Raw genomic sequence first — 54904 nt, 5'->3', positions numbered from 1 at the left:
CGACCGGCTGTTCCGCATCGATGGTGAGCAGCCAACCGTGTGGTCGCCATTCTCCGGTTTCTGGCAGACGAAGAACGGCTGGGTACGCACCCATGGCAACTATCCGCATCATGCCCGCGCCCTCTGCCTCGGTCTTGACCTGACTGAGGGCGCGAGTGCCGATGATCTGCGATCGATGCTCGCTACGGCATCCGTTCAAGAATCCGTCGAACGCATCACCCGCGCAGGAGGCTTGGCCGTCGCTGTCGCCCGCGAGAATCCGCAGTACGACGCGGCACTGCGATCGCGACCCCTCGTCGAGATCCGTCGCATTGGCAACGAGGCACCGACAAGACCCAAGGCACCGTCAAGGCCCAGGGCGTCGAGATTAACCTCCGAAACAGCAGCTCAGGCAGCACCGCTGGTCGGCATCCGCGTTCTCGACCTCACGCGTGCCATTGCCGGCCCGGTCTGCACTCGCACTCTCGCTCTGCTGGGTGCCGATGTTCTGCGCATCGATCCTCCTCACATTCCGGAGCCGGAATGGCAGCACCTCGATACCGGCCACGGCAAGCGGACAACTCTTCTTGACGCACGATCCGAACAGATGACCGCACTGCTCGAGGAAGCGGATGTCGTTGTGCTCGGCTACCGCCCGGCAGGCCTTGCACGCCTCGGGCTCTCCCCCGGCCAACTCGGCGAGCGATATCCCGGGCTGATCATCGTGCAGTTGAGCGCGTGGGAGCTGGATCAACCAGACCGCGCGGGCTTCGACAGCCTCGTGCAAGCGGAATCCGGAATCGCCCTCATCGAATCGGCCGACGGTGAAGTTCCCGGCGCACTTCCTGCGCAGGCTCTCGATCACAGCGCCGGCTATCTACTGGCGTCCGCCGTGTGCGCAGTCGTAGATCAGCGCGTGCACGAAGGAGGAACGTGGCACATCACCACGTCATTGCGTCGCATCGCCGCCGAGCTGCTCGGCATGCCGAGGCGTGATGCCCCTGAACGAGAACGAGAGATCGACCCGGCCATGCACACTCAGAATTTCAGTGTTGATGGCCACGCGCTCATCACTGCTGCGCCGGTGCTGCCCGGGTTCAGCTTCGCGCCGCCCCGGCCGTGGGGCCGCGACGCGCCACAGTGGTGAGGATCACACACAGGGCGAGAGTGAGCATCGCCCAGAACCCACACGCTGGTGGCAGCACACGGTAAGCGAGGTGCCGGATCGTGAATTCCGCGGTGAAGGGCCCGAACACGACGTAGCCGATCGCCCATGATCCGATGAGAATGACGGGGAGCGAAATCCACCAGGCCACGCGCACCCAGTGGGGAAGCACCTGCCTCACCACGCCTCCAGGTTCGGTCCGACGTAACCAGAGCAGCGCCCAGATCGCGATGATCAACAGCCCGACGACACTCGAACCGTGCTGCAGCCATTTGAAACCCTGCAGCGGTCCCCACTCATCGGCGAGAACAGGGAGAAGTTCGCTGCCCAGCCGCTCCTCGTGCGTGAACATATCCCACACAATGTGCGAGAGCACTCCCAGCAGCACCGAAACTGCGAGCAGCAGTGGGTAGCTACGACGCTCCCCCATGCCGACGGCCCGCCGAACAGCATCCCATCCGCCGCTCGACCATTCCTCGGGCAGCCGTTCGGCAAGCCACGTCGGTGACAGCTCCGCAACAGCCGGCCGGAGCAATACCCGCCACACCAGGAAGAGTACGAGCGCGAGGAGCGCGGTCCATACGAGATTCGCGATGGTGTGCGTGAAGGTGTAGGTGACCCCCACGCCGCGCAGGAACAACGGCAGATCAGGGGTCATCGCCCCGATCGCGATGGCCGCCGGCACCAGCGGCGTACGCACAAAAGGAAGTGCGATGACCGCGTGGCTCGGGGTGAACGGCATGCTCTAGCTGAGAAAGACGCCTGCGAGTGTCTTCTTTCCGCGTCGCAGAACCGAGACACCGCCGGGAAGAGTTCCGGTAACGACGGCCGCCTCGTCCTCGATCTTCACGCCGTCGAGCGAGACACCACCCTGCTTGATCGCGCGGCGTGCCTCAGACAGGCTCGTCACCAAACCAGTGGCGACCAGTGCGTCCACGACGGGGCTTCCCGCTTCGACCATTGCGTGCGGGAGCTCATCCAGCGCACTGCGCAGAGTCGAGGCATCCAGCGCGGTCAGATCGCCCTGGCCGAACAACGCCTCCGATGCCGCGATGACAGCTGCCGTTGCGTCCGACCCGTGGACGGTCGCAACCACTTCAAGCGCAAGACGCTTCTGCGCGGCGCGGCGGAACGGCTCGCTCTCGACGAGCACCGCGTACTCCTCGATCTCTGCCTTCGTGAGGAACGTGAAGACTTTGAGACGCTCGATCACGTCGGCATCCGCGGTACTCAGCCAGAACTGGTACATCCGGTAGGGGCTGCACATCTCAGCATCCAGCCAGATCGCGTTGCCCTCGCTCTTACCGAACTTGGTTCCGTCACTGTTCGTGATCAGAGGTGTGCCGATCGCATGCGCCGATGTGCCTTCCACACGACGGATCAGATCGGTGCCACTGGTGAGGTTTCCCCACTGGTCGCTTCCCCCGGTCTGCAGCACGCAGCCGTACTGGCGGTACAGCTCCAGGAAATCCATGCCCTGCAGGATCTGGTAGCTGAACTCGGTGTAGCTGATGCCGGCATCGGAGTTCAGGCGCGCAGCGACAGCATCCTTCTTCAGCATCGTGCCAACACGGTAGTGCTTGCCGATCTCACGCAGGAAGTCGATCGCGCTCATCGGCGCGGTCCAGTCGAGGTTGTTGACGATGCGGGCGGCGTTATCGCCGTCGAAGCTCAAGTAGCGCTCGACCTGGGCGCGCAGACGCCCGACCCACTCGGCGACGGTCTCCGGCGTATTCAGAGTGCGCTCTGCCGTCGGCCGAGGATCACCGATGAGTCCGGTGGATCCGCCGACGAGGCCGAGCGGCTTGTGGCCGGCAAGCTGGATGCGACGCAGCGTCAGCAATTGCACGAGATTACCCAGGTGCAGGCTCGGCGCGGTCGGATCGAATCCGCAGTAATACGTGATCGGGTCCCCGCCGAGAAGGGCGCGTAGCGCCTCCTGGTCAGTGGACACGTGGATGAGGCCACGCCAGACGAGTTCGTCCCACACGTTCTCGAACGCGGGGTCGATCGCCACGGGGGCAGTCATCAGATCAGTATTGGACACGCGTTCCAGATTATCAGCGCGGGCGAAGCATCTCGGTCACCGCGGGTCGTCTTCGAGTTCGCGGATGTAGCCGGCGAATCCGGGCACCGGGATCGTCACCCGCCCGTGCCCCTCCGAATGGATCAAACCTTTCGCGATGAGTCGGGCGCGCACCGAGGAAAGGCTGCGCGAGCTCACCTCGAGCACATCCGCCAGATCGGCTCTGTCTACCTGGGCGTTCTTCTCCTGCAGCCACGCGACGGCGATGAGGAACCGTCGCTGATTCGGCGTCGTGTTCGCCCAGCGTGCGGCGAAGAGGTTGCGCAGATCACGATCGACACTCGTGCGCGCTTTCTTGACATCGTCCTGGGTGATCGTGCCGCCGGCATCCGGTCTTCCGGCGGCGATCCAAGCGGCATCGCCGTAGAGCTGCACGGCGTAGGGGTAGCCGGCAGCGAGCTGCGCGGCCAGTTCCAGAGCATCCGGTTCCCACTCGACCTGCAGTTCGCTTGCCGGATCACGCAGCGCTGCCACCTGCGCACCGACCGACAGCATCTCCAGCGGACGGTAGGCGAAGCGTTCGCTGAAGGTGACAGCATCCGCAATCTGCTCGGGCGCGTTGGGGAGGCCCGCCGCATGCACGGCCGCGGGAATACTCGGATGCTCCGCCTGCAGATGCTGCCAGGCGTAGGCCAGGGTTCGGATGCCGTCGGCATCAGCCGACTGCACCTCATCGATGAACAGGACGAGAGCCTTCACACGCTTGCGGTCCTCGGTAGTCGCGTGGATCAGCTTCTCGAGTGCGCGGGCACCGACACGGTCGGTGGTCGTCGAGGATTTGGTCTTCGCGCTGACCGATGCAATGCCGGGAACCCCGAGGGTGACGGTGAGCTCGTCAAGGTGTTCGCGGATCGTCTTGGCGGCGGCGTGCGGCCAGCTGCTCGTGGCTTCACGGATGCCCTCGATGATCTGTGCGATCAGGCCGTCTGGCTCCCCCGCTGTGATCCAGATGCACAGGACCTCGCGTTCCTCAGCGAGACGCTGATACGCGCGCAGCAGCGAGGTTTTACCGATACCGCGTTCCCCGAACGCCACGTGGATGCGTCCGATCAGTCGCTGCAGATCCACCATGAGCGAGAGGCGTTCGGTGAACTCCTCGATCAGCTCACCGCGCCCCGGAACTGCGCGGGCGATCTCACCGGGCGTATACGGGCTGGGTTGCACAAGAACCTCCGGGATACTTCTGGATACTTAGCGGCAAGTATCTCAATGTATCTGCACGGCGGCAAGAGCATCTTCCCGCTATGGTGACGAGCATGATCGCTTGGAACGAGGGGCGTTGGACCACCCCGCCCGCTGAAACTGCCACGCTCGACAACGGTGTACTGCAGGTCACTGCCGTCGAGGGAAGCGACGCTTGGCGCCATACCGCTTACGGTTTCGTGCACGACAGTGCCCACGCGTTGCTGGCGCCATTCGCCGTGGGAGACGCGATGGAGGTCACCTTTAACGCGGAGTGGACCGGCGAGTTCGATCAGGCCGGGGTGTTCGTGCAGATCGACGACGAGCACTGGATGAAGGCCGGGGTTGAGTTCGCCGATGGTCATCTCGGGCTCGGCGCCGTGGTCACGAACATCCGCTCGGATTGGTCGGTCGGCTACATAGATGAATGGCAGAGCGCCGAGATCACGGTGCGCGTCAGCCGCTGGAAAGATGCGCTGATTGTGCGTGCTCGGGCCGACGCCGGTCAGTGGCGGCTCGTGCGCGTGGCACCGTTCGACGGGGATGCCGTGGCATCCGCCGGTCCGTTCCTCGCAGCGCCCACCAACGCGGCACTCTCGGTGCGGTTTACCCGCTGGGAGCACAGCGCAGCGGACGCCACGCTGCACTGACCGCCGGTATTACAGTCCGAGCTGGTGTGCCGCTGCCTGAGTACGGGCGACGAGCTCGGCACGCTGCTCGGCCACACGCACGGGCGCGGTTCCGCCGGCACCAGTACGCGACGCCACGGAACCTTCGATGCTGAGCACCTCACGCACCTCAGGCTTCAGGTGCGGTGAGACCTGCGCGAGCAGGTCGTCGGTAGCATCCTCGAGGCCGATCCCCTGAGACTCGCATGCTTTGACCAGGGCACCGGAGATCTCGTGGGCGTCACGGAACGGAACCCGCTGCTTGACCAGCCACTCGGCGACGTCCGTCGCCAAGGAGAAGCCCTGCGGGGCAAGCTCTGCCATCCGCGCAGTGTCGAAGGTGAGTGTTGCGATCATGCCGGCGAAGGCGGGCAGGACGACCTCGAGTGTGTTCACCGAGTCGAAGACCGGCTCTTTGTCCTCCTGCAGGTCGCGGTTGTACGCGATCGGCAGGCCCTTGAGCGTCGCCATGAGGCCGGTCAGATTTCCGATCAGCCGGCCCGATTTGCCGCGCGCGAGCTCGGCAATATCAGGGTTCTTCTTCTGCGGCATGATGCTCGAGCCAGTCGAGTAACTGTCATCCAGCGTGACGAAACCGAACTCACGCGTGTTCCAGAGGATGATCTCCTCACTGAGCCGGGACAGGTCAACGCCGATCATCGCCGTGATGAAGGCGAACTCCGCCACGACATCGCGTGCAGCCGTGCCATCAAGCGAATTCTCCGCCGGGCGGTCAAGGCCCAGTTCACGCGCAACGAGTTCAGGATCGAGCCCCAGCGTGGAACCTGCCAACGCCCCACCGCCGTAGGGCGAGACTCCAGCGCGACGGCGCCAGTCGACGAGGCGCTCCAGCTCGCGCACCAGCGGCCAGGCGTGCGCCTGCAGGTGATGGGCGAGCAGCACCGGCTGCGCATGCTGCAGGTGCGTGCGGCCGGGGAGGATGGCGTCGGGATGAGCTTCGGCCTGCGCCACCAGGGCGTCGATGACTCGCAGGATGTCGCGGGCGATGACCTTGGCGTGGTCGATCAGGTACATCCGCACGAGTGTGGCGATCTGGTCGTTGCGGCTGCGTCCGGCGCGGAGTCGTCCGCCCAGTTCCGCGCCGAGCTCGGCGATCAGCGCCTGCTCGAGTGCGCCGTGCACGTCTTCGTCAGAAGGTGCGGGCACCAGAGTTCCGTCGGCGACCTTGCGTGCCACAGCGTCCAAGCCCGCATGCATCTGTTGCTCTTCGTCGGGTTCTAGATAGCCCGCTGCAGCGAGTGCCTTGGCATGCGCGTGAGATCCGGCGATGTCGTAGGGCGCAAGGATCCAGTCGAAGTGCGTCGAGCGGCTGAGTTCGACCAGCTCCGGTGCGGGTCCGCTTGCGAATCGTGCGCCCCACAGCGCGCCCTCGTTTGTACCGTCGTGCTTCGCCTCGCTCATTCCTCCAGCCTACCGGCGTGACGCTGACCCGCCGACGGAACGCGTCGAGCGGTCGAGCACCCATTCCAGTGGTCCACGGCCGATCAGTACTGCCCACACCGTCGCGCCCAGGAGCGTCACCCCGACGAACGGCCAGAAAGGTTCGAGCTCACGAAATCCGCCCAGATCGGATGTGTCGCCGAAGGCGATTGCGGCGATGATCGCCCAGGCCACCAACTGTGCGGAGTATGCCGTCAGCGGCATGGCTCCGGTCGCGCGCAGCGGGAGGGTGATCAGTTTCACCGCCGGTACCCGACACAACACCTGGCAGGCACCGATGACAGCGATGGCGAATCCGCCGGATCCGACGGCCTCCCACACCCCGGATGAATGCGGTGCGGCAGTCCATACCGCGTCCCAATACGGCCCCTCACCCGGTGCGGGCAGGAAAGCCAGGGCGTAACCGGCCCCGGACACCACCGCGCCTGTCACCAGCATCCGGATCTGCACTCTCTTGACCCTCAGGTCAGCGCGCGCTGCGCCGAGGCCGGCAAGGACGAAGGCGATCCAGAGGGTGAACGGGTAATTCCATCCGATCGCCAGTGCGACGTCGCCGCCCAGGTTCGAGGCCCAGAACGGGAGCTCGTTGAGCACCGGTTGCAGGAACGGCATGAGGATTCCGATGCCTGCAGCGGTGAACAGCAGCGCTCGAGCTGACATCGTGGTGAAGGGCAGCACCAGCACGAACAGGATCGCGTAGGCCGGCAAAATGACGTAGACGGGGACGCCGGTCACGATCAGCAGAATTCCGATCGCCAGCAGGATGCCGGCACGAATCGCGATCCTCGCCCTTGCGGCGCTCATGCGCTCCGGCGAGAGCGGTCGTCGACCGCCCGTGAGGATACCGATCGATACCCCGGCGAGAGTTGCGAACAGGATCGATGAGCGCCCGTTGACGATCGCCGTCCAGGTCGACGGCTCGTCCCACTCCGATACCTCGCCGGTCCACAGCAGATGAGCAGCCAGCATCCCGAGCACGGCAAGACCTCGGGCAAGATCGACGCCGGCCAAACGGCGCGGTCCGTTCAGTCGGTCAAGATTCAGATGCACGCGCCCCTTCGACCTCTGTCGAGGTACCCGGGAGCGCGTGCTCGGCATCGTGGATGCTCAGCTCTGACGCAGCAGCCAGACCAGGAGCGCCTTCTGCGCGTGCAGACGGTTCTCTGCCTCGTCCCAGATGACGCTCTGCGGGCCGTCGATGACTTCCGAGTCGACCTCGTAGCCACGATCTGCCGGCAGGCAGTGGATGAAGATCGCTTCCGGGTCGGCCAGACTCATCGTCTCGGGGACCACCTTGTAGCCGCCAAGGTCACGAATGCGCGCGAGCTTCTCCTCTTCCTTGCCCATCGACACCCAGGTGTCGGTGACGATGACGTCGGCTCCAGCCGCGGCCTCGTTCGGGTCGGCGAAGAGGGTGATCGATCCGCCGGTTTCCGCCGCGCGCCGGTGCGCATCGGCGATGACGTCTGCGCGCGGAGCATACGATTCCGGTGACGCGATGCGCACGTGCATCCCCGCAGTGACACCAGCCAGAGCGTAGGAGTGCGCCATGTTGCTCTCACCGTCGCCGAAGAAGGTCAGCGTCAATCCCTTGAGCGCTCCCTTGTGCTCACGGATCGTGAGCAGATCGGCCAGCAGCTGGCAGGGGTGGAAGTCATCCGACAGCGCGTTGACCACCGGCACTCGCGTGCCCTCGGCCATCTGCTCGAGTCCGGACTGCGCATATGTGCGCCAGACGATCGCCGCTACCTGACGCTCCAGCACGCGGGCCGTGTCAGACGGAGTCTCTTTGCCACCGAGCTGGCTGTTCGCGGTCGAGATGATCAGCGGCGATCCGCCGAGATCGGCGATTCCCACCGCGAACGACACGCGGGTGCGCGTGGACGATTTGTCGAAGATGACGGCGACAGTCTGCGGGCCCGCAAGCGACTTGTCGGCCCAGCGATCCTTCTTCAGCTCGACGGCGAGATCCAGGATCTCCGCCTGCTCTGCTGGGGTGAGATCGTCGTCGCGCAGCAGGTGACGGGTCATACGGATACCTTTCCGGATTCGGATGCTGCCAGGCTCGCCTGTACATCGGAGAGTGTGGCAGCGAACAGCGTGATGAATTCTTCGATCTCGGCGTCGCCGATGTTCAGCGCGGGGGCGAGACGGATCGTCTCAGGGTTGGCCGCGTTGATGATGAGCCCGCGCTCTTGAGCCGCCGAAACGATCGCACCGGCGATGGGCTGAGTCAGGACGACGCCGATCAGCAGACCGCGTCCGCGGGTGCTGTTGATGAGCGGGGAGTTCAGGTCTTCAATCCGTTCACGCAGTTGTGCACCGCGCACGGCAGCGTTCTCAACGAGGCCGGCGCTCTCGATCTCGGCGAGCACGGCGTTGGCCACGGCGGTTCCGAGTGGGTTTCCGCCAAAAGTTGAACCGTGCGAGCCCGGGGTGAACAGCGCGCTGGCCGAGCCGTAGGTGACCAGAGCGCCGATCGGGAATCCTCCGCCGATCCCCTTGGCCAGAGTGATGGCATCCGGGGTGATGCCTTCGTGGCTGAATCCGAACCAGGCTCCGGTGCGACCGGCTCCGGTCTGGATCTCATCGATGATCAGCAGCGCGCCATGCTTCAGCGTGAGTGAACGGGCGGCCTCGAGGTAGCCGGCCGGAAGTTCGACGACACCGGCTTCGCCCTGGATGGGCTCGACGATCACCGCTGCAACCCGGTCATCCATCGCTGCTTCGAGTGCTTCCAGCGTCGCGGGGATGTGCTCTACTCCCCCGGGCATCGGCTCGAACGGCACGCGGTATGCCTCTTTCGCAGTCAGCGCGAGGGATCCCATCGTGCGCCCATGGAAGCCGTTCTCCAGAGCCAGGATGCGCGGACGCTCGACGCCGCCATGCAGACGCGCCAACTTGAAGGCTGCTTCGTTAGCCTCGGCACCGGAGTTGGAGAAGTACACGCGACCGTCGATGCCTGCACCGGCGAGGCGCTTCAGGCGAGCGGCGAGTTCGAGCTGCGGCGGAGTCGCGAAATAGTTCGAGACGTGCGAGAGCGTGGCTGCCTGCTTCGAGATCGCCTCGACGAACACCGGATGGGAGTGGCCGAGAGATGTGACAGCGATACCGGCGAGGAAGTCCAGATAGCGTTTGTCGTCGCCATCCCAGAGGTACGAGCCCGCACCACGAGTGAGCAGCGCGAATCGGTCACCCGCGTTGAATACGAGATCACGTGCTGCGTCATCCTGCCAGACGGTCATGCCGTCACCCCCGAATTTCCCAAAACCACTTCAGTTCCAATTCCCTTGCTGGTGAATAGTTCCACGAGTACCGAGTGCGGCAATCGCCCGTCGATGATCGCCGCGGCGTCGACGCCGCCTTCGACGGCTTCCAAACATGCACGCATCTTCGGGATCATCCCCGATTCGAGCTTCGGCATCATCGCTTCGAGATCGGTCGACGTGATGTGCGAGACGAGCGAATCACGGTTAGGCCAATCCGCGTAGAGCCCGGCCACATCGGTGAGGATGACCAGCTTGGCCGCGTTCAATGCGACGGCTAGAGCGGATGCCGCGGCATCAGCATTCACGTTGAGCGACTGCCCCGGGTTGTCGAGGTCGGGGGCGATGCTGGAAATCACCGGGATACGACCGGCAGCCAGGTGGTCAAGGACAGCCGTGGGGTCGACCTGGACGACATCACCCACGCGGCCGAGGTCAACCGACTCGCCGTCAACGACGACGCTGCGCCGACGACCGCCGAAGAGACCGGCATCCTCACCGCTGAGTCCGGTGGCGATCGGGCCGTGCGAGTTGATCTTGGCGACCAACTGCGGATTCACCTGGCCGGTGAGCACCATGCGCACAACGCTGATCGCCTCCGTGTTCGTGACACGGTACCCGCCCTTGAACTCGCTCGGGATCGCGAGGCGATCGAGCATGTTCGAGATCTGGGGCCCGCCACCGTGCACCACGACCGGCTGCACGCCGACGTAACGGAGGTAGGCGATGTCCTGGGCGAATGCTTCCTGCAGTTCGTCCGAGACCATGGCGTTGCCGCCGTATTTGACGACTACGATCTGGTCGCGAAACTTCTTCAGCCACGGCAGTGACTCGATCAGTGTCGTCGCCTTATCGGCCGCGATGTCGGGTGTGGTGTCCTGAATATCGGTCATGAGGCGTACGCGCTGTTCTCGTGGACGTAGTCGTGCGTGAGGTCGTTGGTGCGGATCGTCGCTTCGGCATCACCCATCTGCAGGTCGATGAGCAGATCGGTGGCGCGCGGAGTGAGGTCGACGTCCTCGCGAGGCCGGTCGGGTGCCCCCTCGGAGCAGACGCGCACGCCGTTCATCCAGACATCGACGTTGTACGGGTCGAACTGCGCATTAGTCGTGCCGATCGCGGCGAGCACGCGGCCCCAGTTCGGGTCATTGCCGAAGATCGCGGCTTTGAAGAGGTTGTTGCGTGCGACCGAGCGGCCGACTTCCACGGCTTCCTGCTCGGTGGCAGCGTTCGTGACGCGGATCGTGATGTCGTGGCTTGCGCCCTCAGCATCACCCTGCAGCTTGATCGCGAGCTGATCGCTGAGCTCGATGAGGGCTGCGGTGAAGTCATCGAGGTCAGGACGGATGCCGCTGGCGCCGTTGGCCAGGAGCGTCACCTGGTCGTTCGTCGACATGCAGCCGTCGGAGTCGAGGCGGTCGAATGTCTGCCCGGTGGCCCGGCGAAGCGCTGTGTCAGCCTCGAGGGCTTCAAGGTCGGCGTCGGTGGTGATCACGACGAGCATGGTGGCAAGCCCAGGTGCGAGCATCCCCGCCCCCTTGGCCATGCCACCGATCGTCCAGCCGTCTCGCGAGACGACGGCGGTCTTCGCGACCGTATCGGTGGTCATGATGGCGTGTGCTGCCGCATCGCCGCCGTCGGCGCTGAGCTCGGCGATCGCCTGCTCGGTACCGGTGAGCACCTTGTCGCGGAACGCCTGGTCTCCCGTGCCGATGAGTCCGGTGGAGCAGACCAGAATGTCGCCGGCGCTGACGTCGAGGAGCTCTGCGGCTTTCTCTGCCGTCTGGTGGGTGGTCTGGAATCCAAAGCTGCCTGTGAAGCAGTTCGCGCCGCCGGAGTTCAACACGATCGCCTCAACGGTGCGGTCGAGGATGACCTGCTGCGACCAGATGATGGGGTTCGCTTTGGCCCGGTTGCTCGTGAAGACCGCCGCACCGATCTTGCGGGGCCCGCGGTTGACGACGACGGCGAGATCGGGCTTTCCTGTGGACTTGAGACCTACGGCGACGCCGGCTGCTTCAAATCCCTGGGGTGCGGTGACGCTCATGGTGCCACTCCGTTCACTGTGAGTGCGCGGTCTTCGGGAAGGCCCAGCGCGAGGTTCATGGATTGAATGGCGGCACCGGCGGTGCCCTTGACGAGGTTATCGACCGCGGTGACGACGGTGACGCGGCCTGCGGCACGGTCAATCGCCAGTCCCATCAGGGCGGTGTTGGCGCCGATGACATCGGCCGTGCGCGGGAACTGGCCCTCAGGAAGCACCTGGACGAACTTCTCGTCGCTATACGCGCTGTGCCATGCGGCCCGGATCTCATCGTCGCTGACGCCATCGATGATCCGTGCGGTGGAGGTGGCGAGGATCCCGCGTGCCATCGGCACGAGCACCGGAGTGAAGGAGATGCGGATGCCGTCAGGGTCTGCTCCGGATGCCGCGGCGAGCGCCTGGCGAATCTCGGGGATATGGCGGTGCGTGCCACCGACCGCGTAAGGGTTCGCGCTGCCGAGGATCTCGCTGGCGAGGAGGTTCGTCTTGAGGCTCTTTCCCGCGCCCGACGGCCCGACAGCAAGGACGGTGACGATGTCGCTGGGGTCGATGACACCGGCGGCAACGCCCGGTGCGAGGCTCAGGCTCACGGTGGAGGCGTTGCACCCCGGAGCGGCGATGCGCTTCGCGCCGCGCAGAATTTCGCGCTGCTTACTATCGCCCACGAGCAGCTCTGGAACTCCGTACTCCCACGGCTCATGGAAATCGCCGCCATAGAACGCGTCCCAGGATTCCTGCGACGTCAGACGGTGGTCAGCGCCGGCGTCGATGATCAGCGCAACATCGTCAAGGGCATCCGTGTACTGACCGGACTGTCCATGTGGAAGCGCCAAGAAGACGATGTCGTGCCCAGCAAGGATGTCTGGGGTGGTGTCCTGCAACGTCAGGTGTGCGAGCGAACGCAGGTGTGGTTGATGCTGGATCAGTGGCTGGCCGGCGTTGGAGTGCGCGGTCACAGTACGGATCTCGATGTCGGGGTGACTTGCGAGCAGGCGCAGGATCTCGCCGCCCGCATAGCCGGATGCGCCGGAGACGGCGACGGTATACGTCATGGTTCTACCTTAACGGTCGGTGGCTCTTCGACAGAGCTGTGGACGGGGCCGAAGGCGGCGACACCGGTGCTCGACCCGCTGAACCGACAGATCGGCGTGCGGGGAACGCGGGGGTCGCCTACAGTCGGCGGCCGCCCAGACGGCTGCGGCGTCGGCGCACGGCAATGACGCTCGGAGCGAGCGTCAGAGAGGCGGATGCGGCCGAAGGCATGTGGCGAGAATAGACCCGCGGCCGCAACATCCGCAAATCAACGCTGTGTCAGCGTGCCTCGGTCGGCGCGGCGAAGAACGCCCTAGCGGAGCGTGAATCGCGCGAGACCCAGCGCTACTGGTCGAGATCGAAAGCGAGTGATACCGCGGTGGCGAGCTGTGATTCCTGCGACTCGGTCAGGAAACCTATCGTGCGTCCGAGAGCGGATGTCGGAATCGTCACGGTATTGTCGAGCGCGATTGCGCACTCATGATCGAGACCGTTCTCACGCCCCACCGGTACCTCGCTGCTGAGGCCTTTCACTGTCGAAGTGATGGGCGCGACCGTCACCTTCGTCATCGCTGCACGAACTGCTTCACGGGTGAGCACAACCACCGGTCGAGTCTTGTCGAGACGCGCGAGGCAGATCTCTCGCATCAGTCGCGCTCGATCTGGAAATGGCCAGTCGCCCAGTCGACAAGGCCGTCAAGATCATCGTCCGCACCCTTGGCTCGAAGAACTGAGGCGTCACGCTCTGCCGCACGGCGCCTCAACTCGCGCTGAATCGCGACAGACACCAGCTCTGTGCGATTGGCGACGTCGCCCGCAGCCACAAGAGCATCCATCTGGGAGACGGTGTCGTCTGGCAACCGAACTGCGATTTGCGTGCTCATGCGATGATTCTACCCTTGTGCATCCCATTCTGGTATGCACCGATGTTCGCCGCAGCCACTACCGCTGATTCTGCAGGAACAACAGGATCGCGCGCACCCGACGGTTCTCATCCGCCGGGCTCAGGCCCAACCCGGCGAAGATGTTGCCGACGTGCTTACGCACTGCCGCGTCGCTGAGAAACAGCTGCGCCGCGATCTCACTGTTCGAGGCGCCCTCTGCCATGAGGGCGAGCACTTCTCGCTCGCGCGGCGTGAGCGCGTCCAGCGGTCCCGACGATCCTGTCCGCAGCAGGTGTCGGGTGACCTCGGGGTCGATGACCGTGCCCCCGTCGGCCACGGTCCTCATCGCACGATCGAAGTCCGCGACGCGGTTCACTCTTTCCTTCAGCACGTAACCCACCGCACCTTCGGAGAGCATGAGCAACTCCCGGGCATAACGGTTCGCAACATACTGCGACAGCACGAGGATGGGCTGCGCCGGATGTGCGGCTCTGATCTGCAGCGCCGCACGTAGGCCGTCATCTGTGCCGTCAGGCGGCATCCGCACGTCGGTGATGACGAGTTCGGGCCGGGTGTCGAGCGCCGCGTAAGTGTGCAGCAGCTCCGGAGCGTCAGACGCCGTCGCCACGATCTCGTGTCCAAGCCGCTCCAGCAGCGCGCTCAACGCTTCCCGCAGCAGCGTCGCGTCATCGGCGAGGAGGATTCGCATCCGCTCCCCCGTTCCGGTCACTCGTGTCTGCGAAGTCCGCGACGGGAAGATCCATGCGCAGCACCGTCGGGCCACCCACGGGACTGGTCAGCGTCAGTGCGCCTCCGAGGGACTCCGCTCGTCCTGCCAGTCCGGATATCCCGGTCCCCCCTGCTGCATCCGCACCGCCGTGACCATCGTCCGTCACCGAGACATACGCGATCCCGCCGTCGAGGCCGAGCTCGACAGCGACCCGTGACGCGACCGTGTGCTTGGCGGCGTTGGTCAGCGCTTCCGACACCAGGAAGTACCCCGCGGCCTCGGCTGCGGGCGACAGCCGAGGAAATCCGTTGTCCGTGATCTGCAGCGGCAGGGCACTGCGCCCAGCCAGCTCTTCGAGCGCGCTCAGAAGCCCGTGGTCGGTGAGCACCGCCGGATGGATGCCGCGCACGGTCTCTCGCAGTCTCGCCAGCGCGCGCTCGGTCTGATTTTGTGCGGTGCGCAGCGCCCGCTGTGCAGCATCCACGTCGCGAGAGGCAAGTTCCAATTCGAGCAAGCCGAGGCGCGCAGCGATGCCGACGAGTTCCTGCTGAACGCCGTCATGGAGGTCACGCTCGATGCGCCGACGCTCGACCTCATGCGCCGTGACGATGGCCGCCCGAGACCGAGTGAGCTGTTCGACACGGCGGTCGATCTCCTCCGCACGAGGTGCGATGAGCCAGCCGATCACACTCGCATGCAACGCGGCGAGCGCAGCATTGGCATACGCCATGATCAGCATGATCAGCGGCAACCACGGCAGCGGATGCCACCAGCTCTCCGCGCCGACTGAGATCCAGACATCCTCGAACAGGTTCACCTCAGCGGGCGGACGGCTGTAGCCCAATACCGCGAGCGCGATCGGCATCGCGACGGCGACGAGCTGCAGGATCAATAGCGCCAGCGCGAGCGCTCCGATCACGAGACCTGCCAGCAACGCCGCGGTCTCCCGCCAGGTGGCGGGCTCCGTGAGCCGGACGTTCAGCCAGTTGTGACGTTCTTCGCGGGGAATGCGCACATGGCCGCTGGTGCGGCGCGGTGCGCCCAGCATCCGCAGGCGACGTCTTTCGAGAGCAGCGAGAAGGATCGCCCACAGCGGCAGAGCGATCACCGTCAAGGCCACCACGGGCAGCGTGATCAGGAACAGAGCCGACGTGAGAACCACGTGCACGAGCGCCAACCACGGCCAGCGCGAGATGACGAAGCGCCAGGGCGGCAGCATGAGCCCCTGCCAGATCGTCGATGCGCGCATGCGTTCAGCCTATGCATCCGCACAGCCCGTCGACCGCGAAACCGCCTGAAGGTAGCGCCAGGTCTACCCTCGTCCGCGTCCCCAGGCTGGTGTGCACATGCCGTAACCGGAATGGACTGGATGCATGACACAGACTTCCCCGCCGATACCCGCTGCTCCCGCTCTGCGCGCCCGCGGCGTGACCAAAAGTTTTACTGTGCGCGGCGGGCACTCCACCCCGGTGCTGCGGGGTATCGACGTCGATCTCGCACCGGGTGAGATGTTGAGCATCGTCGGGCCCAGCGGATCGGGAAAGTCGACGCTGCTGTACTGCTTGGCGGGGCTCGAGCGCATCGACAGCGGTGAGATCACGGTCGTCGGGGAACGGATCGACAACGCCTCACCAGCGCGTTTGGCGCGGATGCGCCGCAACCGGATCGGCTTCGTCTTCCAGAGCTATAACCTCATCGCTTCCCTCTCCGTGCGTGAGAACGTGGCATTGCCCGCACGATTAGCACGTCGACGAACACCGGATGTGCAGGCCGCGCTGGCCGCTGTCGGGTTGGCGGATCACGGCAGGAAGCTGCCCGGGGCACTGTCGGGCGGTCAGCAGCAGCGAGTTGCCATCGCACGCGTGCTCGCCGCACAACCGGATGTCGTTTTCGCCGATGAGCCCACCGGAGCTTTGGACACGGCGACGGGCGTGCAGGTACTGGATCTCCTGCGCGAGCACGCGAGCGGTGATCGCAGCGTCGTGCTGGTGACGCATGATCTGGATGCCGCGGCTCGCGCCGACCGCACCCTCATACTGCGCGACGGCGTGATCGTGGCGCAGTTGGTTCAGGCCACGGCGTCAGAGATCCTGTCCGTGATGCAGGCGCCAATCGGCGCAGCCGATGTCGCTGGGGTCGTCGCGTGACCCGGTTGCTGTGGGCGGAGCTGCGACGCGGATGGGCAAGTTGGGCAGGGCTCATCGCCGTGACAACCATCAGCGCGCTGACGTTCTCAGTGGCCATCGCGATGTTGGAGCGCGGACAGCGCGAAGGCGGAGAGATTCTCGAGGCATCGACAAGCTTCCTGTCGGTGCTGCTCATATTCAACATCCCCGGCGGCGCGATCGTGATCGCTGCGATCGCACGCCTCGCTGTCGATCTGCATCGCCCGGTGTACGCGCGCTGGCAGCTGAGCGGTGTCGGGCCCGCACAGACATCGACCGTTGTCCTCGTGCAGCTGGCGTGCATGGGTGTCATCGGCGGAGTTCTTGGTTACGCTGCATCGATTGCGATCGTTCCCGCGTTCCTGAACGCCGTTTTCGCCCAGGACACCGGCTGGTGGGCCGATGCCACGATCACCCCGGGAACCTTCACTGCCTGCATCGTCATCCCACTCACAGTGATCGTCACGCTCCTGGGCGGATTGCGCGCAGCGGTGTCCGCCGGGCGCACACCCCCGCTCGCGGCACTGCGCGATCCTGAACCGCAGGCGAAGCGGATGCGGTGGTGGCGATGGGTGCTGTTTCTCATCGTGCTCTTCGCTGCAGGAGCCGGAGTGATCGCGCCGCTTCGGGCTGAGGCACGCAGTACCGTGATCTCGCAGTTTCCGCTGCTGCCTGCGTTTTTGATGATGATCGTCGCTGCAGCAGGCCCTGTGCTGTACCCGCTCGTGCTGCGGGGCTGGACCGCCGTCGTCCCCGCGCGCGCCTCGACATCGTGGTATCTCGCTCGCCATCAGGCCCGTTACCACCTGAGTCGCAGCACCGCATCGATCACCCCGCTGTTCGTCGGCGCTTCGCTGCTGGGCGGTCTCATGACGATGTCTGCCACGACGAACGCCGCCATGGATGCCGCCAGCCTCGGCGGAAACTTTGATCTGGACATCATGCAGGTGATGCTGCTGGTCGGCGGACCGGTGCTACTCGGAACAGTCGACGCGGCCGTGGTGATCTTCATGAGCAACCGCACTCAGGGCGCCGAGCAAGCACTGCTGCGGGCGAGCGGGGCGACCGAGCGCACAGTACTCGCGTCAGCACTGTGGCAGGGCGTCATCCATGTGGTGACCGCGTGTCTGCTCGCCGGTCTCGTCCTCGTCGGCACCGCTGTTGTGGCGGCCACCGCGCTGGCTCGGTTCATCCCCGCAATTCCCGTGGTCGATGTCGGTGCCGCATCGCTGTTGGCTGCGCTCGGTCTGGTGCTCACGGCATCCGCCACGGTGTTGCCTGGGCTTGTGCGCCTCAGGGAACCCGTCGCGCGCCAGCTGGCCGCGGCGTGATACTGCCATGTAGCGGCTCTGTCCGTTATCTCGCGTCGAGTACCGCGACGATGGGGCGATGATCGGCGCCCGCCTCGTCCAGTGATGTGACGACTTGGACTCCCCGAACGGTCCACGCGGCTCCAAACAGCACGTGATCGATCGGTGCTGCGAGCCAGGCCGGCGCGGACGTTGGCCAGGTGCCTATCGCTCCGGAGCCGGCCATTACCGCCGCGTCCTGGCAGTCGCCGACGAGCGCATCTCCGGTACCTAATCCGGACAGATGGTCGACAGTCGCGTTGAGGTCGCCCGCGACGATCACCTCGGGAGCGTCGCATTGCGCGGCGATCCACTGCAGCCCTGATCGCCATTCATCCATGCTCTCGGGAAGTGGAGGCGACGGGTGAGCTGCGACGATCGTCGGCCCGGTTCCGTCCACGGAACGCCACACGGCGCTCGGTAACCCGGGCGTCGAGCCCGCCGACGTGTCGACTCGATAGTCGCCGAGGTCATCGTGGATGAGCACGGATGTAGGGATCCACGAATCGCCAGTTTCGCCGTACGTGGTCGCGGCCTTCATCTGGTGTCCGTCTTTCGCCACCAGCCGCGCCACTTCCGACGCTGCGAGATCATCCATCTCGGGCAAGCTCACGATGTCTGCCTCGGTCGCCAGTATGAGTCGCGCGACGCTCTTCGGGGATGCAGCGCCACCCTGGGTATTCCACGCGATGACGGTCAGATCACCGTCCGGAATCGCGGCCTCGAACCCACGGGAGAGCAAGATACCGCCATTGGCGACTGATGCCAGACCGAGAACGATTGCGACTCCCGCGGCGATTCCGCACTGTCGTCTGAACACATCGACCGTTGCGACAAGAACAGCTCCGATCCCGAGAAGCAGTGCGAGCGGCGCACGGAATGCGATGAGCTGCGCCACGGGGAGCGACGTCTGCATCCCGAAAGCCTGCGGCCACGCAAGAAACACGGCGACGGGGGCGCCGACCAGCAGAGTCACACCGAGGCGGAGGGGGCGTATCCGGCGTGGCCTTTCGCCTCTGGACGCTGTGCGACGCTTCATGGGAGGTATTGGCTGCACGCGTTCCTCACGTCGACGCCCGCGTCGACATAAGCGACAGCGTCAGCGGAACTCACCGGGTTGTCAGTCGTACTGCCTTCGGCCGCAACTGCCAGCGCGTCAGACCAGTCCGCCACCGCATTGCCCAGCGACGTCGCAGCGATCTTGACGTCTCCCTCGGCGTCAATGCTTCTGGCGTCATCTGCGAGCTGATCAAGCTGAGCTGATGCCTCAGTCGATTCGCCCACGAGCAGGTCAAGTTCACCCTGGATGTTCAGCAGGTCCCGACAGGCGTCAGTGTTGTTCGAAGTCCCACTGCACCCGGTCATCGTGAGCGCCAGAACCACGACGACGAGTATCGAGCTCGTGCGATTCCTCATCTTGGCACTTTACCTCGGTCATCAGGCGCGACATCGGCTTGCGGAACCTCGACCAGACAGGAGCGCCGGCATCCCTCACGGAACACCGGCGCTCATCATCTCAACCCGAGAGTCATTCCAAAACGAGAGTCACTCGCGCAGAGTCGCGCCGAACCGCTCGGTTGCCACAGCGACACCGGCGAGCTTCGCTTCGGTTGCTTCGGCGGCAGTCAGCGTACGGTCGGCGCGGAAGCGCAGCGCGAATGTCAGGCTCTTCTGCCCGTCATCGACGCCCTGACCGCGGTAGTCGTCGACCAGACGCAACGATTCGAGCAGTTCACCCGCACCTTCCACGAGAGCTGCACGCAGTTCGCCTGCGGTCACCGTTGCCGGGACGACGAGCGATACGTCCTGCGTTGCCGCAGGATACGTCGACAGCGACTCGGCGACAACGCGCGAACCCGCGAGCGACAAAATGCGGTCGAGATCGAGCTCGAGCACGACGGCGCGGCCGGGAAGATCCGCGTCAGCTGAAACATTCGGGTGCAGCTCGCCGACGTAGCCCACCTCGGTGTCACCGACGCTGAGCACGCCCGTGCGCCCGGGGTGCAACGCCGCACGCTCACCCTGCGCGACGTCGATCTCCACTCCGGAAGCAACAGCGATCACGCGGACAGCATCCAGAGCATCCGACAGGCCAGCCGGCTCGGCATCGCGACCCGGCTGGCGTGCGGACACGTTGCCGGTGAAGAGTGCTGCCACGTGACGGTGCTGCGGCGGGATGGAGGCGTTCAGCGCGGCCAGTGTCTCATCCGAGGGTCGTACGCCCAACGGCGGCACCTCATCGGTGCCGTAGACGACGCCGGGTTCGGGCAGGAACACCAGGCCGGTCTCGAAGATCGCGAGATCGGTCAGACCGCGCGCGATGTTGCGGTGCGCAATCTGAAGCAGACCAGGCACCAGCGAACGGCGCAGGAACGGCGACTGTCCATCCAGCGGGTTCGCCATTCGGATGCTGGGCAGGTGCTCCCCCGACGCCGACCCGTGCAGGTGATTCTGCTGCTCGGTCGTGAATGGGAAGGCCGGCGTCTCGACGAGCCCCGCCGCCGCTAGCGCGTTCGCGACACGACGACGGCCCTGCTGAAGCACGGTGAGTCCTCGACCGGACGGCGGCGTCGGCAGCACCGACGGGATGCGGTCGAGGCCATGGATACGCGCAACCTCTTCGGCCAGCGTCCACTTGTCGGTGAGATCGGGTCGCCAGCTCGGCGGGATGACCTGCCAGCCCTCAGCGGTCTCAGTGACCTCTGCACCGATCGTCTCGAGTGCGCCGACGATCTCCTCATCGGTGTAGTCGACACCGATGAGGTCGGGGACGAACTCGGCGGGAAGATCGATGCCATCGATGGAGACGTCAGAGAACAGCGCCCCACCGACCTCATCGATTCGTCCACCGGTGAGGGAAACCATGAGGTCGGCGACCCGGCGAGCGGCCACGAAGGGCACCAGCGGGTCGACACCGCGTTCGAAGCGCTTGGATGCTTCGCTGGGAAGCTTGTGACGACGGGCGCTGCGCGCGATCGAGATGGGATCGAAGATCGCCGCTTCAACGAGTACGTTGCGCGTTTCAGCGCCCATCTCCGTCGTGCCGCCGCCCATGACGCCGGCGAGGCCGATCGGGCCCGAGTCGTCTGTGATGAGCAGGTCTTCGACGTGGAGGGTGCGTTCCTGACCGTCCAGCGTCTTCATCGTCTCGCCATGCTGCGCGCGACGCACAGTGATACCGCCGGAGAGCTTGTCGAGGTCGTAGCCGTGGATCGGGTTGCCGAGCTCGAGCATCACGTAGTTGGTGATGTCGATCAGCACACCGAGCGAGCGGATGCCGGCGAGCGACAGCCGCGCGATCATCCACGGCGGCGTGGGACGAGACGGATCGACATCGCGCACGATGCGCACGACGAACTCCTGCACCGCAGGGTTCTCGCGCAGCGGCTGGGCATCGACCGCAAGCGGGAAGCCGGTGCCGGGCTCGACGTCGGCCCATTCGTGCTCAGCCGGATCGCGGAAGTCCGTGCCGGTTGCATGCGAGTATTCGCGAGCAACGCCGCGGATGGAGAATGCGTAGCCGCGGTCAGGGGTGACGTTGATCTCGACGGCGACGTCGTCCAGGCCGAGAAGCTCGATCGCGTCCGTGCCGACAGGAGCGTCGATATCCAGCGAGGCCAAGACGAGGATGCCGTCGTGCTCATCCCCGAGCCCCAGCTCGCGGGCCGAAGCGATCATGCCGTCAGAAACGTGACCGTAGGTCTTGCGCGCCGCGATCGGGAATGGGCCGGGCAACACAGAGCCGGGCAACGTCGCGACGATCTTGTCGCCGACGGCGAAGTTGCTCGCACCACAGACGATGCCGCGGATACCTCCGTTATCGAGGCCGACGTCCACCTGGCACCAGCGGATCGTCTTGCCGTTGGACTGCGGCTCTTCTTCGAAGGAGAGCACCTGCCCCACGACGACGGGGCCGGAGATCTCGAAACCGTGGATCTCCTCCTCTTCGAAGCCCACCGACACCAGAGTCTCGAGAACATCCTCAGGAGTGGCATCCGGTGCCACATCCACGTACTCACGCAACCACGAAAGCGGGACGCGCATCACACCACCATCCCGAACTGTTCGCTGAAACGGACATCGCCCTCGGCCATGTCGCGCATATCTTGTACGTCGCTGCGGAACATCAGCGCACGCTCGACGCCGATGCCGAATGCGAAGCCGCTGTAAACGTCTGGGTCGATTCCCGCTGCGCGCAACACATTGGGGTTGACCATGCCGCAACCACCCCACTCGATCCAGCGGGCACCGCCCGTGAACGTCGGGTGCCACAGATCGAACTCGGCCGAGGGTTCGGTGAACGGGAAGAAGTTCGTACGCAGACGGGTCTTCGCCTCCTCGCCGAACAGCTGCTTGGCGAGGTGATCGAGCGTGCCTTTGAGGTGGGCCATCGTGATGCCCTTGTCTACGACCAGTCCCTCGACCTGCGTGAACACCGGCAGGTGCGTGGCGTCGAACTCGTCGGTGCGGTAAACCCGACCGGGGCACAGCACATAGATCGGCACCTCACGGTCGAGCATCGAGCGCACCTGCACGGGGCTCGTGTGCGTGCGCATGACGAGATGACGATCGACCGGATCGACGAAGAAGGTGTCCTGCATCTGGCGTGCGGGGTGATCGACGTCGAAGTTGAGCGCGTCGAAATTGAACCACTCGTGCTCGAGCTCTGGTCCTTCCGCGACCTCCCAGCCCATGCTGACGAAGATGTCGGAGATGTCATCCTGCAACTGCATGAGCGGATGCCGCGCGCCGACGCGCGTGCGTGACGAAACAGCAGTGATGTCCACGCGCTCTGACTCGAGGCGGGCAGCCGTCTCCAGCTCGGCGAGTTCTGCTTCACGAGCCGCGAGCGCCTTCGTGACCTGACCGCGGCCCTGTCCCACGAGTTTGCCAAAAGCGGCCTTGTGCTCGGGTGCGACCTGACGCATCGAAGCGTTCAAAACCGCCAGCGGCGATCCCTCGGCGACGTGCGCGGAACGAGCTGCTTTCAGCTCTGCGGTACTGGCAGCGGCGCCGATGGCAGCGAGTGCGGCTGCCACGGCGGTTTCCACCGCCTCGGGCGTGATTTCAGGAGCGTCAGACACAAGACATGAGTCTACTGGCGTGCATGGGATCCGATGGCCGAACTAGCGGGTGCCGCCGAGCCCGGATCCACCTTGATCGAAGTCCGTCGCCGGCTTCTGCGCTGCGATGAGCTCGGTATCAGTGCCCTCGTGCATAACCGCTGCGTTGTCGGCCGCGAGCGCCTTGAGCTTCGGCGAGTGGCGCGTTTTGATCTCTGCCCACTTCGCAATGCCCGACAGGATCAGACACATCACGATGTAGATGCCACCGATGACGAGGGCCGCCTGCAGAATGGGACGCCCCGGCTGAGAGCTGAGGAGCTTCGCGTAATACAGCAGTTCTTGGTAGGTGATGATGAACCCCAGGGCGGTGTCCTTCATCGTCACAACCAGCTGCGCCACGATCACGGGCAGCATGGCGCGCACTGCCTGCGGCAGCAGGATCAGCGTCATCACACCGCTCTTGCGCAGTCCGATCGAGAAACCGGCTTCTTTCTGCCCACGGGGCAGAGATTCGATGCCGGCACGCAGTGCCTCGGCGAGCACTGAGCCGTTGTAAACCATGAGCGCGACCACGACCGCCCAGTACGGATCCACCTTCACACCGAGCGTCGGCAGACCGTAGTAAAGAATCATCATCATGACGAGCACAGGCACCGCACGGAATGCTTCCGTGATCACCGTGACCGGCACGCGCACCCAGGAGTGATCGGACATGCGCCCGATCGCCAGCACGAATCCGAGCGCGAGGCTCAGCACGGCAGCGAGTGCGAACGCGCGAAGCGTGTTCAGCAGCATCTCGCCGATCGAAACCCACACAGCGGTGTAGGTGAACACGCTCCATTTCGTGGCACTGAACTGATTGGTCAGCGAAAGGCGCCAGATGAGGAACGCGATTACCGCCACGACGAGGCCGACCGTCGCAATCGCGAGGATCATGTTTCGACGACGGGCGCGGGGGCCGGGGACGTCGAAGAGAACGGAAGTCATCGGACGATCCTCCAGCGATTCTCAAGAGTTCGTTGCAACCAGGTCAACAGCATGACCAGAGCGACGAAGATGGCGGCGACCCAGAGCAAAACTTCCATCGGGGTACCCGGACGCGTGTGCGAGTTGGAGATCGTCGCCTGCAGCTGCGGCAGCACCGCGATCGAGAACCCAGCGGCGACGGTGGTGTTCTTCAGCAGAGCGATGAACACGCTCATCATCGGAGGCACGACCGACCGGAAAGCCTGGGGAAGAACAACCTGAGTCATGACCTGACCGAACGGCAACCCGATCGCGCGAGCAGCCTCGGCCTGCCCGACCGGCACAGTGTTGATGCCTGCGCGCAGGGTTTCGGCGACGTAGGTCGCCGTGTACGTGCCGATCGCCAGAATGCCGAGCACGGTATTGGACAGCGTGGGCAGCGCAAGCGCGCTGTAACCGAAAACGAAGAAGAAGAAGACGAGCGTGAGTGGGGTGTTGCGCACTAACGTGACGTACGCCGTTCCGACGGCACGCGCGACCGGCACAGGCGAGACGCGCATCGCGCCGACGATGGTGCCCAGCACCAGCGCGATGATCCCGCCGAAGAAGAACACCAACAGCGTGTTCGCTATACCCTCGCGCCACAAGTCGAGGTTGCCGAAGATGGCGTCCACGCGCCCTCCTTCTTAAATATCAGGTGCGGGGCGGCCTGTGGGACCGCCCCGCATCAGGCGATCGTCAGTCGACGGCCGGCTGCTCGACAGAGATGCCCGACTGACCGAGGGTCGCGTCGAAGATCGCCTGCCAGGTGTCGCCACCGTCGGTGAACAGCGTGTTGATGTGATCCAGCAGAGCGGTGTCGCCCTTCGGGATGCCGACGCCGTAGCGCTCTTCGGTGAACAGGCCATCGAGCACCGTCAGCTCATCGGGGTTCTGCGCCGCGTAGCCGATGAGGATCGCCGCGTCCGTGGTGACCGCGTCGACCTTGCCTGCGAGCAGGTCCTCGACGCACTGGGAGTAGATGTCGTACTCCTGCGTCTTAATCTCGGGGAAGTTCTCCTTGATGTTCGAGATCGGCGTGGACCCCGTCGCCGAACAGACCATCATTCCGTTGAAGTCGGAGACGTCGTTCACCTCGGTCATCTCACTGTCGGCTGAGACCAGGAAACCCTGCCCTGTGATGAAGTAGGGACCGGCGAAGTCGATCTGCTCCTTGCGGGAGTCGGTGATCGAATAGGTGCCGACGTAGTAGTCGATGTCGCCGTTGACGAGCGCCTGCTCGCGGTTGGCAGAGGCGATCGGCTTGTATTCGATGTCGCTCTCTTCGAAACCGAGCGATGCCGCGATCCAGCGAGCGATCTCAATGTCGAAACCGCTGCGCTCGTTGGTGGTGGCGTCGAGGTAACCGAGGTTGGGCTGGTCCTCCTTGACGCCGATCACCGGTCCCCCGTTCTCGACCATCGCGTCGAATGTCGGGCTGCCTTCGAGAGTAACGTCCTGGGCGACCTCGAACAGCGCGTCGCCGCTACCACCGTCGCCACCATCGCCGCCACCGGCGGGTGTGCTCGGGCTTCCGCTGTTGCAGGCGGTCAGGGCGAGCAGCGTGACCGCCGCGATCCCGATTCCTGCCAGTGTCCGTGTACGTCGCATGAGCGTCTCCTTCGTTTGCTGTGTATGAAGTAAGTCAGTGAGTGAGGAGCTTCGAGAGGAAGTCCTTGGCGCGGTCGCTCTTCGGGTTCGTGAAGAACTCCTCCGGAGTGTCTTCTTCGACGATGTGCCCGTCCGCCATGAACACGACACGGTCGGCGGCCTTGCGCGCGAAACCCATCTCGTGGGTGACGACGATCATCGTCATGCCTTCTTTGGCGAGCTGAATCATCACGTCGAGGACCTCGTTGATCATCTCGGGGTCGAGTGCGCTGGTCGGCTCATCGAACAGCATGACCTTCGGATGCATCGCCAAGGCACGTGCAATCGCAACGCGCTGCTGCTGACCGCCGGAGAGCTGCGCGGGAAGCTTCGAGGCCTGCTGTGCGACACCGACGCGCTCAAGAAGCTGCATCGCTTCTTTGTCAGCATCCGCTTTCTTGAGCCCACGAACCTTGATCGGCCCGAGCGTCACGTTCTCGAGGATCGTGAGGTGCGCGAAAAGATTGAACGATTGGAACACCATGCCGACATCAGCACGAAGGGTAGCCAAAGCCTTGCCCTCAGCAGGAAGCACCTTGCCATCGATTTTGATGGTGCCGCTCGTGATCGTCTCCAGACGATTGATCGTGCGGCACAGCGTCGACTTTCCGGAGCCTGAGGGCCCGATCACCACAACGACTTCGCCCTTGTGGACGGTGAGGTCGATATCGGTCAGCGCCTGGAACTCGCCGTAATGCTTTTGAACGTTCTCCACCACGACAAGGGGTGCACCAGTCTCGGTCATGACCCCACACTAGGAGTACACGGACCCCGGAGCCAGCACTAAGCTCGTCGGGTTATCGAGTTGTAACCGACCAGAAACATGCGGCGGCAGCGGCTCGAGCGCTCAAACCCCGTCAGCCGCCCGCTGCGTGAACGCGCTTTCGTACAGGCAGACGCTCGCTGCCGTTGCGAGGTTGAGCGATTCAGCCCGTCCGAAGATCGGCAGTTTGAGCACGTGATCGGCAAGCTCGAGAGCATCCTCATCCAGCCCGCGCGCCTCATTGCCGAACAGCCACGCCGTCGGCTGGGCAAGCACACCCTCAGCGCGCGCCTGCAACAGATCGTCGCCCTTTACGTCCGCGGCCAGCACGGAGAGTCCGGCCGCGCGTGCCCGCGTGATCGCGTCTTCGAGTTCGCCCCCGACCGAAATTGGCAGATGGAACAGCGAGCCCGTCGTCGAACGGACGACCTTGGGGTTGTACAGATCGACCGTACGTCCGGTGAGCACCACGGCATCCGCGCCCGAGGCATCCGCCGCCCGGATAATGGTGCCGAGGTTGCCCGGATCCCGAATCTCGTGACAGATCGCGATCAGGCGCGGAGATCCTTCGAAGATGTCTCGCACCGACGCTGGCGTCTGCCGAGCGACGGCGACCACGCCCTGCGGGGTGACTGTGTCGGCAATCGCATTGAGAACTTCTTCGGCGACGTATTGAACCTGAACGCTATTCTCGGCCGACGCTGCACGCAGATCCGGATGTCTCTCCCACCCGGACGGTGTGGCGAAGAGTTCGACGATCGCCTCAGGATGGTAAGCCAGTGCCTCGCGAACCGCTTGCGGCCCCTCGAGGAGGAACAGACCCGTCTCCGTACGCGCGCTGCGCTTGGTCAGCTTCGCTACGGCTCGGACACGGGGGGACCGGGGATTCTCGAGCACGCTCCCAGTCTAGGGACATCGACCTCGCTCGCGCGCACCTGTGCCCCCGTCGCCATCCCGGCGATCACGCAGTTTGCCGGATTAGAGTTCCCGCGTGCCTGCGCCCGATCCTCGTTCCTCGACTCCCCGTCGCCTCATCGTGGGCACCCTCGCCGTGCTGACCGTCGCGGTCGGGCTCATCGTGCACGAGCTCGGCAGTGGCATCCCCGGTGACATCGCCGGAGACGCGCTGTACGGCGTTCTGATCTACCTGCTGTTCGTCTTCCTCATCCCGCGCAGTGCCCGCTCTCTTCCCGCGGCGCTGGCGATCATCTTCTGCACCGGGATCGAGTTCCTGCAGCTCACCGATATCCCCGCGCGGGCCGCAGCCGCGTTTCCCCCGGCTGTTCTCGTCCTGGGTGCCGGTTTCGATCAGCGCGACCTTCTCGTCTACGCGTTCGCCATCATCGGCGCCATGATCGTGGATGTTGCGATCTCGAGGGCGATGCGGCGCCGGAGTGCCGATCGCAGCTGACGACCGTCCCGGCGAATGTCCCCCAGAACACAGAAACGGGCGCCTCCCCGAGGGGAAGCGCCCGTTATCCGAAAGATGCTTACGCAGCCGACTTCGGAGCGTTGACGTCCGAAGGCAGAGCCTTCTTAGCCGTCTCGACGAGCGAAGCGAAAGTCGCCGGCTCGTTGACCGCGAGCTCAGCGAGCATACGACGGTCAACCTGGACTCCGGCGATGCCGAGGCCCTGGATGAAACGGTTGTACGTCATGCCGTTCTGGCGTGCAGCAGCGTTGATGCGCTGGATCCACAAGCGACGGAAATCACCCTTGCGCTTGCGACGGTCACGGTACGAGTAGACGAGCGAGTGGATGACCTGCTCTTTGGCCTTGCGGTAGAGGCGCGAACGCTGACCGCGGTAACCCTTGGCGCGCTCGAGGATGACCCGACGCTTCTTGTGGGCGTTTACCGCCCGCTTGACTCTTGCCATTTTCCTGTGTTCCTATTCGTGCTTGCGTCGCGCTTAGCCGCGACCGAGAAGCTTGTTCGCGACCTTGGTGTCAGCCTTCGACAGCACCTGGTCCTGGTTGAGGCGGCGGGTGCGGCGGCTCGACTTGTGCTCGAGGTTGTGACGCATGCCGGCCTGCTGCTTCTTCAGCTTGCCGCTTCCGGTGATCTTGAAGCGCTTCTTAGCACCCGAGTGGGTCTTCTGCTTCGGCATCTTCTCTTCCTTCGTATGGCGCCTTTTCAGGCGACGGTTTCAACCCGCGGTGCGGGAGTGCGTGGGCGGAATTATTCCGCGGGCTTCTCAGCCGGGGCATCCGCTTCGTGTGAACTGCGCGCGGCCTGCTTGGTCGCAACGCGGACGGCGTTCTGCTCGGCCTTCGCATCGGACTTGTTCTTCAGCGGGGCGACGACCATGACCATGTTGCGTCCGTCGATCGTCGGGTTCGACTCGACAATGCCGAGTTCGGCGACGTCCTCAGCGAACTTGCGCAGCAGACGAACGCCCTGCTCGGGGCGAGACTGCTCGCGTCCGCGGAACAGGATCATGGCCTTGACCTTGTCGCCAGCCTTCAAGAAGCCCTCAGCGCGCTTGAGCTTCGTCGTGTAGTCGTGTGCTTCGATCTTCAACCGGAAGCGGACTTCCTTGAGGATCGTGTTCGCCTGGTTACGGCGAGCTTCCTTCGCCTTCTGGGCAGCCTCGTACTTGAATTTGCCGTAGTCCATGATCTTGACCACAGGCGGCTTCGAGTTGGGTGCGACCTCGACGAGGTCAAGATCGGCTTCCTGCGCAAGGCGCAACGCTGCCTCGATGCGGACGACGCCGATCTGCTCACCCGCGGGACCGACGAGGCGGACCTCGGGGACGCGGATGCGCTCATTGGTACGGGGATCGCTGATGCGGAACTCCTTAAACGATGGGATCTGGCCACCATGACGCTGACTGCATCACGGGCGAAATCGGAATCGTTCCCCACCCACCGGTATTCAGACACCGGCTTCGCACCCTGAACTCCGGACAGTGTCCGGTCTACCGACGCGAGCCGGTGGAGTGCAAGACCCGGTAGCCTGGAACGGCAAGCGCGGGTGGGAAGTGAATCCTCTTTCGTTTCAGAGCGTACTGCTCTGAAGCCCGACAAAGTCTAACAGAAGGCAAGGCAAAGTGACGATTCCGGTTCAGGGCGACGGCCACGATGAGCGCCACGAGCGCTGGCAGCAACAAGAAGAGGCTGCTGCATCAGCTACGCGAGACATTGCGGATGTCCCCGCGGTCGAGGTGATCACCACCGCGGCCGTACATCTCATGAGCGCAGCGGCTGTCAAGGTGGGCCTCGCCGACGACCCGGGCACCGAGATGGATCTCGATGAGGCGCGAAAGCTGATCAATGCCCTAGCCGGCCTGATCACCGCTGGAGCTCCCGAGATCAGCGACATGCACGCGCGCTCCCTGCGCGATGGACTGCGTTCGCTGCAGCTCGCGTTCCGCGAAGCATCCGTCATCCCCGACCCGATCGGCAAGGGTCCCGGCGAAAAGTACACCGGCCCGGTCAACTGAGCCGCGAGCTAACCGACGTCGAGAAATGCTTTCCCGCATGAGAAAGGTGCTTCTACGCCCTGTTTCATGCGGGAAAGCATTTCTCGCGGCGTGCTACGCGCTGCGGGTGAGCTTCACAGACAGCGAGTCCGCGAGCACCGCGATGCGGTCATCGCCGGCCCAGCGCTGAGCCAACCGCGCCAGCACGGCGTCGAGAGTGTCGCGCTCCAGGCCGTCCATGAGTTCGAGAATGACCACCAGTTCGGGGCCCTCGAGGCGCGCGTCCGGATCACCGGATGCCACCGACACGTCGATCACAGCGAGCTCATGCGCGACGCTCTCCTGAAGTGCGGCGAAGACCTCGGCCGAATGGAAGCTCGGCTCCCACGCCAGCCCCTGCGCAATCGCCCAAACCGCCGGGCGACGGAGGATGAACTCGGTTTCGGAAGTCGGGTCCACAACGATGAGATCGGTATCCTCCGAGGATGCCGCCAGCGCTGCGCGCACAGCCTCAACGGGGATCGGCCGGGCCGAGGCATCCCATTTCTGCATCGCAGTGACCGAGGAGAACACCGGCTGCACCGTGCGCCCGTCGGGCGCGGCAACCGTGACGATCGAGAGCTCCTGCGTCTTGTCGACGGCGAGCCCGTGCGGCCCAACACCCTCCTCGCCCTTCTCAGCGATGAGCGGGATCAGCACCCGTGCCGAGCGAAAGGCATCGACCACCTCGACCTGACTGCCCTCCCCTGCACGGAAACGCAGCAGCGCCGCGAGCAGCGCAGGGTCGGCAGAACCGTCATCGCCGGCGTGCGGGTTGGACTCGAAGCTGCGCCCCTCCCAGGGAACACCCGCCGAATCACCCGGCGTCTCGGCACCGTGGCCGCAGGCGTCGTCAGTCTCCTGCGACATCCAGAGCCTCAGCCAGTGTGAACGCACCGGCGTAGAGCGCCTTGCCGACGATCGCACCTTCAACACCGAGGTGCACAAGTTCGCGCAGCGCCGCGATGTCATCGAGGTTGGCAACGCCACCGGATGCGATGACCGGCTTCGGCGTACGCGAAGTCACCTCACGCAGCAATTCGAGGTTCGGGCCGCGCAACGTACCGTCCTTGGTGACATCGGTGACGACGTAACGGCTGCAGCCGGCGTCCTCGAGGCGCTCGAGCACCTCCCAGAGGTCACCGCCCTCCTTCGTCCAGCCGCGCGCCGCCAGCGTCGTGCCGCGCACATCCAGCCCGACTGCGACGGCCTCGCCGTAACGAGCGATGACGTCAGCGGACCACTCCGGATTCTCCAGTGCCGCGGTGCCGAGGTTGATGCGACTGGCTCCGCTTTCCAGGGCGGCCTCGATGCTGGCATCATCACGGATGCCGCCGGAGAGTTCGATGTTCACGCCGCGGAACTGCTTGATGACCCGGCGGAGAATCGCGGTGTTGTTGCCACGGCCGAATGCGGCGTCCAGATCGACCAGGTGGATCCACTCAGCGCCCTGATCGACCCATTCGCCGGCCGCATCGAGCGGATCGCCGTAGCTGGTCTCGGTGCCGGCCTCGCCCTGTGTCAGACGGACCGCCTTGCCGTCGGCGACATCGACCGCCGGAAGAAGGGTGAGTTTAGGTGTGGACGCGAAGTCGTTCATGTCATCCTCGGGTGGGGTGAAGAGCGCCGTAGACGGGCACGAGAACTGAGGCTACCCCGCGCTCGAGCACGCTTCAAATGCGAGACGCTCGGTGACGCGCAGATGACGTGGATTTATGCAGGCGTAGTGCAGGCCGGAGCGGTAGGCTCTCAGGCGATGTCTGGTGATACTGAAGCAGCAAAGCCTGCCGGCGAACTTCCGATTCGAGTGGGCGGCGACGATCATGCCGTCATCAGCTCCGTCCCGCTGGCGGAGTCGCCCCTCCCTCCCGCTCCGACGCAGCCACGGGGCGAGGCATCCAGCATCCCGCAGTACCGCAGGAGCAGCTCGTTGCCCGAGCCAGCCGACGCGGAGACCCTCGGAGCCGGTCCGGCCGATTCTTCGGTTTCGGATGCCATGCCACCGTCACGGCGCGAACGACGCGAAGCCCGCGAGCGGCAGTCCTTCCTACAGACCGACCGACCAGAAGAGCCGGCGCGCCACGGTGCACGCGGAGCACTGAACAAGCTGGGGTTCAAGGTCTCCCCCAACGCCACCGAGCAATCCGAGCGCGATGATGAGACTGCCGTCAGCCGCCACTGGCCCGGCCCCCGCACGATCGCCGTTGTCAACGGCAAGGGCGGCGCAGGAAAAACCCCGACGACGATTCTGCTGTCCGCGGTCTTCGCTCGCTACGGCGGTGCTGGCGTTCTCGCCTGGGACAACAACCAGACGCGAGGCACGCTGGGCTGGCGCACCGAGGCAGGCGCCCACGACCGCACGCTGCTGGAGATGCTGCCGGAGACCGAGCGTCTGCTCGGCACTGGAGCACAGTCGGCAGACTTGGCGCATTTCGTTCACCATCAGCCGCGTGAGAAGTACGATGTGCTTCGGTCGAAGCCGATCCGGCTCGCGCATGAGAACCGTCTGCATCCGCAGGACGTCGACGCCATTCACGCGGTTGCCGCGAAGTTCTACCGGCTGATCATCATCGATTCCGGTAACGACGAATCCGACCCGATGTGGCTGCGCATGATCGACCAGGCCGATCAGATCGTCGTGGCGACCACGACGCGCGATGACCACGCCGAAGCCGGCGCGCTGCTCCTGGAAGCCCTCGAAGATCGCGACGAGCGTTCCGCACGCCTCGCCGAGCAGTCGATCGTCGTCGTGTCGCAGGCAGACCCGAAGGCGACGGCCGCGGACGTCGATCACATCGTCAATGGCTACCAGGAACTCGCCCGCGAAGTCGTCAGCATCCCCTTCGATCACGAGATGGTCGACGGGCACCTGCACTACGGCTCCCTGGCCAAGCGCACTCAGCGCGCCTGGCTGTCAGCTGCAGCAGCAGTTGCGCGCGGGCTCTGACGCCAGCGCCCTGATCAGAGGTTGTTGACCCAGTTCGTCAGCAGACGGATGCCGGCATCGCCGGACTTCTCCGGATGGAACTGTGTCGCAGAAAGCGGCCCGTTCTCCACGGCTGCCAAAAACGGCTTGCCGTATGTGGTCCAGGTCAGCTTCGGCCCGGGAAACGGCGGGATGACGTCGAGTTCCCACTGCTGCGCAGCATAGGAGTGAACGAAATAGAACCGTTCGTCGGCAATGCCGTCGAAGAGCACGCTGCCGGCGTCGGGTGTCACCGTGTTCCAGCCCATGTGCGGCAGCACCGGCGCCTCAAGCTCAGTCACCGTTCCCGGCCATTCGCCGAGACCATCGACGTACTGGCCCCGCTCGACACCGTGCGAGAACATCACCTGCATACCCACGCACACCCCGAGCACGGGACGCCCGCCGGCGAGGCGGCGGTCAATGATCTCGTCTCCGCCCTGGGCAACGAGAGCCTCACGCACCGCTGCGAACGCGCCCACCCCGGGCACGAACAGACCATCCGCCGCGAGGGCTTCGGTGCGATCACCTGTGAGAGTCGCATCGGCTCCAGCCGCGATCAACGCTTTGACCGCGGAGTGGACGTTTCCTGACTCGTAGTCGTAGACCGCAACAGTGGGTCTGCGCGTCACAGTGCGCCCTTTGTCGACGGAATACCCGACACCAGCGGATCATGCGCCTTCGCCTGACGGAACGCGCGAGCGAATGCCTTGAACTCCGCTTCAGCGATGTGGTGCGGGTCGCGGCCGCCCAGCACACGAACGTGCACGGTGAGTGCCGCGTTGTAGGTGATCGCTTCGAAGACGTGTCTGACGAGTGACCCCGTGAAGTGACCGCCGATCAAGTGGTGCTCGAAACCGACTGGCTCTCCGGAATGCACCAGGTACGGACGGCCACTGATGTCGACGACGGCCTGGACGAGCGCCTCGTCCAGGGGAACGAGCGCATCGCCATAGCGGGAGATGCCCGCTTTGTCGCCCAGAGCCTCGCGAATCGCCTGGCCGAGGACGATCGAGATATCCTCCACCGTGTGGTGTGCATCGATGTTCGTGTCACCGGTCGCGCGCACCGTCAGATCAGTCAGCGAGTGCTTCGCGAATGCGGTGAGCATGTGATCGAAGAATGGCACAGAGGTGTCGATCTGGCTCTGGCCCGACCCATCGAGGTTCAGTTCAATCTCGACGGTCGATTCGGAAGTGCTGCGGCCACGGCTCGCGATACGGGAAGCGGTCATAAGGCTGATTCTATCGAGGCCAGAGCGTCGAGGAACGCCGTGGTCTCGGTCTCGGTGCCGGCGGTGACGCGCAAGTGGTTCGGGATGCCGACATCACGCACCAGGATGCCCCGTTCATATAGCGCCTGGAACGTCGCCTGCGGGTCGGCCACTCCCCCAAACAAGACGAAGTTCGACCACGATTCATGCGGTGTGTAACCGAGAGCTTCTAGAGTCGCTGTGATGCGGTCACGCTGTTCAACGATCTCGTCGACCATGCCCAGCATGGTAGACGCGTTGCGCAACGCTGCCACGGCAGCCGCCTGTGTCAGAGCACTGAGGTGATAGGGCAGGCGTACCAACCGCAGTGCATCGATAAAGGCAGGGTCCGCTGCCAGGTAGCCCACCCGAGCCCCGGCGAATGCGAACGCTTTGCTCATCGTGCGCGATACCGCCAAGCGGGGACGCCCAGGCAAAAGAGTGAGGGCAGACTGCGCTTCGCGAGGCGCGAACTCCCAGTAGGCCTCATCGACGATGACCACGCCACGGGCAGACTCGTAGACCGCTTCGATCACGTCAAGACCGAGAGGAGTTCCCGTCGGGTTGTTGGGGCGGCACAGCAGCACGACGTCGGCGTCTGCCTCGCGGACCTGCGCTGCGGCATCTTCTGCCGTCAACGTGTAGTCGGGTTCGCGGGTGCCCGTGACCCAGCGTGCCCCGGTGCCCTGCGCGAGCAGCGGATACATCGAGTACGTCGGTGCGAACCCGAACACGGTGCGTCCAGGACCTGCGAAGGCCTGCATGATGTGCTGCAGCACCTCATTGGAGCCGTTACCAGCCCAGATCTGCGTGGCGTCGAGTCCGTGACCGAGATACTCGGCGAAACCCTCACGCAGCGTCGTGAACTCGCGATCGGGGTACCGGTTCACGTCGCGCAATGCGACAGCGATGTCATCGAGGATGTCGCTGGCCACCTCGTCGGGAACGGGATGAGTATTCTCATTGACGTTCAACGCAACCGGAAGCGGAGCCTGAGGTGCGCCGTAGGGTGTCAGCCCGCGAAGATCGTCACGAAGAGGTAAGTCGTCAAGAGAAGCAGTCACCCTCCCATGCTAATGCTGGGTTCAGTTGGTGTACTGCGCGGGGATGGCCAGGCTCTGACCAGACTGCAGCGATCCGCCGCCCAGCAGGTTCAGCTGCTGGATGTCATCGATCACCGTACGCGGATCGGCACCCGGTGCGATTGACTCCGCGATCGACCAGAGAGTGTCACCGGGCAGCACTGTCACACTCTCGAACTGCACGGGCTCGGCGGCTTCTCCGGATGCGAGCGCTGATCCTCCGCTGAGCGCGGCGAATCCGATCCCGGCGGCCAGCGGCAGGGCAGCAAGAGCAAGCAGCACGCGGCGCCCGCGCGTCGTCAGCCGCAGGCGCGTCGTGGCGCGGACGGGGCGGACTGCGGGGGCGGTAATGCTGATGGTGCTCATGAGTTTCTCCTCTGCCTCTTTGGCGTAGCGTTCGCATTCACCACTCGGCCGGGAGCGGCGAATGCGAAGCTACGTACCGAATGTATCTTCGAATTCGAACATCTGTCAAGACTTATTCGAAACCTCACCGTGAATTTCACCGACACGCTCGAACAGATCTTCCGAATGTGACCGTTTCTCGGATACGGTTTCGATAGAGACACACCATCACGGACCTCAGACATTCGAAGACGAGCATCGGCAGCGCGCACAAAGGAGCCACTCATGAGCGATAACTCAGCCCCTGACCCGGGGGCACCGCGCACACGTCGGCGCAAGAACCTCAGCCCGAAGCAGCTGGCGATCCTCGAGGTCATTCAGACGTCGATCGCAAAGCACGGCTACCCGCCGAGTATGCGAGAGATCGGCGATGCCGTGAACCTCAAGTCACTCTCGAGCGTCACGCATCAGCTGGGCCAGCTCGAGCTCAGCGGCTACCTGCGCCGCGACCCCGGTAAGACGCGCGCCATGGAGGTGCTGATCGATCTGCCCGGTACCAGCAGCGAAAGCCCCGCAGATACGAGCACGCCCGTCGGGGATGCCGCGATGGTTCCTCTGGTCGGCCAGATCGCCGCCGGCGTGCCGATTACCGCCGACCAGCAGGTGGAGGAGATCTTCCCGCTCCCCCGTCAGCTCGTAGGCAAGGGCGATCTGTTCATGCTCAAAGTTTCCGGCGAGTCGATGATCGACGCCGCCATCTGCGACGGCGACTGGGTTGTCATCCGCACACAGAACACCGCAGAGAACGGTGAGATCGTGGCCGCGATGCTCGACGGCGAAGCGACCGTCAAGACGTTCCGCCAGCGCGATGGCCACACCTGGCTGCTCCCTCGCAACTCCTCCTTCGAGCCCATCCTCGGCGACGACGCCGTCGTGCTCGGCAAGGTCGTGGCGGTGCTGCGCGCGGTCTGAGCCGCTCATCTGATCCACAACGCAGAGACCGCCCTTCCCCGGCCTGGGGAAGGGCGGTCTCTGCGTTCTCGGTGCAGTAAGACTCCGGAGAGCGCGGACTGTCCGGCGTCAGGCGGTCACCGCTACCTCGGCGCGCACGCGGCGCGTCGCCTCGACGATGTTTTGCAGCGACTGGGTCGTCTCCTCGTAGCCTCGAGTCTTCAATCCACAGTCGGGGTTGACCCACAGTTGACGCGTCGGGATCTCATCGACGGCCCGACGCAGCAATGATTCAATCTCGTCGGTGGTGGGAACGCGGGGTGAGTGGATGTCGTACACACCCGGCCCGATGCCGTGGGTGAAGCCCACCTCGGCGATGTCTGTCACCACATCCATTCGGCTGCGGGCCGCCTCGATCGAGGTGACATCAGCATCCAGTGCACGAATCGCATCGATCACCACGCCGAACTCCGAGTAACACAGGTGCGTGTGCACCTGTGTCGCTGGCGCCGCCCCACCGGTCGCCAAACGGAACGATGCCACCGACCATTCCAGGTACGCCGCCTGATCATGCTTCTTCAGCGGCAGCAGTTCCCGCAGCGCGGGCTCATCGACCTGGATGATCCGGATTCCGGCGTGCTCCAGGTCGCTGATCTCATCACGGAGAGCCAACGCGACCTGGTTGGCGGTCGCCTGCAGCGGCTGGTCGTCGCGAACGAACGACCACGCGAGAATCGTCACCGGACCGGTGAGCATCCCCTTCATGTGCTTCGCCGTCTTCGACTGCGCGTAGCTTGACCATCCCACGGTGATCGGGGCAGGACGCGACACATCCCCCCAGAGGATCGATGGCCGGGTGGCGCGCGAGCCGTACGACTGGACCCAGCCGTGCTCGGTCACCGCGAAGCCGTCGAGGTTCTCCGCGAAATACTGCACCATGTCGTTGCGTTCTGGTTCTCCATGCACCAGCACATCCAGCCCCAGGTTCTCCTGCAGCTCGATGACCGTGTCAACCTCGCGGCGTAGGAACTCTTCGTACTCATCATGCGAAAGCTCGCCGCGAATGTACTGCGCTCGGGCGCGTCGGATGTCGCCGGTCTGCGGGAAGGAGCCGATCGTCGTCAGCGGCAGTGCCGGCAGGTCGAGTGCTTCGTCCTGCGCGCCCTCACGCTGTTCGTACGGCACCCGTGAGAAGTCGCCTTCGTCGAGTTCACGTGAGCGCACCACACCGTCTCGTACCCCCGGAGCATCTCCACGGTCGACAAGGGCTGCGGATGCAGCATCCAACGCGTCCTGGATCGCGGCGCGCCCCTCGGAGAGTCCGCGAGCCAGCGTCACCACCTGCTCGACCTTCTGGTCGGCGAATGCGAGCCAGCTCACCAGACGGTCATCGAGCTTCGATTCGTCGGCGATATCGTGCGGAACGTGCAGCAGCGACGTCGACGTGGATACGATGACCTGCCCAGCACCGAGCGCCCCCAGAGCCTCGAGCTTGTCGAACGCGGCAGAGAGGTCACCGCGCCAGATGTTATGACCGTCGATGACGCCGCCGACGAGCGCCTTGCCGGAGAGACCATCGACAGCTGCGGGTATATCCCCGCGCACCAGGTCAATTCCGATCGCTTCGATCGGTGCAGCGGCCAATACGGCGAAATTCGCGTCGAGCGCGGCGTAGGGAGCCGCAACGAGGATCGATGGGCGATCAGCTGCGGCGCCGATGACTGCCAGCGCGCGAGCGGCAGCATCCCCCAGCTGCTCCACCGAAGCGGGCAGCGATTCGCTGACCAGCGCCGGCTCATCGAGCTGCACCCATTCCGCGCCGGCGGCACGCAGGCGGGCGAGCAGGTCGACGTACACCGGCACGAGATCGTCCAAGCGCGACAGCGGGTCAAAGCCCTCCGGCGCGGCATCCGACGCCTTCGCCAACGCCAGCAGCGTGACCGGACCGACGATCACCGGACGGCTGACGTAGCCTGCGCTGATGGCTTCGGCGACCTGCTGAACCAACCGGTCGCTGGACAGCGAGAACGCCGTCTCCGGGCCGATCTCCGGCACCAGGTAGTGGTAATTCGAGTCGAACCACTTCGTCATCTCCAGCGGCGCCCGCTCACCCTCGCCGCGGGCGATCGTGAAGTACGCCGGCAGTCCGATCGATCCGTCCGCTTCACGCAGACCCTCGAAACGAGCGGGGATCGCACCGACGGTGACGGCGGCGTCGAGCACCTGGTCGTAGAACGAGAAGGATTCCGGAATGGCGGAATCGGCGCGACCCAATCCACGTGCTGTCAGTCGTTCCCGCGTTGCAGCGCGCAACTGTGCTGCGGTGGACTCGAGTGTGTTCAGATCGCTGCGGCCTGACCAGAATGCCTCGACAGCCTTCTTGAGTTCGCGTCGGGGTCCGATGCGCGGATAACCGAGGATCGTCCCCTGTGGGAGTGCGGTCATGATGTTTCCTTTCGGGGATGGGTTCAGCGACGCAGAGCAGGAGTCACGCCTGCTTCTGCCAGGACGGTGAGCACGGTTTCGTGCTGGTTGAAGGCGTACAGATGGACGCCCGGTGCGCCGCCGTCGACGACTTCGCGGGTCAGCCGGGCTGCCCATTCGATGCCGATCTCGCGACGCCCCTCGACGGTGGGTTCCACTTCCAGCGCGATGGACAGCTCGCTCGGCAGGTCCTCGCCGGTGAGCTCGAGCACCCGGTTCAGCCGAGCGGGAGACGTGATCGGCATGATGCCGGGGAGAATCGGGATGGTGATTCCTGCAGTGCGCGCCCGTTCGACGAATGCCAAGTAGTCGTCGGCATGGAAGAACAGCTGGGTGATCGCGAAGGTGGCGCCGGCTGCCTGCTTCGCCAGCAGGGCTTCGACGTCCTGCGTACGGTGTGCTGAGCGCGGATGCCCCTTCGGGAAGGCTGCCACGGCGATGTCGACCCTGCGGCGCGGAGCGACTTGAGCGGCGCCCGGGATGCCCGGAACAGGCGTCTCCTCATAGGGGGCTTGCTCTGCCTGGACCCGATCTATGAGCTGCACGAGTTGCGCAGAGCTCTCCAGATCGCCGAGGAAGCCTTCCGGCTGATCGTTCGGTGGATCCCCGCGCAGTGCGAGGAAACTGCGGATGCCGGCATCCAGAAACTCGCGGATCAACGTGGCCGCTGCGGCGTACGTGTTGCCCACGCAGGTGAGGTGCGCGAGAGGCTCGACGTCGGTGTTCTCCCGGATGAAGCGAAGAACGTCAAGCGAGCGCCCGCCAGTGGAGCCACCCGCGCCATAGGTGACCGACAGGAATGCCGGCCCGCTCTCAGCCAGTCGCAGGACCGTCTCGCGCAGCGCATCGTTACTCGCGGAGGAGCGTGGCGGGTAGAGCTCGAAGGAGAACGGCACGCGCGCGGCGGCGGGTGAGGACTCAGAAAACATGGTGCTCCTGGATGACAGAGTGGGCAGTGCACAGCCACGAATGACGCCGGTGGATCCGGACCGTTCGCGGGCGGGTGCCGGGCTCGGCTGTCGCTCCACAGCCAGGGTGAACCGGCCGTTTCCACGAATTTATGGCACCGACACCCGGACGCGCACTGTGTGTGACGCCATGTGTCGAAGCCTCAGCTCCGCGCGCCCGGCGGTACCGCCTAGGCTCGAAGAATGCAGCCGTACGGTACTTGGCCATCGCCCTTTCGAGCCGCTGACATCGCGTCCGCCACCCCGCGCATCGACGGCGCGCGATTCGTGGGCGAGGAGATCTGGTGGGGCGAGTCCGTTCCCGACGAGGGGGGCCGCTTCACGGTGCGAAGCTCGAGCGGTGAGGTGCTGCTGCCGGCACCCTGGAGCGCTCGCTCTCGCGTCCACGAGTACGGCGGCGGAGCGTGGACGGCGGATGCCGAAGGCACGCTGTTCTTCGTCGACGCGCGGGACCAGCGGGTGTATCGGATGCGCCGGGGCGAGCGCCCGCAGCCGTTGACGCCGGCGGGCCCCAGTCACGGTGGATTGTCAATGCAGCAGGGGCGCCTGCTCGCCGTCCGCGAAGACCTCACCGTGCAGCCGCATCTGCGGGCACTCGTTCAGATTCCCACCGACGGCTCTGCCGCCACCGAGGCGTCGGCTGTCCATGTGTTCGTACAGGGCACCGCTTTCTTCGCGCACCCGGCGCTCTCCCCCGATCGCACACGGATCGCGTGGGTGGAGTGGTCCGGCCGGCAGATGCCCTGGCAGAGCGCCCTGCTACGCATCGCGACGGTGGGTGACGACGTGTTCGCCGATGTCCGCACGCGTGCAGCCCTGCAGCCGGAGTGGGTCAGCGATTCCGAACTCCTCTACGCCGATGATCCGAGCGGGCGATGGGCGCTGTTCCGGCTCCGCATCGACGGCCTCGATGCGGCAGAGCCCGAGCCCGTTGCCGCATCCGATGCCGACGCCGACACCGGCTACGGGCTGTGGGTGCTCGGCAACCGGTGGTACCGTCCGCTTGCCGACGGACGGATCGTTGCCGTGCGTACCAATGGCTCTGATGAGGTCGTCGTGATCCAAGCCGACGGCACGGTCGACACGCTGGACACACCGGCAAGCGGGCACGTCAGCGTCGACGATGTCTCCGGCAGCCGCGTGCTGCTCACGGGCGGCAGCGCGACCGCCACTGCTGGGCTGTGGTGCGTCGATGTGGATTCCGGCGTCGTGACGAGCGTTCGCGGCGGCACCCCGGCAGATCCGGCATGGATGCCGCCAGCCACGCCCGTCCGTTTTGCAGGCGCGTACGGCTCGGTGCACGCGTTCGATTACGCCCCGGCCAACCCCGATGCCACGGCCCCGGCTGATGAGAAGCCGCCGTATGTCGTGTTCGTGCACGGCGGACCGACCGCGCACGTGACCGGTGCCGCGTCCGCTGCGATCGCGTATTACACCAGTCGTGGAATCGGCGTGCTCGATGTCAATTACGGCGGATCCACTGGCTACGGTCGCGCCTTCCGCGAACGCCTCAACGGCGAATGGGGCGTCGTCGACGTGGACGATGTGCTCGCCGCTGCGCGCGGCCTCGCCGAATCCGGACGCGCAGACCCGGAGCGAATCGCGATCCGCGGCAGTTCAGCAGGCGGCTGGACTGTGCTCTCCGCCCTCGTGCGGGGCGGCGTGTTCGCCGCGGGCATCAGCCGGTACGGCGTCACTGATCTGCGGATGCTGGCACAGGACTCGCCCGACTTCGAGAAGTATTACATCGACGGACTCGTCGGCCGGCTTCCCGACGCCGAGCAGCTCTACATCGACCGCTCGCCGCTCACCCACGCGGAGCGGATCGACGTGCCGGTACTGCTGCTGCAGGGTGCGGATGACCGGGTCGTTCCGCCGTCACAGTCCGAAGCGATTCGCGATGCGCTTGCCGCCGGTGGAATCGACCACGAGTACGTGCTGTATCCCGGCGAGGGGCACAGCTTCCGCCGAGCCGAGACGATCGTGGATGCACTGGAGCGGGAACTGACGTTCCTGGGCCGGGCCTTCGGGTTTACCCCGTCGATCCCGGCGGCCCGCTCAGGGAGTGAATCCGACGCCTGACGTTCTACTCGCCGGTGCGGTTACGCAGGCGCATGGCACGTTCGGCTTCGCGCGTGTCCTGACGTTCGCGCAAGGTCTGACGCTTGTCGAACTCGCGCTTGCCCTTAGCGAGAGCGATTTCGACCTTGGCACGGCCGTCGAGGAAGTAGAGCTTCATCGGAACGAGCGTGTATCCGCCCGCCGAAACGGCGTGATCGAGCTTCTGGATCTCTTCGCGGTGCATCAGCAACTTGCGGATGCGCTTGGCCGAATGGTTCGTCCAGTGCCCCTGCGAGTACTCCGGAATGTGCACGGAGTCAAGGAAGATCTCCTTGCCCTTGATGAAGGCGTAGCCGTCGGACAGGTTCGCCCGCCCCTGCCGCAATGACTTCACTTCGGTGCCGGTGAGCACCAGCCCCGCCTCGTACGACTTTTCAATGTTGTAGTCGTGACGTGCGCGACGATTGGTCGCGATGACCTTCTCCCCGCGTTCCCTGGGCATGATGGTTCCTAACTTCCGGTGAACAGCCCTTCAGCCTACCGTCCGATCACTGAGCTTGTCGAAGCGGCGGGAGCGGCCGTTGGATCAGGTGCGCAGCCAGCGACGGATCGCGAAGCCGGCCGACAGCGCTGCCAAGATCACACCGATGCCGATGAGCACCGGTACGACGAGGATCGCATCCGGCATCGACACCCACGTGGTGATGAACGGTACCCGCCCCTTGAGATAGCCGTTCACACCGAAGTGCATCCCGGCGATCACCGCGGCGCTGGCCAGGGCCGACCCCAGGAAGGCCGCGAACACGCCCTCAAGCACGAACGGGGTCTGAATGAAGCGGTTCGATGCGCCCACCAGACGCATGATCCCGATCTCTTTGCGGCGTGCGTAGGCCGAGAGACGGATGGTGGTCGCGATCAGCAGGATCGCGGCGATCAGCATGAGTACCGCAATACCCACGGCGATATAGGTGGCAACGGTGAGAGCGGAAAACAGCGGGTCGAGATACTGCAGTTGATCTCGGACCTCTTCTACGCCGTTGACACCGGCGAAGGCTTCGACGATCACCTGAGACATACCGGGATCCTTGAGCGTGACGTAGAAGCTCTCCGACATCTGCTCTTCGGTCAGGACGCTGGCCTGCTCCTCGCCGAGCAGCTCGGTGAGGTTGGCGTAGGCCTCAGCCTTCGTCTCGAATCGCAGATCGCTGATCAGCGAGCCCAGAGCACTGCCTTCCAGCTCGCCACGCACCTGTTCGAGCTGTTCCTCGGTGGCGGGGCCGTCCACACAGGTCTCCCCCTGCGAAACCGGGGAACACATCGAGACCGACACCTGCGCCCGCTCGGTCCAGTATCCGCGCATGGTGCTGATCTGCCCCTGCATGAGGATCGCAGCGCCGACGAACGTCAACGAGACGAAGGTGACCAGCACAACCGAGATCACCATTGAGATATTGCGCCTCAGGCCCCCGAGGGCCTCCATGAGGATCAGTCCCACCCTCATGATGTCGGCCCCACTTCTTCGTCGCCGTCCGTATCGGACAGGCCCAGACGGTCGGCGACACCGAGTTCAGCGACGTCGACCTCAGGAAGGGCGAGGGGATGCGTTCGGGGACCGGCCGACGCCGGCGCCGGGGTCTCCTCCGCTGCGGGCGCTGTCTCGGGTGCGCTCACGTGGTTCGGAGCATCACGAGCAGCTTTCATCGAGGCGAGCATCTCGGCGGTGAGCGGCTCCAGCGATTCGGTCTGGCGCTGTACTTCGAGCATTGCGGTGAGCGCGGCCGTCGCAGCCACACCGCGCTGCTGCTGGGGCGCCAACTGCGGAATCATCGAGCGATCGCCGTAACCGCCCTGGACCTCGTCACGGACGATCTCACCGTCGCGCAACTCGATCACACGACGTTGCATCTGATCCACGAACGCGGCCTCATGCGTGGCCATCAGCACAGTGGTGCCGCCAGCGTTGATGCGGGCGAGCAGTTGCATGATGTCTACGGATGTCGCCGGGTCCAAGTTTCCGGTCGGCTCGTCCGCGAGCAGCACCTGCGGACGGTTCACGAGGGCGCGAGCGATCGCGACACGCTGTTGCTCACCGCCAGAGAGCTCATGCGGCATCCGCTTCTCTTTGCCTGCGAGACCGACGAGAGCGAGCGCTTCCGGAACCGCCTGCTGCACGAACCCCCGCGACGATCCGGTGACCTGGAGCGTGAAGGCGACGTTCTGGAAAACGGTCTTGGAAGAAAGCAGACGGAAGTCCTGAAAAACCGAGCCGATGTGGCGCCGGAAGTAGGGAACCTTACGGTTCGCGAGCGAGCGCAGATCACGCCCGAGCACAGCGACCCGCCCGGACGTGGGGACATCCTCACGAAGGATCAGACGGAGGCAGGAGGACTTCCCTGATCCCGACGCTCCAACGAGGAATACGAACTCGCCTCGCTGGACTTCGAAGTCGACGCCAGCAAGGGCCGGGCGCTTCGTTCCGCGGTAGCGTTTGGTGACGTTCTCGAACCGAATCATGGCGTCTACGAGCCTAAGCGCGCGTTCGTTCCTAACTGCGAGCGACACCCCCTGTGCGCTGTGACGAGCAACCATGGGGATCGCTCCCCATGTGCACTGGCATAGTGTCGCTGGTAACCATGAATGTGGGGGCGACTGTGTCACTCCCGATCTGTATCCCTAATCACGAAGGACTCTCATGAACACCCCTGCAGGCTGGTACGACGATGGATCTGGACGCCAGCGGTGGTGGGATGGACAGCAGTGGAGTGAGCACTACGCACCCGAGTCGGGCGAGCCGGGCGCTGTGGCAGCACCCGCGATGCCTGTCGAGCCGGCCGCAGTCAAGCCCGTGGCCACGAAGCCGTCGATCATCGGACTCATCGCGCTCGGTGCTGCCGTGCTGGGAACGATCCTCGCCTGCATCCCCTTCACGATGGTCGTGGGCTGGATCCTGCTGCCGATCGCCTTCGTGCTGTCGATCATCGCGTTCTTCATCGCGGGCAAGAAGTGGGCTCCGATCACGGCCATCTCGATCTCAGTGGTCGGCACCATCATCGCCATTGTCGTGGCTATCGTCGCCGCCGCGGTCGCACTGACCAGTTACGTCGAAGAGGTCGCAGTCCCGTCGCCCTCGGCGTCTTCGGCGCCGTTGGATTCACCGTCAGATGCACCGTCAGACGCACCCTCAGATGCGCCGGATCTTCCCGAGAGCGACACGGATGCCTCACAGCGCCCGACCGGCGAAGAGGTCGGCATCGGGCTCGGTGAGATCTTCGCCTCCAGCGGTGCGGGCGCCTACCCTGAGGAGCAACTCACCTGCCTCGGCGACGCGCTGGTCGAATCCGACATCGACAATGAGACGCTGCAGACGGTCGCGGACGGATACGATGCCGTCACCGACGAGGTGGCCGCAGAGGTCTTGGGCACGACGCTGGCCAGTGCCATGGTTACCTGCCTGATGCCGTAATCGGCCAGGCGACGATGAAGGCCTCGGGAGTCGAACTCCCGAGGCCTTCGCTGTGCGGTCAGTCGTCGTCGTCGCGGCGCTTGCGCCAGCGGATTCCTGCGGAGATGAAATCGTCGAGGTCACCGTCGAAGACAGCTGCCGGGTTGCCAGATTCATGTCCGGTGCGCAGGTCCTTGACCAGCTGCTGGCCGTACAGGAAGTACGATCGCATCTGGTCGCCCCAGCTCGCGGTGATGTTGCCGGCCAGCTGCTTCTTCTTCGCAGCCTCTTCTTCTTTCTGCAGCAGCAGAAGGCGGGTCTGCAGCACGCGCATCGCGGCGGCGCGGTTCTGGATCTGCGACTTCTCGTTCTGCATCGACACGACGATGCCGGTGGGAAGGTGGGTCAGTCGCACAGCGGAGTCGGTGGTGTTGACCGACTGTCCGCCGGGGCCGGAGGAGCGGAACACGTCCACGCGAATGTCATTCTCCGGGATCTCCACCGCCGTGGCCTCTTCCATGAGTGGAATGACCTCAACCGCGGCAAAGCTCGTCTGCCGCTTGTCCGCCGAGCCGAAGGGGCTGATTCGTGCCAGTCGATGCGTTCCCGCTTCGACCGACAGCGTTCCGAAAGCGTAGGGGGCGGTGATCTCGAAAGTGGCGGATTTGATTCCGGCGCCTTCCGCGTAGGAGGTGTCCATGACCTTCGCCGGATACTTGTGGTGTTCGGCCCAGCGCAAGTACATGCGCATGAGCATCTCGGCGAAGTCGGTGGCGTCATCGCCGCCGGCGCCGGAGCGGATCGTGATGATCGCGTTGCGATCGTCGTATTCGCCGTCGAGCAGCGTCTGCACCTCGAGCTGGTTGATGGTGGCCGTCAGCGCTTCGAGCTCGGTGCGGGCCTCCTGAGCGGAGTCCTCGTCTTCCATCTCATTCGCGAGTTCGACGAGAACCTCGAGGTCATCGAGTCGCCGGGCGATTCCCGTGATGCGCCCGAGCTCGGACTGCCGGTGACTGAGAGCACTGGTCACCTTCTGCGCTTGCTCGGGGTCGTCCCAGAGGTCGGGAGCGCCGGCTTCTTCGCTGAGTCGGGCGATGTCCTCACGGACGCGCTTGACATCGACGACCTCGCTGATGTCGGCGAAGGTGTGCTTGAGCGTCTGGATGGCGGCGGAGAGATCGAGTTCGAGCATGACACCCCAGCCTATCCTGGTTGGCTGTGTGCGTGCATGCGTGCAGTTGCGAGGGAGGTAGCGTGAACCCGTGAGCAGTGCATCGTCGGTCCTGAGGCAATTCGGACCCATGGTGTACCTGCCCACCATCCTGTTCGCGATGGGCGAGGGCGCCGTCATCCCGCTCATTCCCGTGATCGCGGCCGCTATGGGCGCCGATATCGCGGCGGCAGCGTTGATCGGCGCGGCACTCGTCGTCGGCCAACTCTGCGGCAATCTCCCCGCGGGCTGGGCTGTTGCCCGTATTGGCGAGCGCTTCACGATGGTGATCGCTGGCGCGACCGCGATGGTCGCAGTGATCGGGATGATTCTCGCTCCGGTGATCGGGGTGTTCGCGTCCGCGGTCTTTCTGCTGGGATTCTGTGCGGCCGCATTCGGTCTGGCCCGGCACACGTTCATGACGACCCGGGTGCCGCTGCCGTATCGAGCCCGCGCGCTCGCGCTTCTGGGCGGCAGCTTCCGTTTCGGCACCTTCGTCGGGCCGTTCGTCACGGCCGGGCTGCTTCAGCTCTTCGGCGATACCAGCACGGCGATCTGGTTCTTCCTCATCTGTCTGCTGGTCATGATCGTGCTCGTGCTGTTCGGCCCGGATCCGGAGAAAACGGTCTCTGCCGTCGCGGTTTCGGTCTCGCTCACCGAAGATTCCGGCGAGGTGGTGACCGGATCGATTCCCACGCTCGAGCGCATCGGGGTGTTCCAGACGATGTGGCGCTACCGCGGGGTCCTCGGCCGTCTCGGACTCGCCGCGGCCAGCCTGTCTTCGCTGCGCTCGGCACGACAGGTCGTCCTGCCGCTGTGGGGCATCTCGCTGGGTCTCGATGCACAGACGATCGCGTTGGTGGTCGGCGTCTCCGGTGCGATCGACTTCGCGCTGTTCTACGCCAGCGGCCAGGTGATGGACCGTTTCGGCCGACTGTGGGCGGCAATGCCGGCAATGCTGCTGATGGGGTGTGGCTTCCTCGCCCTCTCGCTCACCCATGATGGCGATGCCGCGATCTTGTGGTTCGGGATGCTGGCCGGTGTGCTCGGAGTGGGGAACGGTCTCTCCAGCGGCATCCTCATGACGCTCGGCGCGGATGCTGCGCCTCGACAGAATCCGGCGGCCTTCCTGGGGTCGTGGCGCACGCTGACGGATGCCGGTGGAGCACTGGCTCCGCTCCTCATCGCTGGAGTGACAGCGATCGCATCGCTGTCTGTGGCCGCTGCCTTGATGGGCGCGATCGGGCTGATCGGAGCGTACGGGTTCTTCCGTTGGATTCCACGGGGCGAGCCAGAACGCGACCCCGGCGAGACCGATTAGCGCAGCGCGGTGCGGCTGCTCGCCGTCGCCTCGAGCCGGATGCCGTCGGGCACGAACGGCGAGATCAACGGCGGATGCCACGCCGCGGCGACGGTCACCCGCGCGGTGGAATCATCAGCTGCGGATGCCGATACCACCGTCGAGGGCAGCGAGACGGCATCCACAATGGCAACGGCCTGCTCGAGAACACCCTCATCCGTGAGAACCGCGTGGACGGCATCCCCGTCGACCACGAGCGTGAAACCGTCGGCTCCGGCGAGCGCCGCAGAGTCAGCCAGCGAATCTAACCGCTTCTGAGCGATGTGCAGGTCCGTGGCGCAGACGCACACAGTGATGGCTGCCAGCGCGATTACGACATAGCCGAGCAGCAGGGGCAGGATGCTGCCGTCGTCGTTGTTCCCGGCCATCATTCTCATCCGCTCCCCCACAGCCTCGACATCTTGTGCGCGGCCTCTGCCTGCAGGGGGATCTGTGCAAGCTGGTCCAAACCGAATGTGGCCGGCACGAACGGCAGCGACACCACGGCATCCACGGTGACGAAGACAGTCACGCCGGCTGACGGGCACGGCAGGCCGGCTGGCGTGCACGAGATAGATACCCCGACATCGTCGGCATCCAGGCCGTACTCATCGGCCACATTGGCCAGCACGGCGGCACTGCTTCGGGCGGCGGATTCCTGATCATCTGATTGGCCGATCACGCGGGCGGTGTGGCGGGCGGCGGCCTCAACACCCAGGGTGCTCTGCTGGATCACTCCGAGCGTGATGACCAGGTACGCCAGCGGCACGAGGAAGATCACTCCGGCTGCCAGGAACTCCAGCGCGGCCGAACCGCTCTCATCCCCCGTCCAGCGACTCCATCGGCGCATCGGCATCCACCTCCAATCCCAACGGCACGCCCAGCAGTCCGATGATCGGCAACGTCGTGCGCACAGTCACGATGGCCGTGGGATGCCCCAATCGATCGCTTTCGATCACGCTGATGTCTTCGGCGAAACCCTCTCCGACGGCACGGACGATCGACATCCGGGTGCGTTCGGCGCCCTCGGCGAGAGTGGTGTCGGCGAGGGCCGCGTAATGTGCCCCTTCGACGGCGGCATCGTGCACCACGTTGCGCACATACACGGCGAAGCCCAGCTGCAGGACGGCCAGAGTGAGCACAGTGAGCAGCGAGCCGACGAGAATGAAATCAACGGGACTGGACCCGCGGTCATCCAGCGCCCACGCTCGCCGACTCACATCAGATTCCGGACACGCTGGAGATCGCTTGCTCGAACACTCCGACCAGCGCAGGGCCGGCCACCGCCCAGATCATGAAAACAAGCCCGGCGGTCATCAAGGTCACCAGCACCCAGCCCGGAACGTCGCCGGTATCGTCCTCGGCGAAGTTTCGTGCCTCGGCGGTCGCTCGCTGCCACCAGTTCGCAATTTGATTCATTATCGATCCTCTCTTCGGTGATTGGTCCGACTCAGCCCACGCCGAGCCGGAGAATGAACATCCCGGGAAACACCGCAAACAGCACCGACAGCGGCAAAATCAGAAAAACAAGCGGCATCATCATAAAAATTTCGCGTCGCCCGGCCTGTTCGATGAGCAGTCGCTTCGCTTCGTCGCGTGCGTCGGATGCCTGAGCATGCAGCACCGCGGCCAACGGTGCACCGTGCTCGAGCGCGGCGATGATCTGATCGGTCGCTCGCGAGAGCCCGGGCAGGCGCAGGCGGGTGTCCATCTCAGCAAGAGCTTCAGCCAGAGGCGATCCGGTTCCGGCAGCCAGCACGACCTGCCGCAGCTCAGCGGTCAACTCGCCCGAGCCGATCGCGGCGACCCGGCGCAGCGCATCGAGGAATCCCTCTCCGGCAGACAAGCACAGCGCGAGAAACTCCAGCGTCGTGGGCAACTCGTCACTGAGCCTGGCCAATCGGGTCTTGACACGACTCGTCAGCAGAACGTCCAGTGCCACCGCCGCTGCGGCACTGAAGACCACCGGCAGCACGGCTGCGGGCGGCGTCATCCGTCCGGTCAGCGCGAGGAAGATGACAACGACACTTCCCCCACCGAACCCGGCGAGCGCCCATCCCAGTTGCCGCGCTCGAAATGCGGCCGGCCGCTCACTGCTGCCGGCCTGCGAAAGCCGTTGCGCGAGCGCGTCGCTGTCGCCGAATCCGTGCAGCAGAGCCGTCTTCACCCGAGCGATACCCGTTGCCGCATACGCAGGCAGAACCCCGAACCGCGGCAGGACCCCCGCGGGCAGTACCGCGTCGTCGACGGCATCGCGCACATACGGAGCGATGCGAATGGTCAGCGATGCGGCCCGCCACCGCGGCGCCGCCGCGAAAATGCACAGGATGCCGGTAGCCAGTAGCCCGCCCAGCAGCACTGCCATCGCAGCATCCGTGATCGCGTTCATGCGAACCACCGCCGGGGTTCGGGAAGGCGGCCAATACGTACCATGATCCGAAATGCGACCACAGAGACCACCGCGCCGCCGCCGATCACCAAAACGCCTTCCGGACTGGCATAGGCCTCGGCTCCCTCCGGCCGCATCACGAGTAACGCCAAAATCACCCAGGGCGCAACGACGCCCAGCACCGCGGCTCCGCGAATCCAGGACTGACGTGCTTCGACCTCTCCCCGCAGCGCCGCATCGGCGCGGACCGACGATCCCAGTGCCCGAAGCACACCGGTGAGCTCGGTGCCACCGACCTGCCGCGCCATCTTCAACGACTCGACGATACGGTCCGCGATCGGATCGGCCAGTGCGCTCTTGAGCCGCTCGATACTGCTCTCGAAGCGTCCGGTGGCACGCAGATCTCTGGCGAACACCGCGAAGGCCGGTCGCACCATCACTGGGGCCGAGTCTGCGAGGCTCGCCACAGCGTCCGGCAGTGACAACCCCACCCGAATCGAGGCGATGAGCAGATCGCACACATCGGGCCACAGCTGCCTGCGCGCCTTCAGCAGTCGGAGCTTGCGGGATCGCAGGAAGGCGATCGGTGCGGACCCGGCGGCGATCGCGGCGACCACAGCAAGCACGACGATCCCGGTGAACAGCCACACCAGGGACGCCGCCACAAGCCCCACGGCCACGATGACCGCAATCACGGTGCGCTGCTCTACCGATCCGAAGCCCGCTTCTTCGATCAGCCGTGCCAGGCGACCGGACGCCGACGGCGTGCGGGTTTCATCTTCCTGCGGCAGTCGCGGCCACAACCATGGTGAGGCGCACAGCAGCAGACCCGCGGCGAGCAGCGCGCCAACGAATAGTGTCATCTGCGCTCCTCCGCCCGGTAGAGCGTTCGACTGATGAGGCGGCCCTCGACCACCTCGCCGGTCGGCGCGATCACCTCACCGATGAAGCGCCTGCCTGCGGCATCGCGCGCGCAGTGCACAACCAGCGAGACGGATGCTGCGAGCGCCGGTGCGATGAAGGATCGATCGATGTTCCGCCCGGCGAGCAGCGGCAGGAGCGTGAGCTTCTCGAGCGCCTCGACGGCTGAATTGGCGTGGACGGTACCAGCGCCGGGAACACCTGTGTTCAGAGCAAGCACGAGATCCAGCGCCTCGGCGTCACGCACTTCACCGACGACCAGTCGCTCCGGTCGCATGCGCAGGGCCTCTTTGACGAGGCGACGCAGCGTGATCTCCCCCGTCCCCTCCAAACTGGCCTGTCTTCCCTGGAGCGCAACGACGTCCGGCCCATCGACGGCGAGCTCGAATGTCTCTTCTACCGTGATGATCCGCTGCGTGTGCGCGCAGGCTCCCAACAACGCTCCCAGCAGCGTTGTCTTCCCCGCATGCGTCGCCCCCGAGACGATGACGCTCTGACCATCGTGCATCGCACGATTCAGCAGTTCGGCAACGTCGGCGGGTACGGAGCCTGCCTCGACCAGCGACTGCAGCGTCCGATGACTCGGCAGGAACTTGCGAATGTTGACCGCCCACGAGCCCCTGACCACATCCGCGATCGCAACATGCAGGCGTGACCCGTCCGGTAATGAGGCATCCACGAACGGCTGGCTGATATCTACGCGTCGACCAGTGGCCTGCAGCATCCGCTCTACGAGGTCGCGCACGATCGCGTCGGTCAACCGCAATGCCACACGTTCGGACACACCACCGCGTGCGACGTACACACGGTCGGGTCCGTTCAGCCAGATTTCCTCGATTTCGGGATCATCGAGAAGAGGCTGTAGGGGCCCGAAGCCGCTGACCGAGGCGAGCACATCTCGCACGCAAGCAACCTCATCATCAATCGTCGCTTCCCCACGCGACAGTGCGAAATCGTTGTGCCGTCGCACTTCTGCTTGTGCAATGCGCCTCGCCTCCTCCGGTGCGAGGGACGGATCCGTCTGCTCTGTCCGCAGGCGACGGCGCACGCGCTCGGCGACAAGGAGGGAGGGCTGACTCACTCTGGCATCCTCGCAAGGATCGGCGATCAGCCTCGGAAGTTATCCACAGGGCCATCTTTTTCACACGAGATGATGCCGCCAAGATTTCTGGTTTTCCCGAATCGCCCGGCGGGGCTTACCAGCTATTGGGATGTCGGATCACGCACATAGAATGGGTGAGCCGCGCGGAAGTGGTGGAATTGGTAGACACGCAGGATTTAGGTTCCTGTGCCTTCGGGCGTGTGGGTTCAAGTCCCATCTTCCGCACATGCAACACATCGCACTCATCCCTTGGCTCGATCCTGAGGTGATCATCGGGGCGGCAGGGCCGTGGGCGCTGCTGGTGGTGTGCTTTATCGTGTTCGCCGAAACCGGGCTGCTTGTCGGGTTCCTCCTGCCGGGCGACACGCTGTTGCTGATCGCCGGGCTGCTCACGCACACGAGCGACGTGTTCGGGCTCAATGTCTGGTGGGTTTCCCTGCTCATCGCCCTCGCCGCATTCGTCGGTGGCGAGGTCGGCTATCTCATCGGGCACAAGGGCGGCCCCGCCGTGTTCGAACGCAGGGATTCCGGGCTGTTCAGCCGCAAGAATGTCGAGCGGACGAATGCGTTCTTCACACGCTACGGCGGCATCACCGTCATCCTGGCGCGCTTCGTTCCCATCGTGCGCACCTTCGCTCCGGTCGCGGCCGGCGTCGGCCATATGCCGTGGAGGCGATACAGCCTCTACAACCTCATCGGCGCGCTGCTGTGGGGATTCGGGCTCACGATGATCGGCTATCTGATCGCCTACATCCCCCCGGTGGCCTGGTTCGTGACCGAGTACATCGACCTCATCCTGCTCGTCGCCGTCGGCGGTACTGCGGTGGTCACCCTGTGGCATTACTTCGCGGAACGCCGCCGGGTCAGACAAGAACGCGCCAGCGAGGTCAGCCCCGGCTGAATCACGCCGTATCGGCGCGCTTCTCCTTCGAGCGCGCGATACTCGCCCGCAGCGCCTCCATGAGGTCGATGACTTCGCCACCGGTGTCCTCGGTGTCTTCAGACTTGAAGGTCTCGGCGACATCGAAGGTCTCACCGGCCTTGATCTTCGCGTCGATGAGGGTCCTGAGCTCTTGCTGATACTCGTCCACGAACGATTCCGGATCGAAGTCGGACGAGTAGCTCTTGACCAGGCTCGCCGACAGTTCCAGTTCCTTCTTCGAGATCTTGACCTCTTCGTTCAACGACTCGAATGAGGCCTCGCGCACCTCGTCAGCCCACAGCAGCGTTTGCAGCACGAGCACGTCACCGCGCACGCGCAGCGCAGCCAACCGCGTCTTCTGCCGGAGAGTGAAGCGTACGATCGCCGTGCGATCAGTCTGTTCGAGCGTCTGGCGCAGCAGCACGTAGGCCTTCGGAGACTTCGAATCCGGCTCGAGGTAGTAGGCCTTGTCGAGAGTGAGCAGATCGACCTGCTCGCTCGGCACGAACTCGACGACGTCGATCTCACGGCTTCGTTCGGCGGGGAGTGCCTCGAGATCTTCCTTCGTGAGCACAACCATCTGGCCGTCGTCCTCGAACGCCCGGTCGATGTTGGAGTATGCGATGACCTCGCCGCACACCTCACAGGTGCGCTTGTAACGGATGCGCCCGCCGTCCTCATCGTGCACCTGATGCAACGAGACATCGTGATCCTCGGTGGCCGAGTAGACCTTTACCGGCACGTTCACGAGCCCGAATGTCAGGGCACCTTTCCAGATCGTCCTCATGACACCATGAGACACCGTAAAGTCCGCCGATGCCAGGGGCTTGTGGATAGTCTTTCGTCATGTCACGAGCCGCGCAGGTCGTCGAAGTCGACGGCAGACGCCTGCGCCTGACCAACCTCGACAAGGTTCTCTACCCGGAAACCTCGACGACAAAGGGTGAGATCATCGCCTATTACACCGCCGTCGCTCCGCGGATGCTGCCGTTGCTGGCCGGACGGCCGGTCACCAGAAAGCGCTGGGTGAACGGCGTCGGAACAGCGGATGCCCCGGGCGAGGTGTTCTTCGCGAAGCAGCTGGAGCGGGGTACACCGGATTGGGTGCAACGGCGAGCGATCGAGCACTCCGGAGGGCCCAAGGACTATCCCCTCATCGCGGATCTGGCCAGCCTGGTTTGGTTCGCGCAGGTCGCAAGTCTGGAACTGCACGTGCCCCAGTGGCGCTTCAGCGCTGACGGCTCACGGCAGAACCCGGATCGGCTGGTGCTGGACCTCGATCCCGGCCCGGGTGCCGATCTGGCACAGTGCGCCCAGATCGCACGCTTCGCTCGCGCGATCCTGACAGACATGGGTCTGGACCCGATACCGGTCACGAGCGGCAGCAAGGGGATCCACCTTTATGCCCCGTTGGATGGCACCTCCACCAGTGATCAGGCCTCCGCCGTAGCCAAGGAACTCGCCCGGGCGATCGAAGCCGACCACCCGGACCTCGCGACCAGCACCATGGCG

Annotated in this window: 59 protein-coding genes and 1 tRNA gene (2 of these 60 running past the window's edge); 14 read left to right on the top strand and 46 right to left on the bottom strand. The window is 64.8% G+C overall.

The genetic code is table 11. From position 1 onward, the window contains the following. Positions 1-1126, top strand: the 3' portion of a protein-coding gene (locus ACSS7Z_RS12755; RefSeq protein WP_438255228.1) for a CoA transferase. It extends 179 nt beyond the left edge of the window; 1126 of the gene's 1305 nt are visible here — the last part of the coding sequence; its start codon lies off the left edge, out of view; the stop codon is at positions 1124-1126. On the opposite strand, the gene ACSS7Z_RS12750 is transcribed toward ACSS7Z_RS12755, so the two are convergent. From ACSS7Z_RS12750 to ACSS7Z_RS12740, 3 genes are read right to left on the bottom strand one after another with little or no spacing between them, the layout of a single operon-like run. Then, positions 1077-1886: a DUF4184 family protein gene (locus ACSS7Z_RS12750; RefSeq protein ID WP_438255227.1), complete on the bottom strand. Its 810-nt coding sequence runs from the start codon at positions 1884-1886 to the stop codon at positions 1077-1079. The genes ACSS7Z_RS12755 and ACSS7Z_RS12750 overlap by 50 nt on opposite strands. 3 nt (positions 1887-1889) lie before the next feature. Then, positions 1890-3173 (bottom strand): tyrosine--tRNA ligase, encoded by a 1284-nt coding sequence (gene tyrS, locus ACSS7Z_RS12745; RefSeq protein WP_438255225.1) that lies wholly within the window; start codon positions 3171-3173, stop codon positions 1890-1892. 54 nt (positions 3174-3227) lie between these two features. Further along, positions 3228-4394 carry an ATP-binding protein gene (locus ACSS7Z_RS12740; protein WP_438255223.1) on the bottom strand — a complete coding sequence of 389 codons (1167 nt, stop codon included), beginning with the start codon at positions 4392-4394 and terminating at the stop codon, positions 3228-3230. Positions 4395-4486: 92 nt separating this feature from the next. On the opposite strand from ACSS7Z_RS12740, the gene ACSS7Z_RS12735 reads away from it, so the two are divergent. Beyond that, on the top strand, positions 4487-5062 hold the full coding sequence (locus ACSS7Z_RS12735) for a DUF1349 domain-containing protein (RefSeq protein ID WP_438255221.1): 576 nt from the start codon (positions 4487-4489) through the stop codon (positions 5060-5062). A 9-nt stretch (positions 5063-5071) separates the two neighbouring features. Here the strand turns inward: ACSS7Z_RS12735 and argH are convergent, their stop codons facing one another. The 11 genes from argH to ACSS7Z_RS12680 all read right to left on the bottom strand — a co-directional run bounded on the left by argH (position 5072) and on the right by ACSS7Z_RS12680 (position 15746). Continuing rightward, the gene (gene argH, locus ACSS7Z_RS12730) at positions 5072-6502 is read right to left on the bottom strand and encodes an argininosuccinate lyase (RefSeq protein ID WP_438255220.1); all 1431 of its coding nucleotides are present in this window, start codon (positions 6500-6502) and stop codon (positions 5072-5074) included. Between the two features lie 9 nt (positions 6503-6511). Continuing rightward, entirely contained in the window at positions 6512-7591 is a 1080-nt protein-coding gene (locus ACSS7Z_RS12725; RefSeq protein WP_438255218.1) for a heparan-alpha-glucosaminide N-acetyltransferase domain-containing protein, read from the bottom strand. A gap of 57 nt (positions 7592-7648) precedes the next feature. After that, positions 7649-8572, bottom strand: a complete 924-nt coding sequence (gene argF / locus ACSS7Z_RS12720; protein WP_438255217.1) for an ornithine carbamoyltransferase — start codon at positions 8570-8572, stop codon at positions 7649-7651. After that, complete coding sequence (locus ACSS7Z_RS12715) at positions 8569-9786, bottom strand: acetylornithine transaminase (RefSeq protein WP_438255215.1); 1218 nt, start codon at positions 9784-9786, stop codon at positions 8569-8571. The genes argF and ACSS7Z_RS12715 overlap by 4 nt, the downstream gene beginning before the upstream one ends. Further along, positions 9783-10700, bottom strand: coding sequence for an acetylglutamate kinase (gene argB, locus ACSS7Z_RS12710; protein ID WP_438255214.1), 918 nt, complete (start codon positions 10698-10700; stop codon positions 9783-9785). Before argB ends, ACSS7Z_RS12715 begins: the two co-directional genes overlap by 4 nt. Continuing rightward, positions 10697-11854 (bottom strand): bifunctional glutamate N-acetyltransferase/amino-acid acetyltransferase ArgJ, encoded by a 1158-nt coding sequence (gene argJ / locus ACSS7Z_RS12705; protein ID WP_438255212.1) that lies wholly within the window; start codon positions 11852-11854, stop codon positions 10697-10699. The genes argB and argJ overlap by 4 nt, the downstream gene beginning before the upstream one ends. After that, positions 11851-12903 (bottom strand): N-acetyl-gamma-glutamyl-phosphate reductase, encoded by a 1053-nt coding sequence (argC, locus tag ACSS7Z_RS12700; RefSeq protein ID WP_438255211.1) that lies wholly within the window; start codon positions 12901-12903, stop codon positions 11851-11853. Before argC ends, argJ begins: the two co-directional genes overlap by 4 nt. Positions 12904-13228: 325 nt before the next feature. Next, positions 13229-13531, bottom strand: coding sequence for a type II toxin-antitoxin system PemK/MazF family toxin (locus ACSS7Z_RS12695; RefSeq protein ID WP_438255209.1), 303 nt, complete (start codon positions 13529-13531; stop codon positions 13229-13231). Further along, positions 13531-13767 (bottom strand): ribbon-helix-helix domain-containing protein, encoded by a 237-nt coding sequence (locus tag ACSS7Z_RS12690; protein ID WP_438255207.1) that lies wholly within the window; start codon positions 13765-13767, stop codon positions 13531-13533. Before ACSS7Z_RS12690 ends, ACSS7Z_RS12695 begins: the two co-directional genes overlap by 1 nt. A 58-nt stretch (positions 13768-13825) precedes the next feature. Continuing rightward, positions 13826-14476 (bottom strand): response regulator, encoded by a 651-nt coding sequence (locus ACSS7Z_RS12685; protein ID WP_438255205.1) that lies wholly within the window; start codon positions 14474-14476, stop codon positions 13826-13828. Further along, on the bottom strand, positions 14454-15746 hold the full coding sequence (locus ACSS7Z_RS12680; RefSeq protein WP_438255204.1) for a sensor histidine kinase: 1293 nt from the start codon (positions 15744-15746) through the stop codon (positions 14454-14456). Before ACSS7Z_RS12680 ends, ACSS7Z_RS12685 begins: the two co-directional genes overlap by 23 nt. A gap of 124 nt (positions 15747-15870) precedes the next feature. Here ACSS7Z_RS12680 and ACSS7Z_RS12675 point away from each other — a divergent pair, with 124 nt between their 5' ends. Both ACSS7Z_RS12675 and ACSS7Z_RS12670 read left to right on the top strand, forming a co-directional pair. Further along, complete coding sequence (locus tag ACSS7Z_RS12675) at positions 15871-16644, top strand: ABC transporter ATP-binding protein (protein WP_438255203.1); 774 nt, start codon at positions 15871-15873, stop codon at positions 16642-16644. After that, positions 16641-17993, top strand: coding sequence for an ABC transporter permease family protein (locus tag ACSS7Z_RS12670; protein ID WP_438255201.1), 1353 nt, complete (start codon positions 16641-16643; stop codon positions 17991-17993). Before ACSS7Z_RS12675 ends, ACSS7Z_RS12670 begins: the two co-directional genes overlap by 4 nt. Before the next feature lie 25 nt (positions 17994-18018). On the opposite strand, the gene ACSS7Z_RS12665 is transcribed toward ACSS7Z_RS12670, so the two are convergent. From ACSS7Z_RS12665 to ACSS7Z_RS12625, 9 genes are all read right to left on the bottom strand, one after another. Next, complete coding sequence (locus ACSS7Z_RS12665) at positions 18019-18927, bottom strand: endonuclease/exonuclease/phosphatase family protein (RefSeq protein ID WP_438255200.1); 909 nt, start codon at positions 18925-18927, stop codon at positions 18019-18021. A 119-nt stretch (positions 18928-19046) separates the two neighbouring features. Further along, the gene (locus ACSS7Z_RS12660) at positions 19047-19427 is read right to left on the bottom strand and encodes a hypothetical protein (RefSeq protein ID WP_438255198.1); all 381 of its coding nucleotides are present in this window, start codon (positions 19425-19427) and stop codon (positions 19047-19049) included. A 129-nt stretch (positions 19428-19556) separates the two neighbouring features. Then, entirely contained in the window at positions 19557-22055 is a 2499-nt protein-coding gene (pheT, locus tag ACSS7Z_RS12655) for a phenylalanine--tRNA ligase subunit beta (RefSeq protein ID WP_438255196.1), read from the bottom strand. Further along, the gene (gene pheS, locus ACSS7Z_RS12650) at positions 22055-23095 is read right to left on the bottom strand and encodes a phenylalanine--tRNA ligase subunit alpha (RefSeq protein ID WP_438255195.1); all 1041 of its coding nucleotides are present in this window, start codon (positions 23093-23095) and stop codon (positions 22055-22057) included. The genes pheT and pheS overlap by 1 nt, the downstream gene beginning before the upstream one ends. Before the next feature lie 42 nt (positions 23096-23137). Continuing rightward, the gene (locus ACSS7Z_RS12645) at positions 23138-24064 is read right to left on the bottom strand and encodes an amino acid ABC transporter permease (RefSeq protein WP_438255194.1); all 927 of its coding nucleotides are present in this window, start codon (positions 24062-24064) and stop codon (positions 23138-23140) included. Continuing rightward, positions 24061-24717: an amino acid ABC transporter permease gene (locus tag ACSS7Z_RS12640; protein WP_438255193.1), complete on the bottom strand. Its 657-nt coding sequence runs from the start codon at positions 24715-24717 to the stop codon at positions 24061-24063. Before ACSS7Z_RS12640 ends, ACSS7Z_RS12645 begins: the two co-directional genes overlap by 4 nt. Positions 24718-24781: 64 nt before the next feature. Continuing rightward, a complete protein-coding gene (locus ACSS7Z_RS12635) occupies positions 24782-25693 on the bottom strand; it encodes a glutamate ABC transporter substrate-binding protein (RefSeq protein ID WP_438255192.1) in 912 nt (303 codons plus the stop codon). Positions 25694-25727: 34 nt separating this feature from the next. Then, positions 25728-26477, bottom strand: coding sequence for an amino acid ABC transporter ATP-binding protein (locus ACSS7Z_RS12630; protein WP_438255191.1), 750 nt, complete (start codon positions 26475-26477; stop codon positions 25728-25730). Between the two features lie 102 nt (positions 26478-26579). Beyond that, a complete protein-coding gene (locus ACSS7Z_RS12625; RefSeq protein ID WP_438255190.1) occupies positions 26580-27392 on the bottom strand; it encodes a TrmH family RNA methyltransferase in 813 nt (270 codons plus the stop codon). A 94-nt stretch (positions 27393-27486) separates the two neighbouring features. Between ACSS7Z_RS12625 and ACSS7Z_RS12620 the strand changes: the two genes are divergently transcribed. After that, entirely contained in the window at positions 27487-27906 is a 420-nt protein-coding gene (locus ACSS7Z_RS12620) for a ribosomal maturation YjgA family protein (protein WP_438255189.1), read from the top strand. Between the two features lie 79 nt (positions 27907-27985). Here the strand turns inward: ACSS7Z_RS12620 and rplT are convergent, their stop codons facing one another. The 3 genes from rplT to infC all read right to left on the bottom strand — a co-directional run bounded on the left by rplT (position 27986) and on the right by infC (position 29310). After that, on the bottom strand, positions 27986-28372 hold the full coding sequence (gene rplT, locus ACSS7Z_RS12615) for a 50S ribosomal protein L20 (RefSeq protein ID WP_438255188.1): 387 nt from the start codon (positions 28370-28372) through the stop codon (positions 27986-27988). A 33-nt stretch (positions 28373-28405) separates the two neighbouring features. Next, complete coding sequence (gene rpmI, locus ACSS7Z_RS12610) at positions 28406-28603, bottom strand: 50S ribosomal protein L35 (protein WP_087133207.1); 198 nt, start codon at positions 28601-28603, stop codon at positions 28406-28408. Positions 28604-28674: 71 nt separating this feature from the next. Continuing rightward, a complete protein-coding gene (gene infC, locus ACSS7Z_RS12605) occupies positions 28675-29310 on the bottom strand; it encodes a translation initiation factor IF-3 (protein ID WP_438255242.1) in 636 nt (211 codons plus the stop codon). A gap of 244 nt (positions 29311-29554) precedes the next feature. Here infC and ACSS7Z_RS12600 point away from each other — a divergent pair, with 244 nt between their 5' ends. Continuing rightward, entirely contained in the window at positions 29555-29941 is a 387-nt protein-coding gene (locus ACSS7Z_RS12600) for a DUF1844 domain-containing protein (RefSeq protein ID WP_438255240.1), read from the top strand. Positions 29942-30034: 93 nt separating this feature from the next. On the opposite strand, the gene ACSS7Z_RS12595 is transcribed toward ACSS7Z_RS12600, so the two are convergent. Both ACSS7Z_RS12595 and priA read right to left on the bottom strand, forming a co-directional pair. Beyond that, positions 30035-30829: an SseB family protein gene (locus ACSS7Z_RS12595; protein ID WP_438255187.1), complete on the bottom strand. Its 795-nt coding sequence runs from the start codon at positions 30827-30829 to the stop codon at positions 30035-30037. Continuing rightward, positions 30813-31559, bottom strand: coding sequence for a bifunctional 1-(5-phosphoribosyl)-5-((5-phosphoribosylamino)methylideneamino)imidazole-4-carboxamide isomerase/phosphoribosylanthranilate isomerase PriA (priA, locus tag ACSS7Z_RS12590; protein ID WP_438255185.1), 747 nt, complete (start codon positions 31557-31559; stop codon positions 30813-30815). Before priA ends, ACSS7Z_RS12595 begins: the two co-directional genes overlap by 17 nt. Before the next feature lie 156 nt (positions 31560-31715). Here priA and ACSS7Z_RS12585 point away from each other — a divergent pair, with 156 nt between their 5' ends. Beyond that, positions 31716-32906: a MinD/ParA family ATP-binding protein gene (locus tag ACSS7Z_RS12585; RefSeq protein WP_438255184.1), complete on the top strand. Its 1191-nt coding sequence runs from the start codon at positions 31716-31718 to the stop codon at positions 32904-32906. Between the two features lie 14 nt (positions 32907-32920). Here ACSS7Z_RS12585 and hisH read toward each other — a convergent pair whose 3' ends face one another. Genes hisH through ACSS7Z_RS12565 form a run of 4 tightly spaced genes read right to left on the bottom strand, consistent with a single transcriptional unit; the run spans position 32921 to position 35624 of the window. Continuing rightward, positions 32921-33556: an imidazole glycerol phosphate synthase subunit HisH gene (hisH, locus tag ACSS7Z_RS12580; RefSeq protein ID WP_438255182.1), complete on the bottom strand. Its 636-nt coding sequence runs from the start codon at positions 33554-33556 to the stop codon at positions 32921-32923. Continuing rightward, complete coding sequence (hisB, locus tag ACSS7Z_RS12575) at positions 33553-34158, bottom strand: imidazoleglycerol-phosphate dehydratase HisB (protein ID WP_438255181.1); 606 nt, start codon at positions 34156-34158, stop codon at positions 33553-33555. The genes hisH and hisB overlap by 4 nt, the downstream gene beginning before the upstream one ends. Further along, complete coding sequence (locus ACSS7Z_RS12570) at positions 34155-35240, bottom strand: histidinol-phosphate transaminase (protein ID WP_438255180.1); 1086 nt, start codon at positions 35238-35240, stop codon at positions 34155-34157. Before ACSS7Z_RS12570 ends, hisB begins: the two co-directional genes overlap by 4 nt. 21 nt (positions 35241-35261) lie before the next feature. Then, on the bottom strand, positions 35262-35624 hold the full coding sequence (locus ACSS7Z_RS12565; RefSeq protein WP_438255179.1) for a LysM peptidoglycan-binding domain-containing protein: 363 nt from the start codon (positions 35622-35624) through the stop codon (positions 35262-35264). A 264-nt stretch (positions 35625-35888) separates the two neighbouring features. Here ACSS7Z_RS12565 and lexA point away from each other — a divergent pair, with 264 nt between their 5' ends. After that, positions 35889-36575, top strand: a complete 687-nt coding sequence (gene lexA / locus ACSS7Z_RS12560) for a transcriptional repressor LexA (RefSeq protein ID WP_438255178.1) — start codon at positions 35889-35891, stop codon at positions 36573-36575. A 108-nt stretch (positions 36576-36683) separates the two neighbouring features. Here lexA and metE read toward each other — a convergent pair whose 3' ends face one another. Next, positions 36684-38999: a 5-methyltetrahydropteroyltriglutamate--homocysteine S-methyltransferase gene (gene metE / locus ACSS7Z_RS12555; RefSeq protein WP_438255176.1), complete on the bottom strand. Its 2316-nt coding sequence runs from the start codon at positions 38997-38999 to the stop codon at positions 36684-36686. A gap of 23 nt (positions 39000-39022) precedes the next feature. Continuing rightward, positions 39023-39967, bottom strand: coding sequence for a methylenetetrahydrofolate reductase (locus ACSS7Z_RS12550; RefSeq protein ID WP_438255175.1), 945 nt, complete (start codon positions 39965-39967; stop codon positions 39023-39025). Between the two features lie 222 nt (positions 39968-40189). Here ACSS7Z_RS12550 and ACSS7Z_RS12545 point away from each other — a divergent pair, with 222 nt between their 5' ends. Continuing rightward, positions 40190-42088 carry an alpha/beta hydrolase family protein gene (locus tag ACSS7Z_RS12545; protein ID WP_438255173.1) on the top strand — a complete coding sequence of 633 codons (1899 nt, stop codon included), beginning with the start codon at positions 40190-40192 and terminating at the stop codon, positions 42086-42088. 4 nt (positions 42089-42092) lie between these two features. On the opposite strand, the gene smpB is transcribed toward ACSS7Z_RS12545, so the two are convergent. The 3 genes from smpB to ftsE form a co-directional block, all read right to left on the bottom strand. Next, the gene (gene smpB / locus ACSS7Z_RS12540; protein ID WP_438255172.1) at positions 42093-42569 is read right to left on the bottom strand and encodes an SsrA-binding protein SmpB; all 477 of its coding nucleotides are present in this window, start codon (positions 42567-42569) and stop codon (positions 42093-42095) included. Between the two features lie 84 nt (positions 42570-42653). Continuing rightward, complete coding sequence (gene ftsX, locus ACSS7Z_RS12535) at positions 42654-43568, bottom strand: permease-like cell division protein FtsX (protein ID WP_438255171.1); 915 nt, start codon at positions 43566-43568, stop codon at positions 42654-42656. Next, complete coding sequence (gene ftsE / locus ACSS7Z_RS12530) at positions 43565-44581, bottom strand: cell division ATP-binding protein FtsE (protein WP_438255170.1); 1017 nt, start codon at positions 44579-44581, stop codon at positions 43565-43567. Before ftsE ends, ftsX begins: the two co-directional genes overlap by 4 nt. A 178-nt stretch (positions 44582-44759) precedes the next feature. On the opposite strand from ftsE, the gene ACSS7Z_RS12525 reads away from it, so the two are divergent. Continuing rightward, positions 44760-45530, top strand: coding sequence for a DUF2510 domain-containing protein (locus ACSS7Z_RS12525; RefSeq protein WP_438255169.1), 771 nt, complete (start codon positions 44760-44762; stop codon positions 45528-45530). 58 nt (positions 45531-45588) lie between these two features. Here the strand turns inward: ACSS7Z_RS12525 and prfB are convergent, their stop codons facing one another. After that, positions 45589-46701, bottom strand: coding sequence for a peptide chain release factor 2 (prfB, locus tag ACSS7Z_RS12520; RefSeq protein ID WP_438255167.1), 1113 nt, complete (start codon positions 46699-46701; stop codon positions 45589-45591). Between the two features lie 109 nt (positions 46702-46810). Here prfB and ACSS7Z_RS12515 point away from each other — a divergent pair, with 109 nt between their 5' ends. Continuing rightward, positions 46811-48040, top strand: a complete 1230-nt coding sequence (locus ACSS7Z_RS12515; protein WP_438255238.1) for an MFS transporter — start codon at positions 46811-46813, stop codon at positions 48038-48040. Here ACSS7Z_RS12515 and ACSS7Z_RS12510 read toward each other — a convergent pair. Genes ACSS7Z_RS12510 through ACSS7Z_RS12480 form a run of 7 tightly spaced genes read right to left on the bottom strand, consistent with a single transcriptional unit; the run spans position 48037 to position 52449 of the window. Further along, positions 48037-48450, bottom strand: a complete 414-nt coding sequence (locus tag ACSS7Z_RS12510) for a pilus assembly protein TadG-related protein (protein ID WP_438255165.1) — start codon at positions 48448-48450, stop codon at positions 48037-48039. The two genes, ACSS7Z_RS12515 and ACSS7Z_RS12510, sit on opposite strands and share 4 nt — an antisense overlap. Before the next feature lie 2 nt (positions 48451-48452). Next, the gene (locus ACSS7Z_RS12505) at positions 48453-48908 is read right to left on the bottom strand and encodes a TadE/TadG family type IV pilus assembly protein (protein WP_438255163.1); all 456 of its coding nucleotides are present in this window, start codon (positions 48906-48908) and stop codon (positions 48453-48455) included. Then, positions 48877-49278 carry a TadE/TadG family type IV pilus assembly protein gene (locus tag ACSS7Z_RS12500; protein WP_438255161.1) on the bottom strand — a complete coding sequence of 134 codons (402 nt, stop codon included), beginning with the start codon at positions 49276-49278 and terminating at the stop codon, positions 48877-48879. The genes ACSS7Z_RS12505 and ACSS7Z_RS12500 overlap by 32 nt, the downstream gene beginning before the upstream one ends. 1 nt (position 49279) lies before the next feature. Further along, entirely contained in the window at positions 49280-49477 is a 198-nt protein-coding gene (locus tag ACSS7Z_RS12495) for a hypothetical protein (protein ID WP_438255160.1), read from the bottom strand. Positions 49478-49508: 31 nt separating this feature from the next. After that, on the bottom strand, positions 49509-50447 hold the full coding sequence (locus ACSS7Z_RS12490) for a type II secretion system F family protein (RefSeq protein ID WP_438255158.1): 939 nt from the start codon (positions 50445-50447) through the stop codon (positions 49509-49511). After that, positions 50444-51310 carry a type II secretion system F family protein gene (locus tag ACSS7Z_RS12485; protein WP_438255157.1) on the bottom strand — a complete coding sequence of 289 codons (867 nt, stop codon included), beginning with the start codon at positions 51308-51310 and terminating at the stop codon, positions 50444-50446. The genes ACSS7Z_RS12490 and ACSS7Z_RS12485 overlap by 4 nt, the downstream gene beginning before the upstream one ends. Next, a complete protein-coding gene (locus ACSS7Z_RS12480; RefSeq protein ID WP_438255155.1) occupies positions 51307-52449 on the bottom strand; it encodes a TadA family conjugal transfer-associated ATPase in 1143 nt (380 codons plus the stop codon). The genes ACSS7Z_RS12485 and ACSS7Z_RS12480 overlap by 4 nt, the downstream gene beginning before the upstream one ends. Positions 52450-52613: 164 nt before the next feature. Between ACSS7Z_RS12480 and ACSS7Z_RS12475 the strand changes: the two genes are divergently transcribed. Beyond that, positions 52614-52695 (top strand) — tRNA-Leu (locus ACSS7Z_RS12475). Position 52696: 1 nt separating this feature from the next. Further along, positions 52697-53371, top strand: coding sequence for a DedA family protein (locus ACSS7Z_RS12470; RefSeq protein WP_438255154.1), 675 nt, complete (start codon positions 52697-52699; stop codon positions 53369-53371). Position 53372: 1 nt separating this feature from the next. Here the strand turns inward: ACSS7Z_RS12470 and ku are convergent, their stop codons facing one another. Next, entirely contained in the window at positions 53373-54179 is an 807-nt protein-coding gene (ku, locus tag ACSS7Z_RS12465; protein ID WP_438255152.1) for a non-homologous end joining protein Ku, read from the bottom strand. A 59-nt stretch (positions 54180-54238) separates the two neighbouring features. Here ku and ACSS7Z_RS12460 point away from each other — a divergent pair, with 59 nt between their 5' ends. Then, positions 54239-54904: the beginning of an ATP-dependent DNA ligase gene (locus ACSS7Z_RS12460; RefSeq protein WP_438255150.1), read on the top strand. It continues 1668 nt past the right edge of the window; only the first 666 of its 2334 coding nucleotides appear in the window; it begins with the start codon at positions 54239-54241; the stop codon falls past the right edge of the window.

This window comes from Microbacterium wangyouchuni (assembly GCF_051546305.1).
In the GTDB taxonomy this organism is placed as follows: Bacteria; Actinomycetota; Actinomycetes; order Actinomycetales; family Microbacteriaceae; genus Microbacterium.
The sequence above is the reverse complement of the archived record's forward strand: the minus strand, read 5'-3'. Positions and strand labels throughout refer to the sequence as shown.

Excerpts from the sequence above, each read along its gene's own strand:
- ACSS7Z_RS12645 (WP_438255194.1), bottom strand. The coding sequence starts at position 24,064 with ATGACTTCCGTTCTCTTCGACGTCCCCGGCCCCCGCGCCCGTCGTCGA.
- ACSS7Z_RS12490 (WP_438255158.1), bottom strand. The coding sequence starts at position 50,447 with ATGAACGCGATCACGGATGCTGCGATGGCAGTGCTGCTGGGCGGGCTA.
- argF (WP_438255217.1), bottom strand. The coding sequence starts at position 8,572 with ATGACCCGTCACCTGCTGCGCGACGACGATCTCACCCCAGCAGAGCAG.
- ACSS7Z_RS12525 (WP_438255169.1), top strand. The coding sequence starts at position 44,760 with ATGAACACCCCTGCAGGCTGGTACGACGATGGATCTGGACGCCAGCGG.
- ACSS7Z_RS12485 (WP_438255157.1), bottom strand. The coding sequence starts at position 51,310 with ATGACACTATTCGTTGGCGCGCTGCTCGCCGCGGGTCTGCTGCTGTGC.
- ACSS7Z_RS12595 (WP_438255187.1), bottom strand. The coding sequence starts at position 30,829 with ATGTCGCAGGAGACTGACGACGCCTGCGGCCACGGTGCCGAGACGCCG.
- ACSS7Z_RS12495 (WP_438255160.1), bottom strand. The coding sequence starts at position 49,477 with ATGAATCAAATTGCGAACTGGTGGCAGCGAGCGACCGCCGAGGCACGA.
- ACSS7Z_RS12690 (WP_438255207.1), bottom strand. The coding sequence starts at position 13,767 with ATGAGCACGCAAATCGCAGTTCGGTTGCCAGACGACACCGTCTCCCAG.
- argC (WP_438255211.1), bottom strand. The coding sequence starts at position 12,903 with ATGACGTATACCGTCGCCGTCTCCGGCGCATCCGGCTATGCGGGCGGC.
- ACSS7Z_RS12680 (WP_438255204.1), bottom strand. The coding sequence starts at position 15,746 with ATGCGCGCATCGACGATCTGGCAGGGGCTCATGCTGCCGCCCTGGCGC.
- smpB (WP_438255172.1), bottom strand. The coding sequence starts at position 42,569 with ATGCCCAGGGAACGCGGGGAGAAGGTCATCGCGACCAATCGTCGCGCA.
- ACSS7Z_RS12470 (WP_438255154.1), top strand. The coding sequence starts at position 52,697 with ATGCAACACATCGCACTCATCCCTTGGCTCGATCCTGAGGTGATCATC.
- ACSS7Z_RS12735 (WP_438255221.1), top strand. The coding sequence starts at position 4,487 with ATGATCGCTTGGAACGAGGGGCGTTGGACCACCCCGCCCGCTGAAACT.
- ACSS7Z_RS12750 (WP_438255227.1), bottom strand. The coding sequence starts at position 1,886 with ATGCCGTTCACCCCGAGCCACGCGGTCATCGCACTTCCTTTTGTGCGT.
- prfB (WP_438255167.1), bottom strand. The coding sequence starts at position 46,701 with ATGCTCGAACTCGATCTCTCCGCCGCCATCCAGACGCTCAAGCACACC.
- pheT (WP_438255196.1), bottom strand. The coding sequence starts at position 22,055 with ATGCGCGTCCCGCTTTCGTGGTTGCGTGAGTACGTGGATGTGGCACCG.
- ACSS7Z_RS12585 (WP_438255184.1), top strand. The coding sequence starts at position 31,716 with ATGTCTGGTGATACTGAAGCAGCAAAGCCTGCCGGCGAACTTCCGATT.
- ftsX (WP_438255171.1), bottom strand. The coding sequence starts at position 43,568 with ATGAGGGTGGGACTGATCCTCATGGAGGCCCTCGGGGGCCTGAGGCGC.
- ku (WP_438255152.1), bottom strand. The coding sequence starts at position 54,179 with ATGAGGACGATCTGGAAAGGTGCCCTGACATTCGGGCTCGTGAACGTG.
- ACSS7Z_RS12565 (WP_438255179.1), bottom strand. The coding sequence starts at position 35,624 with ATGAGCACCATCAGCATTACCGCCCCCGCAGTCCGCCCCGTCCGCGCC.
- ACSS7Z_RS12550 (WP_438255175.1), bottom strand. The coding sequence starts at position 39,967 with ATGTTTTCTGAGTCCTCACCCGCCGCCGCGCGCGTGCCGTTCTCCTTC.
- ACSS7Z_RS12685 (WP_438255205.1), bottom strand. The coding sequence starts at position 14,476 with ATGCGAATCCTCCTCGCCGATGACGCGACGCTGCTGCGGGAAGCGTTG.
- ACSS7Z_RS12635 (WP_438255192.1), bottom strand. The coding sequence starts at position 25,693 with ATGCGACGTACACGGACACTGGCAGGAATCGGGATCGCGGCGGTCACG.
- ACSS7Z_RS12505 (WP_438255163.1), bottom strand. The coding sequence starts at position 48,908 with ATGCGCCGATGGAGTCGCTGGACGGGGGATGAGAGCGGTTCGGCCGCG.
- rplT (WP_438255188.1), bottom strand. The coding sequence starts at position 28,372 with ATGGCAAGAGTCAAGCGGGCGGTAAACGCCCACAAGAAGCGTCGGGTC.
- lexA (WP_438255178.1), top strand. The coding sequence starts at position 35,889 with ATGAGCGATAACTCAGCCCCTGACCCGGGGGCACCGCGCACACGTCGG.
- ACSS7Z_RS12545 (WP_438255173.1), top strand. The coding sequence starts at position 40,190 with ATGCAGCCGTACGGTACTTGGCCATCGCCCTTTCGAGCCGCTGACATC.
- tyrS (WP_438255225.1), bottom strand. The coding sequence starts at position 3,173 with ATGACTGCCCCCGTGGCGATCGACCCCGCGTTCGAGAACGTGTGGGAC.
- ACSS7Z_RS12630 (WP_438255191.1), bottom strand. The coding sequence starts at position 26,477 with ATGACCGAGACTGGTGCACCCCTTGTCGTGGTGGAGAACGTTCAAAAG.
- argB (WP_438255214.1), bottom strand. The coding sequence starts at position 10,700 with ATGACCGATATTCAGGACACCACACCCGACATCGCGGCCGATAAGGCG.
- metE (WP_438255176.1), bottom strand. The coding sequence starts at position 38,999 with ATGACCGCACTCCCACAGGGGACGATCCTCGGTTATCCGCGCATCGGA.
- ACSS7Z_RS12515 (WP_438255238.1), top strand. The coding sequence starts at position 46,811 with ATGGTGTACCTGCCCACCATCCTGTTCGCGATGGGCGAGGGCGCCGTC.
- rpmI (WP_087133207.1), bottom strand. The coding sequence starts at position 28,603 with ATGCCGAAGCAGAAGACCCACTCGGGTGCTAAGAAGCGCTTCAAGATC.
- ACSS7Z_RS12665 (WP_438255200.1), bottom strand. The coding sequence starts at position 18,927 with ATGCAGACGTCGCTCCCCGTGGCGCAGCTCATCGCATTCCGTGCGCCG.
- ACSS7Z_RS12660 (WP_438255198.1), bottom strand. The coding sequence starts at position 19,427 with ATGAGGAATCGCACGAGCTCGATACTCGTCGTCGTGGTTCTGGCGCTC.
- hisB (WP_438255181.1), bottom strand. The coding sequence starts at position 34,158 with ATGACCGCTTCCCGTATCGCGAGCCGTGGCCGCAGCACTTCCGAATCG.
- ACSS7Z_RS12675 (WP_438255203.1), top strand. The coding sequence starts at position 15,871 with ATGACACAGACTTCCCCGCCGATACCCGCTGCTCCCGCTCTGCGCGCC.
- argJ (WP_438255212.1), bottom strand. The coding sequence starts at position 11,854 with ATGAGCGTCACCGCACCCCAGGGATTTGAAGCAGCCGGCGTCGCCGTA.
- ACSS7Z_RS12695 (WP_438255209.1), bottom strand. The coding sequence starts at position 13,531 with ATGCGAGAGATCTGCCTCGCGCGTCTCGACAAGACTCGACCGGTGGTT.
- ACSS7Z_RS12510 (WP_438255165.1), bottom strand. The coding sequence starts at position 48,450 with ATGATGGCCGGGAACAACGACGACGGCAGCATCCTGCCCCTGCTGCTC.
- priA (WP_438255185.1), bottom strand. The coding sequence starts at position 31,559 with ATGAACGACTTCGCGTCCACACCTAAACTCACCCTTCTTCCGGCGGTC.
- argH (WP_438255220.1), bottom strand. The coding sequence starts at position 6,502 with ATGAGCGAGGCGAAGCACGACGGTACAAACGAGGGCGCGCTGTGGGGC.
- ACSS7Z_RS12715 (WP_438255215.1), bottom strand. The coding sequence starts at position 9,786 with ATGACCGTCTGGCAGGATGACGCAGCACGTGATCTCGTATTCAACGCG.
- ftsE (WP_438255170.1), bottom strand. The coding sequence starts at position 44,581 with ATGATTCGGTTCGAGAACGTCACCAAACGCTACCGCGGAACGAAGCGC.